Consider the following 53,462-nt stretch of genomic DNA (forward strand, 5'->3'; position numbering starts at 1 on the left):
ATGGCGCCGACCCTCGATGCCATCCCGCCGCTGAGCACGGGCCGGCGCGGTCGACCGCGCCGACGCCCCGACAAGCTGCACGCCGACAAGGCCTACGAGGCCAAGGCGCGCCGCCAGGAGTGTCGGGCGCGTGGGATCGTCCCACGCATCGCCCGCAAAGGCATCGAGAGCAGCCAAAAGCTCGGCCGCCACCGCTGGGTCGTGGAGCGCACTCACGCTTGGTTCAACCGCTTCCGCCGCCTGCCCGTCCGCTACGAGCGCCGCGCCGACATCTACGACGCCTTCACCACCCTCGCAGCCAGCCTCATCACCCTCAACCAGATCAGACGGTTCTGTTAGGCGCTCTAAAGCATCGGTCCGAAAGGTGGGAACCGGCTTTCGGAAAAAGGCCGATGCGGCACAATAACGGAGAGCATCGGCCCGACCGGCGGTTTCCGGCTTTCGGGCCCGATGCTCTCATGCGTCAGCGCGCGTCGTAGGATGCCGCGAGACTGTTGATGATCGCGTTGGTCTCGCCGTCGTATTCCTTGTCGCCTTCCAAAGAGGCCCAGTAGCTCACCAGCAGGTGGCGCAGGTCGCCGGATTTCGGCACCACCGAGATGTAGCGCAGCACGGTCGGCTTCTTCTCGTAGACAGCCGGGTACTCGCTGATCTTCAGGGCGTAGGTCGGGAAATCGGCCTCGCGCGCCTTGGCCTCGCCGGTGATGGTGACGCCCTGTTCCTTGAAATAGGTGTTGTGCTCGCCGATCAGCGTCGGCAACTGCGCCGGCCGGTAGCTCTCGAACCAGAGATAGACCTCGTCGTCGGCGGTCTTGGCCTGGATGCCGCGCTTGATCTCCGAGACCTTCCACGAGCCCGGAATCTCCGCGGTGATGGGCTGGTCGCCCGGCACCACGGTGACGCGCTTGGCGAGCGCCGTTCCTCCGGCGAGCAGAAGCAGGGCGAGCGTGGCGCCCGCGAGCCGTCCGATCCTCATGGCGAAATCCCCCGTCCGGGTCTGAGCCCGTCCGGATCACCTTCGCCGCTCCGCGATCGTTTGCCAATTCGTCCTGTTACGCGTGGTTCAGGTGCCGCAGAACGTGCGGTAGCCGACGCCGCCGTTCTCCGGCGCCTCGGCGTAGCGGGCATGCTCGGGCTGGTCGTCGTAGGGGCGCGCCAGCACGCTCAGCATCGTCTCGAAAGGCGAAAAATCGTCCCGCTCGATTGCCGCCGCGATCATTTCCTCGACCCGGTGATTGCGCGGGATGAAGGCCGGATTGACCGTCCGCATCGCCGTCGCCCGCTCGTTCGGGCTCTGCGGGTCGTCGGCGAGGCGGGTGCGCCAACGGGCCGCCCAGGCGTCGTAGGCGGTCGGATCGACGAAGCCGTCGCGCACCGGGCCGTCGCCTTCGGGGGATTCGGCCGCCGCGCAGAGGCGGCGGAAGGTGAGCGTATGGTCCGCCTGATTCTCCGCCATCGTGCGCAGGAGATCGCCGGCGAGTTCGGCATCGCCCTCGCCCAAATGCGAGAAACCGAGCTTGCGCGCGAGGCCGCCGCGATACGCGGCATCGAAGCGGGGGCCGAAGGTGGCCAGCGCAGCCTCGGCCTGCTTCACCGCGGCGTCCTCGTCCGCATCGAGCAGCGGCAGCAGGGTCTCGGCGAAGCGGGTGAGGTTCCACAGGGCGATGCGCGGCTGCTGGCCGTAGGCGTAGCGACCGTTGCGGTCGATCGAGCTGAACACCGTGCGGGCGTCGTAGGCGTCGAGGAAGGCGCAGGGGCCGTAATCGATGGTCTCGCCCGCCACCGACATGTTGTCCGTGTTCATCACGCCGTGGACGAAGCCGACGAGGAGCCAGCGGGCCACCAGTTCGGCTTGGCGCGCCGCCACCGCCTCGATCAGGGCGCGGGCGCGGTCGTCCCGCCCCTCCAACTCGGGATAATGCCGGGCGATCACGTGGTCGGCGAGCGTGATCAGGGCGTCCGTGTCACCGCGGGCGGCGAAGAACTGGAAGGAACCGACGCGGATGTGGCTCGACGCCACGCGGGTGACGATGGCGCCGGGCAGCACGGTCTCGCGGATCACCCGCTCGCCGGTGGCGACGGCGGCCAGCGCCCGCGTCGTCGGGATGCCGAGCGCGGCCATCGCCTCGCTGACGAGGTATTCGCGCAGGACCGGCCCCATCGCCGCCCGGCCGTCGCCCATGCGCGAGAACGGCGTCGGGCCCGACCCCTTGAGCTGGATGTCGCGCCGCCGCCCGTGCCGGTCGATCACCTCGCCGAGCAGGATCGCCCGGCCGTCGCCGAGCTGCGGCACGAAGTTGCCGAACTGATGCCCGGCATAGGCCGCCGCCAGCGGCTCCGAGCCCTCCGCCACGGCATTGCCGGCGAGCATCGCGGTGCCGTCCGGTCCGGCGAGCCAGTCGGGGTCGATCCGCAATTCTTCCGCCAGCGCCCGGTTGACCCGGATCAGCCGGGGGCTCGCCACCGGCGTCGGCGCGAGGCGCGCGTGGAAATGGGCGGGCAGCCGGGCATAGCTTTTGTCGAAGGAAATCATAGGCTGGGTCTTCGATGCGGGATCTCTCTCAAGGCGAACAGGCGCAGGCGCCGCGGGTTCACGCAAGCCCGCACCGCGTGTCGCCGTGGCGCCTTCGGTCGACACCGCACCGGCGTGGTGATAAAAGCCGGCCCATTCGAGCCTAAGCGCCTGTCGCGAAACGCTTTGTCCGGACGGGCCGGCGGCCCTCCCACGAGCCCGGTGCCTCCTTGCGGACCCTTCTCGATCTCCTGCGGGTGATGCGTCCGCGCGACCGCAATCGCCTCGCGTGGCTCGGCCTCGGCCTCGGGATCGCGGCGCTTCTCGAAGTCGTCGGCATCGCCTCGGTCATCCCGTTCCTGACGCTGGTCGGCGATCCCGCCGCGGCGGCGCGGGTGCCGGCGCTCGCGGGCGTGCGAGCGGCCCTGGGGCTCGCGGATGAGCGCGCCTTCCTCCTCGTCACCGGCTTCGCGGCCCTCGGCGCGATCCTGCTCACCAGCGCGGTCAATGCCGGCCTCACCTTCGCCCAGCTGCTGTTCGCCCATCTCGTCGGCTACGATTTCGCCCGGCGGCTGCTGGCCCGCTACGTCGATCGCGAGCGGCTGTTCTTCGCCCACGCCAACAGCGCGGAGCTGGCCAAGAACGTCCTGTCGGAGACCGACCGCCTCGTCGTCGGCGTACTGACCCCGGCGCTGGTGATCGCCTCGCGGGCGACCTCGGCACTCGCCGTCATCGTCTTCCTCATCGCCTACCAGCCGCGGCTGGCGCTCATCCTCGGCGGCGGCTTCGGCGGCCTCTACGTCGCGATCTACCTCGTGGTCCGCGCCCGCCTCGCCCGGCTCGGGAGCCGGGCGGTGGCCGGCAACGAGGGTCGCTACCGTGTGGTGCAGGAGACCTTCGGGGCGCTCACCGAACTCAAGCTCTACGGCCGGGCGGAAGGGTTCTCGGCAGGCTTCGACGTCCCGGCCCGCGGCTATGCCCGCGCCCTCGCCGAGGCCCTGCTCACCGGGCAGCTTCCCCGCTTCGTCATCGAGGCCCTGGCCTTCGGCGGCGTGATCGCAGTGGTCCTGTTCGCGCTGAGCCAGGGCCTCGACACCGCCGGCATGCTTCCGCTGCTCGGCCTGTTCGCGTTTGCCGGCTACCGCATGCTGCCGGCCTTCCAGAACATCTTCACCTCGATCTCGCAACTGCGCTTCCACCTCGCCGGGGTGCGCCTGATCGTGGACGCCCTCGACGGCGAGCGCCCCCCCGTCCCCCGCACGGCGGAGCGCCTGCCCTTCGCGGGAGACCTCCGGGTCGAGGGCGTCGCCTTCGATTACGAACCCGGCCGCCCGACGTTGCACGGCCTCGACCTGACGATTCCCGCCCACAGCACGGTCGGTCTCGTCGGACGCACGGGCTCGGGCAAGTCCACCCTTGTCGGCCTGATCCTCGGCATCCTGACGCCGACGAAGGGCCGCATCCTGGTCGATGGCGTGGCGCTCGGTCCCGACACCCTGCCGGCGTGGCAGAACCGGATCGGCTACGTGCCGCAGGACGTGTTCCTGATCGACGCCACGGTGGCCGAGAACATCGCCCTCGGCCTGAGCCGCGAGCGGATCGACCGGGCGGCGGTGGAGCGCGCGGCGCGCCTCGCCGGCATCCACGAGACCATCGCGGCCCTGCCGGAGGGCTACGACACCGGCGTCGGCGAGCGCGGCGCACGGCTCAGCGGCGGTCAGCGCCAGCGCATCGGCATCGCCCGCGCGCTCTATCACGACCCCGATGTCATCGTGTTCGACGAGGCCACCAGCGCGCTGGACGGCGAGACCGAGGCGGCGGTGATGGCCGCGCTCGGGGCCCTGTCGGGCAGCCGCACCATCATCATGATCGCCCACCGCCTGTCCTCGCTGCGCCGGGCCGACACGGTCTACGTGCTGGAGGCCGGCCGCATCACCGCCTCGGGACCGCCCGCGCAGGTGATCCCGAGCCTGGAGGCCGACGGCGCCGTGCCGTCCGTTGGCTGAGGAAGGCGGGTCGGCCTCCCACGGCCTGGATTCTTCTGCCGCACCGGCTTTTTTCCGAAAGCGGTCGATCACCTTTCGGCCCGATGCTCTATCGATCGGGGGGCAAAGCGGGGAGCACCTATGAGCGAGACTATCGAGATCCGGGCCGGGGACGGCACCACGGCGCGCATCGCGCTTCACGGCGCCGAGCCGATCTCCTGGCAGGTCGGAGGAAGCGACTACCTCTGGAGCGGCGATCCCGAGCACTGGAACCGGCACGCGCCCTGGCTCTTCCCCGTCGTCGGCGCCTCGGCGGGGGGCGCGGTGCGGGTCGGCGGCCGGTCCTATCCGATGGCCCAGCACGGCTTCGCCCGCGACCTGCCGTTCACCGTGGTGGCGCAGGCGGACGACGCCGTGACCCTGCGGCTCGAGGACGATGCCGCCACGCGGGCGCATTACCCCTTCGCCTTCCGGCTCGACGTGACCGCGCGGGTGGCCCCCGGCAGCCTCGCCTTCGATCTCACCGTGACGAATCCCGGCGACACGCCCCTGCCCTACGGGCTCGGCTTCCATCCGGCCTTTCCCTGGCCCTTCGCCGGGGGCGAGCGGCGCGCGGGCGGCGGCTATGCCGTGCTGTTCGAGAAGGCCGAGCGGCCCTTCGTGCCGGAGGTCGGCGAGGGCGGGCTCTTGGTTCGTTCCGAGCGTGCCCTGCCGCTCGACGGGGCGCGCCTCGATCTCGACCCGGCCCTGTTCACGGAAGCCCTGGTGTTCCTGAATGCCGAGAGCCGGGCGCTCCGCTTCGTCGCGCCGGGCGGCGAGGCCATCGCCATGCGGATGCGGGATTTCCCGCATCTCGCCGTCTGGACACGCCCGACTGCGCCTTTCCTGTCGCTGGAAGCCTGGACCGGCCATGCCGACTGGGCGGGCTTCGACGGAGAGCTGTCGGAGCGCGATTCGCAGCGCCTGCTCGCGCCCGGCGCCAGCGCCGGGCACGGAGTCGTTCTCAGCCTGGAGGGCTGATACGGTTTTCACTTGCTTCAAGCGGAACCGTATCGGCAGCCCGCGCGGCCCTTGAGCGAAGCCCAAATCCGCGATCCCGAAGGGATCAACCGGATTTGGTATGAGTCAGTCGATGGCGATGATGACGTCGGAGCTCTTGATGACGGCGTAGGCCTCGCCGCCGACCCGCAGGCCGAGGGCGTCGACGGACTCGTTGGTGATCGAGGAGGTGACGGTCTGGCCGTTGGCGATCTCGATCTTCACGTGGGCGGTGGTCGAGCCCTTCTCGACCGACACAACCTTGCCCTTGAGGACGTTGCGCGCGCTGAGCTTCATCGGAGGTCCGTTTCCTTGGAATGGATGCGGCCTCCCTGCCCGAGCCGGCCGGGCGGAGCAAGCCGCTGCTTCCACGCGTCTCTCACGAATCGGCGGGCGCCTCGTCACCCTCGTCCGCCTCCGAGACGAGGCGGCGGCTGCCCCACTCGGTCAGCGTGGCGTTCATGTCGTCGAGGACGAAGTGGCGGGCGCTGTCGCGGTCGTATCCTTCGGCCAGCAGGTCGTCGTAATCGGTGAAGGCGTGGCGGGCGAAGGCGGTGAGCGCCAGCCATGCCGCCGTCTCGGGCGCCGCGCCGCGCAGGCCCGGACTGCGCATCGCCCGGTCGAGAACGCTCTCCGCCTCGAAATCGGGCAGGCGCGGGGCGAGACGCTCCAGGGCCGCGGCCACCGCCGCGCGACGGTCGAGGGGCGGCGATCCGCCTGCGGCCGCTTCGATCCGGCCCTTCCTCACGCGCGTCTCCCTCGCGATGCCGCGTACCGGCTTGGAGCATCGGCCCGAAAGGTGGTTTCCGGCTTTCGGGAAAAAACCGATGCGGGCCCGTCACCTCAAGAAGCGTCCCGGATCTCGTGTCCGGGACTTATCTTCGGTGCCAAGCCGTAACAGGCGGCCGCGGTGGCGTCATCCGCGAGGGCGGTGCGGTCGATTGTGTCCCCGCCGATGGCGGGCTAGAGGCCCGCCGGACGCCCCCCGCGGGGGGCAGCGAGACGTCCGGCAGCAGGCTCATGGTCGCGGATGACGGTTTGATCGCTTTTCAGGCGGGCGCCAGCTATCCCCTCGACGACTACATCGAACAGGCGGTCACGAGCCGGATTCCGGGGCGGTTCGTCTCCTACGCGTCGATCCTGAGCACCTATCAGGACAATCGGCATATCGACGACATCGACACCCGGATCGGCACGCTGCGACGCTTGCTCGAAGACCGGATCGATACGCCGTTCGTGCTGATGGGCCGATCCTCGGGCGCCCGCGCGATCACGAGACTCGCCGCCGCGCCGCCGCCGAACCTGCGCGGCGTCGTCTGCCTCGGCTATCCGTTTCGCAACCCGACGCGCCCTCCCGAGCCGGAGCGCACCGCGCATCTGACGGCGGTCGCCGTCCCGACCCTGATCGTGCAGGGCACCGACGACGTCTATGGCGGGGCCGCCGAGATCGGCCTCTACCCGCTTTCGCCCCGCATCGTCGTGGCGTTCGTGGAGGCGAGCCACGAATTCAACCTCTCGCCCGAGGCGTGGGAGGCCGTCGCGGTCCGCATCCGGCGCTTCATCGACGGACTTCCCTAACCCGGAAACGGGAAGGGCGGAGCCTTTCGGCCCCGCCCTCCCTTGGTGACAGTTCGAACCGCTTAGCGCTTCGAGAACTGGAAGCTGCGGCGGGCCTTCTTGCGGCCGTACTTCTTGCGCTCGACCACGCGCGGGTCGCGGGTGAGGAAGCCTTCGCGCTTGAGCGGCGAGCGCAGCTCGGGCTCGTAATAGGTCAGGGCCTTCGACAGGCCGTGGCGCACGGCGCCGGCCTGACCGGAGAGGCCGCCGCCCTTCACCGTGACGGTGATGTCGTACTGGTCGACGCGGCCGGCGATCTCCAGCGGCTGGCGCAGGATCATGCGCAGCACCGGGCGGGCGAAATAGGTCTCGACCGGGCGGCCGTTGACCACGACCTCGCCCTTGCCGGGCTTGATCCAGACGCGGGCGACCGCGTCCTTGCGCTTGCCGGTGGCGTAGGCGCGGCCTTGCGCGTCCAGCTTCTGGACGTGGACGGGCGCCTCGTTCTCCGAGTTGCCGGTCTGGGTGTTCGCCCGATTGAGGTCGGCGAGGGACTGAAGGGTCGCCATGATCAAGCGCTCACGTTCTTGCGGTTGAGGGAGCCGACGTCGAGCGCCTGCGGCTGCTGGGCCTCGTGCGGATGCTCCGCGCCCTTGTAGACGCGCAGGTTGCCGAGGATCTGGCGGAACAGCGGGCCGCGCGGCAGCATGCGCTCCACGGCCTTCTCGACGACGCGCTCGGGGAAGCGGCCTTCGAGGATGAACTTCGCCGAGCGCTCCTTGATGCCGCCCGGGTAGCCGGTGTGGTGATAGTAGACCTTCTGGTCGTACTTGCGGCCGGTGAACTTCACCTTGTCCGCATTGATGACGATGACGTTGTCGCCGCAATCGACGTGGGGCGTGTAGGCGGCCTTGTGCTTGCCGCGCAGGCGCATCGCCACGATCGAAGCGAGACGGCCCACGACCAGGCCCTCGGCGTCGATCACGACCCACTTCTTGTCGACGTCGGCGGGCTTCAGCGAAGTGGTCTTCATGGCCGATTCCCGTGCCGGTGACGTTGGAAACAAGGCGCCGCCGCGTCGGGGACGACGCAGCGGCGTGCGGGATGGTGGATACGGAGGTTTGTTCGCTGCGTCAAGACGTTTGCAGGACGCGAAATATCGGAAAATCCCTGCAAATCGAGAGGGTTGAGATTTAAGGTATCAGAATACCGTATCGATCGTCAGGTCCGCGCCTCCGTCTGCCCGGCGGCTGCGCCTCTGACGGCGGCTCGTGCAAATAGAAAAGCCCGCTGCGGCTTGCACCGGAGCGGGCTGGAGTTTGGAGATTCGTCCCGTCCTGAACGGAACAACAAGATCAACGCGCCACCGCGCAATCTAATCCCGACCATTTCGGTCGATCGGGAGGGCGTGCGCGGCGGCACTATCGTGCTGCCGCAGGACCCGCCGGATCACCGGACACGCCGTCGCCGGAGAGCCAACGGGCATCCGATCCGATTCGCACGCGGTCAAGGCACCGCTTCGAGACGATCGGAAACTCCCAAATACGCGCTGAGGGTGCGAATCCTGCCCGATACCCGCGGAATCGCTTCGACTTGCACGGCGCCATGAGCAGGAAAATTCTTGATACGACGCTCAATTAAATTTGCGCCGCCTCCGGGAGGCACAGATTATTTTGCATCATCCATCCAGACCGCTCCATCGTTCGACCCCGGTGTTTCCCTAGGAGAAAGGATGCGCAGTCCGCCTCGGACGACGATCCGTACGGATCGGGGCCGACTTTAATCCGTAAAATCTGATGTGCCGCTCGGAATTATTTCGCTTGCCGGCCTCATTGGTATACCAAATAATGCATGCCACGGCGGCCTCGGGGGCATCCCTTGCGGGACCTGGACCTTGGCAGCCGAACCAAGTGCGGCGAAAGTTCATCACGTCAAACGAGTCAGGCCGAAGTGTCGAAGCCTGATCGAGGGAGAGCGCCCATGGCAACGTCCTCTATCGCCCCAGATAGACCCGTTACATCATCGAATCGTTGGTTGCAGATCGTCCTCGGCGTCGCCTGCATGGTGGCGGCCGCCAACATCCAATACGCCTGGACGCTGTTCGTCCCCGAGATCCAGAAGACCTTCGGGTGGGATCGCGCGGCGATCCAGGTCGCGTTCACGATCTTCGTCGTCGTCCAGACCTGGCTCACCCCGATCGAAGGATACTTCATCGACAAGTACGGCCCGAGCCGCGTCGTCATGTTCGGCGGCTTCATGACCGGCCTGGCCTGGGTCGTGAACTCCTACGCCACCTCGCTCACCGGCTTCTATGTCGGCGCCATCCTCGGCGGCATCGGCGTCGGTTGCGTCTACGCCACCTGCATCAACAACGCCCTCAAGTGGTTCCCGGACAAGCGCGGTCTGGCGGTCGGTCTCACGGCGGGCGGCTACGGCGCCGGCTCGGCCCTGACCATCCTGCCGATCGCCAAGATGATCGACGCGGGCAGCTACGCTCAGGCGTTCTTCATGTTCGGCCTGATCCAGGGCTCGGTGATCATCGCCGCGTCGATCTTCATGCGCGGTCCGCAGAAGGACGAGGTGAAGTTCTCCAGCAAGGTGCTGCAGAGCCGCCGCGACTACACCCTCGGCGAGGCCCTCTCGACCCCGGTGTTCTGGGTCATGATGGTCATGTTCACCTGCACGGTGACCGGCGGCCTGATGGCGGTGGCGCAGCTCGGCGTGATCGCGCAGGACCTGGGCGTGAAGAACTTCCAGGTGAACCTGTACTTCTTCGCCATGGCCGCCCTGCCCTTCGCCCTCATGCTCGACCGCATCATGAACGGCATCTCGCGTCCGCTGTTCGGCTTCATCTCCGACCGGATCGGCCGCGAGAAGACGATGTTCATCGCCTTCGCGATGGAAGGCATCGGCATCGTGGCGCTCGGCTACTTCGGCTCGAACCCCTGGGCCTTCGTGATCCTCTCGGGCATCGTGTTCCTGGCCTGGGGTGAAGTCTACTCGCTCTTCAGCGCCACCGCCGCGGACACCTTCGGCTCGAAGCATATCGGCAAGATCTACGGCGTGCTCTACTGCGCCAAGGGCCTCGCTGCGCTCTTCGTCCCGGTCGGCAACATCCTGATGCAGGCCACCGGCACTTGGGCGACCGTACTCTACACCGTGGCGATCCTCGACCTGATCGCGGCCTTCCTCGCCATCGCGGTCCTGCGGCCGATGCTGAAGCAGCACCACGCGGCCAACGAGGCCAAGATGGCCCGCACCCCGGCGCTTGCCACGGCCTGAGCCTGAGCGAGCACCGAAACCGGAAGGCCCCGCCGGAAACGGCGGGGCCTTTTCGTATTCTGAGGGGATCAGGCGGCGAGCTTGGCGGCGAAGCTGGCGCCGCTCTCGGACGGGCTCAGCCGGCCGCCCGCGAGGGTCGCGTCGCTCGCCGGGGTCAGCCGATCCGCCATGGCGATGACCAGCGCGATGTTGGCGGCGGCGGCGGTGACGACGAGGAGGGCGATCATCGGAGACATCCGTTCGGTGGGTGTGTTGCGTTGCGAGAGAAATGCCACCGAACGAGCGTATCTGGTATGCCACACGCCACATTCTGGATATGTGTTGAGCGCATAGCGAGTCCCGTTTGTGTCGGTCCGAGGCACTTTTGTGCATGACTGGGCATCCTGCCTCGCCTCGGGGGCTGCGGCAGCCATCAACTCTGCATCTTCTTGCAAAGCGGGCTGCCGGACGATGTCGGGCCGGGCTCGTCGCCGATATCGGAATTGCCGCGCAAGAAGCGGGATGCGTCCTCGCCTGCCGAGGCGCACAAGGTTTTCGTGAGATCGGCGTCAGGGGGCGCCGATCCGGATCGAAGCCGGAGCGACCGCGATGCATAGCCCCGAGAGCGACATCGCCCGTTCGTCGCAGGACGACGTTCTATGGACGGCGCTCGCCGCCCGCGATGCCGCGGCCGACGGCCGCTTCGTCTACGCGGTGCGGACGACCGGCGTCTATTGCCGTCCGAGCTGCTCGGCGCGCCGGCCCAACCGGGAGAACGTGAGCTTCCACGCCTCCTGCTCGGACGCCGAGGCCGCGGGGTTTCGCCCGTGCCGCCGGTGCCGCCCGAACGAGCCCTCCCGGGCCGAGCGGCAGGCCGAGGCCGTGGCCCGCGCCTGCCGCCTGATCGAGGAGGCCGAGGCAGTCCCTTCCCTCGACGCCCTGGCGGAGGAGGTCGGGATGAGCCCGTTCCACTTCCATCGGGTGTTTCGCACGGTCACCGGCATCACGCCCAAGACCTACGCCGCCGCGCAGCGGGCCGAGCGCGTCGCCGCCGGCCTGCGTGAAGCGGATACGGTGACCCAGGCGCTCTACGAGGCCGGTTACGCGGCCCCCAGCCGCTTCTATGCCGGCGCGACGGAGCGGCTCGGCATGACGCCCAACGCCTACCGCAAGGGTGGGCTCGGCGCCCGCATCCGCTTCGCGGTGGCGCCCTGCGCGCTCGGGGCGGTTCTCGTCGCGGCGAGCGAGCGGGGAGTCTGTGCGATCCTGCTCGGCGACGAGCCCGAAGCGCTGACGCAGGAGCTCCGGCAGCGCTTTCCCGGTGCCGCGCTGTCGCCGGGCGATGCCGCCTTCGCCGAATGGGTCGCGCAGGTGGTCGGCCTCGTCGAGGTCCCGGCTCGCGGTCTCGATCTGCCCCTCGATATCGGCGGCACCGCCTTCCAGCAGCGGGTCTGGGCGGCGCTCCGGGCGATCCCGCTGGGCACGACCGCGACCTATGCCGACATCGCCCGCGCCATCGGCGCCCCCGCCGCGGTGCGCGCCGTCGCGCTGGCCTGCGGCGCCAACCGGCTCGCAGTGGCGATCCCGTGCCATCGCGTGGTGCGCTCGGACGGCGCCCTGTCGGGCTATCGTTGGGGCGTTGCCCGCAAGCGTGCCCTGCTCACCCGCGAAGGCGTGCCCGATCCGGAGTGAGGCCGAGGGCGTCCCCGACGTTTCGTCCTCCGAGCCGGCGCAGCACCGGTTTCTCGAACAGAAGGTGATAGAGCACGCCGACCCCGATCCCGAGCGCGGCGCACAGGGCGAGGCTGGCCGGCCAGGCGTTCAGCGCCTCGAACCGCGCCGCGATCCGCGCGCCCAACGAAGCCAGGGGATTGTGGACGAGGTAGATCGCGTACGAGCTGTTTCCGAGCAGCATCAGCCAGGGCGGCGCCGTGAGGCGACCCTGTGCCTCCATCCGGACGAGGCCCGGCAGCACGAGCGCGAGCGACAGCCCGAACCAGACCCGCATGTGTCCTTCGCTCCCCAGCCAGAGCAGGGAGGCCGCGCTGCCGAGCACCCCGAGAGCCAGGAGTGCGAACAGCGAACGCGACGGCAGGGACCGGGCCGCGACGGCGGCGAGCAGGCCGGCGATGAATTCGAGGTTGATGGGGGCCAGCACGATGCCCCCGGCGCCCATGATCCACCCGCCGACGACGATGAGGGCTGCCCAGACGGCGATGATCGGCGCGAAAGCGCGCGTGACGAAGAAGGTGAGAAAGACGCCGTAGAACAGCATCTCGTGCGTCAGGGTCCAGGCGACCGAGAGGGCCGGCGGGGCCGTCGTCGGGATCAGCGTCAGGGAACTGAGCAGGCTCCAGTCCCGGGCGCTGGCCGAGAGGCCCGGCAGCAGGGTGTAGAGGATCACCAGTCCCAAAGAGATCGGAAGATACGGGATGTAGATGCGTCGCAGCCGTTTCCTGGCGTAGCTCCAGGCGGCGGCTCGATTGCGGTCATCGTCGCCGTGGGCGTGCATGATGATGAAGCCGCTCAGGACGAAGAAGAAATCCACGCCCCGAAAGCCGTTCTCCACGATGACGGCGAGGCCATGCGGCACCGGTTGCACGAAATCCTGGGTCGCCACCAGCGAATGGTGCAGCAGGACGGCGATCGCCGCGACGGCGCGGCCGGCCTGGAGAACGGTGATCGTCGGTCTCATGATCCTTCCAGGCCCCGCCCGGCGTGATGGCCCGTGCGTGCGCCCCGAGCAAGGGGTGGCTTCGCCACGGTCCCTATGAATTTCGTTCAAGTGCCTAAAGAACAAGAGATTTTTGGAAGATGGCTGCGCTGTTCGCACCGAGGCGCCGCACTCGGCACGCCCGTCGCGGCGAAGCCGGCCGCAGGGACCAACGGCCGAAATATATGATGTATTAGTCATATTGATCGGCCATAAACGGTCGTTCAGATCATAAATTCGGCACCCGAGGCGGTCTCGGCGCGAAGCCGCCATCGCCGTGGCTACCGCGCCGGCGAAGCGCTTCGCCCGCACCCGACCGAGGGATGCGACACAGACCGGCCGCGGATGTCTTCGAATCTGTTCGTTTCCTACCTCCGTCCGGTTCCGTCCGCGCAGGGCTCGTCGGCTGCGGAAACCCAACGGGCCGTGATCGCCCGCCACCTCGGCCGGCACGGGCGTCTCGTGGCCGAAATCGTCGATCGGAACCTGGGCGACGAAGGTCGGCCCGACCTCAGCGCCGCATTGGCGCTGTGCCGCCGGCACGGCGCCACGCTGCTCATGGCCGAGCTCGGTGCCTGGGGCGACGATCCGGCTTTCCTGCGCGATCTCGGCCACCGCTTGCGCCGGTCGAGCCTGCGCTTTGCCGCTCTCGACCGGCCCGAGGCCAGCGAGCTGACGCTCGGCATCATGGCGGCGGTCGCCGAGGCCGAGGAGCGTCTCGGCGTGGTGCGCACCGCCGAGACGATGGCCCGGCGCCGCGACTTCTACGCCCGCTTCACCGCCGAGCGCCGCAGGAAGGCCGCGGCTGAAAGCGGCGGGCCCCTCGCCCTGGGCTACGGACGTCCGCTGTCGGAGAGCCGTGGCCCCGGCACGGCGCGCAGCCGCGAGCGGGCGGAGCACGTAGCACCGATTCTCACCGAAATTCGCGCCGCGGGCGCCGAGACGCTGGAGCAGGTCGCCAACGCCCTCAACGCCCTGGGCATCCCGGCCGCCAGGGGAAACCGCTGGTACCCGATGCAGGTGACCCGCATCGAGAAGCGCCTCGCCGCCGTGGACTGAGCGGCTCCTTTCCCCTCACCCTCGCGCATCCGTCTTCCCTGGCCTATGATCCCGCCAGGAGGAGCATCGACCCATGCGCTACACCGTACACTGGACCGCTCCGGCGGGATCGTCGTCCATCGAGCCGCACGCCGTCGGGGTCCGCGCGGCGGAGCGGGCCATGACGTTCGCCAGCATGGGCGCCTCGGACGTCTACGTGGAAACGGAGGATGGCCGTGTCTTTCGCGCGCCCGCGCAGATGGCGGCCCTCGTTCAATACGCCCAGGACGCCGACGGCGAGCGGCACTGAGGCTGATCGCGGGCTCGCGCCGGGCCCGTGAGGCTTTCGAGGCAGGCCGGCGGGGGAGCCGAAGCGAAAGCCCCGGTCCGAAAGGTGGTGTCCGGCCGTCTGAAACGGACGCTTCTCGCTCGGCGCCGCGGTGACGGGGCGAGCCCGGGCTATCGCGCCTCCGGCCCCATCAGCTGCCACTCGAACACGAGCTGGCGCAATCGGTCCTGGGCGGCCCGGCGGGCCTCGTCGAAGGTCGCGTAGGTCTGCGGGCCGTGGCGCCGCGGTGTCCCCTTTTCGAGGATCGAGCAGACGTAACGGTCCGGCACGCGCCAGCACGGCCTGACGTCGATCGAATAGGGATGCGTGGTCCGCTCGGCCATGCGCCGGTTGTGCCATGGCGCCATCGCGGAACCAAGCGAGGCCGGAACGGCCCGATCCCTCGAGCCGATCACGATTCCTCGGGGCGGCTACGCGTCCTCCGCGTCCTGCGCCGGGCGCAGGGAGCGCTCCAGCGTCTCCAGCACGGTGTTGGCGAGCGCCGCGTCGGGATCGTCCCGGAACAGGGCGTCGCGCAGCATGGCGAGATAGCCCTCCAGCCGTTCGTCGTAATGGTCGGAATCGATCGAGCGTAGCACGCTCGCCAGGAACCCGACCGCCATCTGGTGGGCCACCTGCTTGGCGCCGAGATCGGCCACGCTCTCGGCGAGGTTGGTCACCGCCGCATCGTGCCGGGCGCTGACGGCGGCGAGCGCCGCGATTTGCTGGTTCACTTCCATCCGGCTCCTCCCTCAGGACCCGAGTCGCGCGTCGGCGAAGCGGCGGAACGCGTCCAGAGTCTCGGCGCTGACATGGTGCTCTATGCCCTCCGCGTCGCGCCGCGCCGTCTCGGCGCTGACGCCGAGCGCGCAGAGGAAGCGCTCGACGATGCGGTGGCGCTCCCGCGACTGCTCCGCCAGGGCTTGGCCCGCGGCGGTGAGGAACACGCCGCGATAGGGCCGCTGCTGCACGAGGCCCTCTTCGGCCAGCCGCTTGAGCATCTTGGCCACCGTCGGCTGGGCGACGCCGAGGCGCGCGGCGATGTCGACCTGGCGCGCCTCGCCGCCGTCGCCGATCAGGTCGGCGATCAGCTCGACGTAATCTTCCACGAGTTCCAGCCGCCGCGCCTCGCGCGCTTGGCGGAAGCTCTCGACATGGACCTCCGGATCGACCAGCGGCGACCCGTCACCGGGGCCTGCGGTCTCGCGCGGCGATTCCTGCATGATGGACGGCGCTCTCCTGACCAGCGGCTGCTTCGGCTGCGGCGGAACGGCCGCACCGTCCGCCCTCTCTAACGCAAGCCGGGGCGAAGCGGGAATCCTATCGGCCCCTCGGCGACGCCCCTTGATGAAAGCATCGGCGCGCCTTTATAGCTAAGGCTATAACAGGGCGCGGCCTCAGCCGGCGCGCTTGCAGGTCGAACTCGGCCCGACCCTCTCGCCCTCTCCCGTTCGGGGCGCGGCCGGGGGGGGACGACAGGATTTCAGGGCGCCGCCGCGCATGGACACTGTGATGGATCGCCTTCGCCCCCCCGCTCCGGACGCGTCCGGAGCCCCGAGTCTCGGCGCGCTCAACGGCAGCGTACCGGTCGCCGTCGGCGGCTCGTGGCTGCGCCGGCTCTTCGCCTTCCTGGGGCCGGGCTACATGGTCTCGGTCGGCTATATGGACCCCGGCAACTGGGCCACCGACATCGCGGGCGGGGCGCAGTTCGGCTACACCCTGCTCGCCGTCATCCTGCTCTCGAACCTGATGGCGATCGTGCTGCAGGCGCTGGCCGCCCGACTCGGCATCGCCACCGGCCTCGATCTCGCCCAGGCCTGCCGGGCGCGCTACCCCAAGCCCGTCGGCATCGCCCTCTGGCTGATCTGCGAGGCGGCGATCATCGCCTGCGACCTCGCCGAGGTGATCGGCACGGCGATCGCCCTCAAACTCCTGTTCGGCATCCCGCTTACGCTCGGGGCGATCATCACCGCCCTCGACGTGTTCGTGGTGCTGCTCCTGCTGCGCAAAGGCTTCCGCGCGTTGGAGGCCTTCGTGATCGGCCTGCTGACGATCATCTTCGTCTGCTTCGCCGTGCAGATCGCGCTGGCGGCTCCTCCGGTCCAGGCGGTGCTCGGCGGCTTCGTGCCGTCCCGCGAGATCGTGACCAATCCGGCCGCGCTCTACATCGCCATCGGCATCATCGGCGCCACCGTGATGCCCCACAACCTCTACCTCCACTCCGCCATCGTGCAGACGCGGGCCTATCCGCGCACCGAACCCGGGCGGCGCGAGGCGCTTCGCTTCGCGGTCGCCGATTCCACCATCGCGCTGATGCTGGCGCTCTTCGTCAACGCCGCCATCCTGATCCTGGCGGCGGCCGTGTTCCATGCGGGCGGGCGCACCGATGTCGAGGAGATCGAGCAGGCGCACGAACTGCTCTCGCCGCTGCTCGGCGTCGGCCTCGCCTCGACCCTGTTCGCGGTCGCCCTGCTGGCGTCGGGCCTCAACTCGACGGTGACCGCGACGCTCGCCGGCCAGATTGTCATGGAAGGCTTCTTGCGGTTGCGCCTGCCCGATTGGGCGCGCCGTCTCGTGACGCGGGGCATTGCCATCGTCCCGGTGGTGATCGTCACCGCGCTCTACGGCGACCAGGGGACGGCGAAGCTTCTGGTGCTGAGTCAGGTGGTGCTGTCGATGCAGCTGCCCTTCGCGGTGATCCCGTTGGTGCGCTTCGTCTCCGACCGCGGGCTGATGGGGTCTTTTGTGATCCCGCGCTGGCTCGGCCTGCTGTCCTGGCTGATCGCGGGCGTGATCGTTGTACTGAACGTCAAATTGCTGATCGATACGGTGTTCAGGAGCTGAGGCTCACGCCCCCGCCGCGCGCAGATGCGTCACGAATTCCTGCGCGAAGGGCGGCAGCGCGTCGAGGTCGCGCAGGCACAGCATCAGGTCGCGGGCGGCCCAGGGGTCGCGCAGGGGCACGATGGCGATGTCCATGACGCGCCGCGCCCGCCGCGCCGTCGTCTCCGGCACGATGCCCAGCCCCACCCCGCATTCCACGAGGCGGCAGACCGCGTCGAAGCTGCGCAACTGCACCCGCAGCCGCATCGGCCGGCCGATCCGGGCGGCCTTGTCGGCGAGGAAGCGGGTGAGCGCGCTCGGCCGGTCGAGGCCGACGAGGTCGTGTTCCAGCACCTCGGCGAAGTCGAGCGTCTCCCGGGCCGCCAGCGGATGGCCGGGCGCGACGACCGCCACGAACCGGTCGTGCCGGAACGGAAAGGTCTGGAGCCGCCCGGTATCGACGGTGCCGGCGACGATGCCGAGATCGGCCGCGCCGTCGGCCACCATGCCGACGATCTCGTCCGAGGTGCGCTCCTCGATATCGACGCTGACGCCGGTATGGAGCGCCAGATAGGCCGAGAGCGCCTCGGGCAGGAACTCGGTCAGCGCGTTGGTGTTCGAGAGCACCCGGATCTGCCCCACCGCCCCGCCGGCGAACACGGACAGGTCGCCCTGCATCCGCTCGATCTGCGCCAGCAACTCGCGGGTATGCGTCAGCAGGGTGCGCCCGGCCTGGGTCGGGCTCACGCCCTGGCGCCCGCGGACCAGCAGGGCGGCGCCGAGCGAATCCTCCATCGCCCGGATGCGAGTCGAGGCGGCGGCCAGCGCGAGATTGGCCCGCTCGGCCCCGTGGGTGATCGAGCCGGCCTCGACCACGTGGCGGAACAGGTTCAAGTCGACGAGGTCGAAGCGCATCATGGGCGGGCGCCGGTCCTGAACCCTCCCCCCTCCGCGGGGGAGGGTGTCTGCGGAGCGGACGGGAGAGGGGAGCGACGGTGCCGCTTGGCCGCGTTCGACAGTGAATTCTCCGGAAGCGTTGCTCCCCTCTCCCGACCCTCGCTTACGCGAGGCCCACCCTCCCCCGCAGAGGGGGGAGGGAGATGCGCGGCCTCGTTTGCCACCATCCTGATCCCTCTACGTTCGCCGTTCGAGCAGCGTCAGCCTGTCACAGGCTGTACCACAAGAGTGGAAGCCGCCCACCAGCCTTCGCCATAGACGAAGCCTCCCACCACGAAAGCCGAATTGCGAACAATTCAAATTCACGTTTGAACCCGCCCATGAGCCAGGATGCGGCACAGATCATGGGGGCACAGGGCGTGGTCGCGGCGACCGCGGCGCTGCTCGTGCTGTGCATGGGCCTGTGGGCGACCGGGCTCGTCGCCGAGGTCGTCACCGCGCTGCTGTTCTTCGCCGCCGCGATGCTGCTGAAGCTCGCCCCGGCCCAGACGGTGTTTTCCGGGTTCGCGTCCTCGGCGTTCTGGCTGGTCACGAGCGGCATGGTGGTCGGGCTCGCCATGAACCGCACCGGCTTGGGCGATCGGCTGGCCCGGATGCTCGCCGCGCGGTTGCCCGCCTCCTATCCGGGGTTCGTCGCCGGCCTCGTCGCCTTTTCCTTCGCGCTGGCCTTCGTGATGCCGTCCAATCTCGGGCGCATCGCCGTGATGGTGCCGGTGCTGATCGCGCTCTGCGACGCCTTCGGCCTGAAGGCCGGGCGTCCCGGCCGCACCGGAGCGATCCTGTCTTTCGGCATCGCCACGCCGGTGCTGTCGGCGGCGATCCTGCCGGCCAACGTGCCGAACCTCGTCATGGCCGGCACCGCCGAGACGCTCTACGGCGTGCATCTCGGCTACCTGCCGTATCTGTTCCTGCACGCGCCGGTGCTGGGCTTCGTCAAGGGCGCGATCCTCGTCGCCTGCACCGTCCTGCTCTTCCCCGACCGGCTCGACGGCGCCCGCCCCGCCCTCCCCCCGCTGCCGCCGCTCTCCGGCGCGGAACGGCGCCTGTCGGTGATCCTCGCGATCATGCTGGGGCTGTGGCTGACCGACGGCTGGCACGGCATCGCCCCGGCCTGGATCGGGCTCGCGGCGGCGGTGATCTGCCTGCTGCCGGGCATCGGCGTCGTCTCCGCGGCGAGCTTTTCCGAGATACCGCTGCGGACCTGCTTCTACGTCGCCGCCCTGTTCGGGCTGACGGCCGTCGTCAACGAGACGGGCTTGGGTGCCAAGATCGGCCACGCCCTGCTGTCGGTCGCGCCGCTGGAGGCGGGGGCACCGGCCAAGGACTTCGCCACCCTCGTCGGATTGTCGATCGGCTTCCTGTTCGTCGGCACCGCCAACGGCGCACCGGCCCTCTACACGGCGCTCGCCGGTGAGTTCGCGGGCTCGAGCGGGCTCGATCTGATGAGTGTGCTGATGGTGCAGGTGGTCGGCTACTCGACCCTGTTCCTTCCCTATCAGGCGCCGCCGATCGTCATGACGATGGATCTCGCCGGCCTCTCCTTGAGGGATGCGACGAAACTGACAGCGATGAGCGGCCTCGCCTCCCTGATCGTCGCGGCGCCCCTGGCCTATCTCTGGTTTCGCCTGACCGGGAGGCTGGCGTGAGCGTGAGACAGAATAGGCGTTTCGTCATTTCGCTTCATGCTGCGGCGCAGCACGGGGCATTGCTCGGCGAAGCCGGGCGCCCTAACCCTTCATTCGAAAAAATCCAATCTCCGAATCTGCACCGGACGCGAGGAAACTGACCGCGATGGCCCCAACCGTGAGACCGACGGTCGCCCAGCCGCTCTCGCCCCATCTCCAGATCTACCGCTGGACCTGGACCATGGCGATGTCCGTGTTCCATCGCATCACCGGCACCGCGCTTTACGGCGGTACGGCGCTCGTCGCGATCTGGCTCGTGGCGCTCGCCTCGGGCCCGAAAGCCTACGACACCGTGGCCTGGTTCTTCGGCTCGTGGATCGGGCGCGCGATTCTGTTCGGCTACACCTGGGTGCTGATGCACCACATGCTGGGCGGCCTGCGCCATTTCATCTGGGACTTCGGCTACGGCTTCGACCGCGACCGGCGCCTCGGACTGGCCCGCGCGACGCTGATCGGTTCCATCGTCCTCACCTTCGTCATCTGGGCCCTCGCCCTCGTCCTGCGCTGAGAGCCGCCGCCATGTCCCAGGTCGACAACCGCCAGAACACCGCGCTCTCCATGCGCACCCCCCGCGCCCGGGTGAAGGGGCTCGGCGCCTCCGGCCACGGCGCCGAGCATTTCTGGCTCCAGCGCCTCACGGGTGCTGCCAACGCGCTGCTGATGCTCGCCTTCGTGGTGATCATCGCAAAGATGGCCGGTCGGCCCTACCCCGAGGCGGTGGCGCTCGTCGCCCACCCGCTGGTCGCGATCATCCTGATCCTGGCCGTCGTCTCGGTGGCCCTGCACATGCGCCTCGGCATGCAGGTCGTGATCGAGGATTACGTCCACAGCCACGGCCTCAAATACGCGGCGCTCGTCGCCAACACCTTCTACGCCGTCGCGGTCGCTGCCGCCTGCCTCTACGCGATCGTCCGCGTGAGCCTGGGCGGGCTCGCCTGACCGCCAACCCGAAGCTTCGAGGGATTCCCATGGCCTCCAACGGAACGAACGGCAGCGGCGCTCCGGCCTATGCCATCACCGACCACACCTTCGACGTGGTGATCGTCGGCGCGGGCGGCGCGGGCCTGCGCGCCACCGTCGGCTGCTCGCAGGCGGGCCTGCGCACCGCCTGCATCACCAAGGTGTTCCCGACCCGCTCGCACACGGTCGCGGCGCAGGGCGGCATCTCGGCCTCGCTCGGCAACATGGGCCCGGACGACTGGCGCTGGCACATGTACGACACCGTGAAGGGCTCGGACTGGCTCGGCGATCAGGACGCCATCGAGTACCTCGTCCGCAACGCGCCGGCCGCCGTCTACGAATTGGAGCATTGGGGCGTCCCCTTCTCCCGCACGGAAGAAGGAAAGATCTACCAGCGGCCGTTCGGCGGCATGACCACCGATTACGGCAAGGGCACTGCGCAACGCACCTGCGCCGCGGCCGACCGCACCGGCCACGCCATGCTCCACACGCTCTACGGGCAGGCGGTGAAGAACAAGACCCAGTTCTTCATCGAGTACTTCGCCCTCGACCTCATCATGGACGAGGACGGGCGCTGCCGCGGCGTCATCGCCATCGATCAGGCCACCGGCGAGATTCACCGCTTCCGCGCCCAGCAGACCATCCTGGCCACCGGCGGCTACGGCCGCGCCTACTTCTCGGCGACCTCGGCCCACACCTGCACCGGTGACGGCAACGCCATGGTGCTGCGCGCCGGCCTGCCGCTGCAGGACATGGAGTTCGTGCAATTCCACCCGACCGGCATCTACGGCGCCGGCTGCCTCATCACCGAAGGGGCGCGGGGTGAAGGCGGCTATCTCACGAACTCGGAGGGCGAGCGCTTCATGGAGCGCTACGCGCCGTCCGCGAAGGACCTCGCCTCGCGCGACGTGGTCTCGCGCTCGATGACCATGGAGATCCGTGACGGCCGCGGCGTCGGCAAGAACAAGGACCACATCTTCCTGCACCTCGACCACCTCGACCCCAAGATCCTCCACGAGCGCCTTCCCGGTATCTCCGAGAGCGCAAAGATCTTCGCGGGCGTGGATGTCACCAAGGAGCCGATCCCGGTGCTGCCGACGGTCCACTACAACATGGGCGGCATCCCGACGAACTATCACGGCGAGGTGCTGACGCTGAAGAACGGCAACCCCGACACGGTGGTCCCCGGCCTGATGGCGCTCGGCGAGGCGGCCTGCGTCTCGGTCCACGGCGCCAACCGGCTGGGTTCCAACTCGCTGATCGACCTCGTGGTGTTCGGCCGCGCCGCGGGCCTGCGCTGCGCCGACATCGTCGAGCCCAACGCCCGCCAGCCGGAACTGCCGAAGGACTCGGCCGAGAAGGCGCTCTCGCGCCTCGACCGTTTCCGCTACGCCGACGGCGCCACGCCGACCGCGGAGCTGCGCGACCGGATGCAGCGGACCATGCAGAACAACTGCGCGGTCTTCCGCACCGGCGAGGTTCTGGAAGAGGGCCACAACCTCATCCACGACGTCTGGCGCGGCATCGCCGACGTGAAGGTCTCCGACCGCTCGCTCGTTTGGAACACCGACCTCCTCGAAACCCTCGAATTCGACAACCTGATCGGTCAGGCGGTCGTCACGATGGATTCGGCAGCCAACCGCAAGGAAAGCCGCGGCGCGCATGCCCGCGAGGATTATTCCGAGCGCGACGACAAGGAGTGGATGAAGCACACGCTGGCGTGGCTCGATCCGAACGCGCACGCGGTCAACATCGATTACCGTCCGGTCCACACCTACACGATGTCGAACGAGATCCAGTACATCGAGCCCAAGGCGCGGGTGTACTGAGAAGGCGACGCGCGTGTTCAAGCGGAAGAAGCGCCGGGGGCCCCCGGCGGGCTCCGGCCTCCTCTGCAGCGGTGCGCCGGCCGTGCCGCCGGCATCCTGGCAGGATGCCCTGAACCCCTATGGAGACCGGTTCGATCCGGCGGTCGAGCGCGCGCGCGCGACCAACCCGGCCGAGGCCGCCTTCTTCGCCCAGGACGACCGGATCGCCACCAAGTGGCACCATTATCTGGAGATCTACGACCGTCACCTGTCGCGCTACCGCGGCAAGCCGGTTCGGGTGCTGGAACTCGGGGTGTATCAGGGCGGCTCGCTTCAGATGTGGCGCCGCTATTTCGGGCCTGAGGCGGTGATCCACGGCCTCGACATCAATGGCGGCTGCCGCCAGATCGAGGACGAGCAGCCCGATCTCCGGCTCCATCTCGGGAGCCAGGCCGACCAAGCGCTGTTGAAGCGCATCGTCGAGGAGATGGGCGGTATCGACGTCGTGATCGACGATGCCGGCCATGTCAGCCCGGAGCAGATCCTGAGCTTCGAGACGCTCTATCCGCTCATGGCGCCCGACGGGGTCTACATCGTCGAGGATCTCCACGCGTCCTATTGGCCGGAATTCGGCGGCGGCCTGAGGGCGCCCGGCGCGTTCATGGAATACGCCAAGCACCTGCTCGACCGGCTGCACGCCCGCTACGTGCTCGAGCCCGAACCGTTCACCCGCGATCCGGGCTTCGCCGACGCGACCCACGGCATCGCCTTCTACGACAGCATGGTGGTCTTCGAGCGGCGGCGGAAGCCCTCGCCGCGCTCGCTCACCGTCGGCCGTCGCACCCTCTCGTGACGTTTCGAAAGCGAAAGCCGGTCATGGCTCAGCTCAACCGCTCCCAGAACCCTGGGCTTATCGAGGGCGCCCGGACCCTTCCGGCGTTCCGCATGGCCCTGGCCGCCCTGGCCCTGCTGCTCGCCCTGCCGGCGGCGGCGCTTGAATCGGGCTTCGACTTCCCGACGACCATCGGCGACTTCGCCCGAGGCCCGCGCACGAACTACGAGGAGAAGGCGCCGGGGCTCGGCTATTCCGTCGTCTATATGAACGGCCGTTGGAAGGCGGACATCTTCGTCTACGACATCGGCTTCGCGAACATTCCCGACGGCCCGTCCTCTCCGGCGGTGGTGGGACAACTCGCGCAGGCGTCGGGCGATATCGAAGAGGCCGTGAAACGGGGCGTCTACCGCGGCAGCGAGGATCGCGGCGCGCTGCGTGTGCCGGGCACGGCGGGGGCCAAGCTCGCCTGCCGTGCCTTCACGATCGATCATCCGGATCTCGGCTCAACCGACAGTTTGCTCTGCATCACCGGCCTGCACGGCAAATTCGTGAAGTTTCGCATGACGGGCCCGGCCGCGATGCAGCCCAAGAGGGCAGAGGCCGAAGGCTTCATGACACGCTGGCTCGAGAAACAACGAAATTCGTTTTGAGATCGGAGCGCGCCGAAGGCCGCTGCACCTAGAAAGCAAGAGTGATGGCTCAGTTCAATCTTCCCAAAAACTCCCAGGTGACCGAGGGCAAGTCCTGGCCCGCTCCCGCGGGTGCCAAGAACCTTCAGGTGTTCCGCATCTATCGCTGGAACCCCGATGACGGGCAGAACCCGCGCATCGACACCTATCGAGTCGATCGCGACGATTGCGGGCCGATGGTCTTGGACGCCCTCCTGTGGATCAAGAACAAGGTCGATCCTTCGCTGGTGTTCCGCCGCTCCTGTCGCGAGGGCATCTGCGGCTCCTGCGCCATGAACATCGAGGGGCAGAACGCGCTCGCCTGCACCATGGGCATCGACGAGTGCCGCACCCCCGACAACGCCCTGCCCTTCCTGACCCGCAAGGACAAGGACGGCGCGGTGCGCATCTACCCGCTGCCGCACATGCCGGTCCTGAAGGACCTCGTGCCGGACCTGACCAACTTCTACGCCCAACACGCCGCGATCGAGCCCTGGCTCCAGACCGAGACCCCCTCCCCCGAGAAGGAGTGGAAGCAGACGCCGGAGGACCGCGCCCGGCTCGACGGCCTCTACGAGTGCATCCTGTGCGCCTGCTGCACCACGTCCTGCCCGAGCTACTGGTGGAACGGCGACAAGTTCCTCGGCCCGGCGGCCCTGCTCCAGGCCTATCGCTGGCTGATCGATTCCCGCGACGAGAACACCGGCGAGCGCCTCGACGCGCTGCACGACCCGTTCCGGCTCTACCGCTGCCACACGATCATGAACTGCGCCAATACCTGCCCGAAGAACCTCAACCCGGCCAAAGCCATCGCCGAGATCAAGAAGATGATGGTCGAGCGCGCGGTCTGATCCCGATCGGCGACGATCCTGACGCCTCGCCGATCGCCCCCGCGACGGCGGGGCGGCGGGCGTCCACCGAGCCGGCGGTTCGCCGCTCGGTTCGTGTTTCGATCGCGCCCGGCGCCTACGGGCGCAGGGCGGTCGCGTCCGGTGCGGCCTCGACCGTACGGTTACCCTTCTGCATCGCGGCGAGGGCGTGGCGGATCGGCTCCGGCGTGAGGGCCAACGGCCCATCGAACGGGCGCTCGTGCAGGCCGACGACGCCGAGGGTCGTCACCATCGCGGCGGAGAACAGGATCAGCGCCGCCGCCTGGGCGTAGGGGCGCTCCGCATGGACCAGAGCGATCGCCGCTAGCGTCAGGCCCGCCAGGATCAGCAAGGTCAGCCACTTGGTCTCGTCGCTGCGGGCGGCGCTGAGCGCGAGGCGCTCGCTGCGGGCCGAGCGCAGGTTCATCACCGCGTCGAGCAGGGCCGCGTGGGTGGCCTGGCCCGCCTCCGTGCTCTGGCGCGGATCCGCCGCGACCTGGAGCAGCCGCCCGAGCGCGAGGCCGGCGGCGGGAGACGCGGCGCCGGTATCGGCCATGGACGGCCATTCTTCCTCGATCACCGCGGTGAGGTAGGCGGTGAGCGAAGCGCGGACATCGCTCATGTCGGGCGCCGAAGCGATGCTGAGGTCGTAGACCGCCAGCGCGTGCGAGCGTTCCGCCTGCACCACCCGCCCGGCCTGCCGTTGGCGCTCCCAGGCGTCGTTGGCGACGAAGCCGGTCAGCAGAGCCAGGAGCACGGCGACGACGCCGATATAGGGCGGCACCAATCCGCTCCCGAGGAGCCGCATCCCACCCCGCGTCCACGGCGCGAGCGAGAGCAGGCTCAAGCTCAGGCAGAACGCCGCGAAGGCGCCCGCCAGGGCGGTGAACATCAACCAGACCGGTTGGTCGAGCCAGGTGCCAAGAGTCATCGACAAGTCTTCGCCGATCGGTCGCCGCATCGAAGGTGGTCGCGGGAGCTTGGCCGCCATTCCCTCCGATTCGGTAAAGGGGCTCAGCGCCCCCGCGTCGCCTCATCCCGGCAAGGCCGGATCGCGGCGGGATCGGGTCGCTTGTCCGGGGCCGGCGCCTCGAACACCGCGAGATAGCCGACGCCGCCCTTGAGCGTCGTCATCGAGGATTCGCGATAGCCCACCGCCGACAATTCACAGCGCAGGAGCCGGGGCGGCGTGCCGTGGCGCGACGGGATCGTGTCGGCATCGACGATCCCGACGCGGCCGCCGGGCTTCATCGCGCCCGCGAGGTTCCACAGCAGGCCGAAGGGCTGGTCGATCTCGTGATACATGTGGACCAGCACGGCGGCATCGAGCGAGGCCGGGGGTAGGCGCGGATCGTGCGACGCGCCGCGCACCACGGTGACGTTGGACAGCCCCTTCTCGGCCACCCGCCGCTCGAGGTCGGCGAGGTAATCCGGCGTGATGTCCTGAGCGAGGATGCGCCCCTGTGGCCCGACGCGGGGGCTCAGCCGCATCACGTAGTAGCCGCTGCCCGCGCCGATATCGGCGACCGTCTGCCCTGGCCCGATCCGCATCAGGCGCGCGACCTGCCCGACCTCGTCGGCCCGGTCGCGCTCCTTCTCCCCCGCCCATTGCGCCGCCACGATCTCGGCGACCGGCCGATCCGGCTTCGGAAATTTTTCCGCCGCTTCACCGGGCGGGGCGAGCGGCTCGGCGGCGGCGGCCGGCACGGTCAGCAGCAGGAGGGTGAGGAAGGTGAGGCGGATCATCCGCGGACAACCCGCGGGCGCGCCGAACGTGCCGCCCCGCGACAGGCTGCCCGGATACGACGCGGCGCCGAAGCCCGTCCCGCGGTTCAGGCGGCCAGTGCCCGCGACACCGTCGAACGCAGGTCGGCGAGCGAGAACGGCTTCGTCAGCACGTCGGTGACGATGGCATCCAGACCGCGGGCGCGTTCGCGCTGGTCGGCAAAGCCCGTCATCAAGAGGATCGTCAGGTCGGGATAGTCGCGCTTGGCCGCGAGCGCCAGGGCGATGCCGTCCATCAGCGGCATGCGGATGTCGGTGAGCATCAGGTCGAAGCCGCCGCCGGCCTCGGACAGGCGGTCGAGCCCGTCGCTGCCGTCGATGGCGGTGACGACGGAATGGCCGTCGAGTTCGAGACCCCGCTTCAGGAAGCCGCGCAAGGCGTCCTCGTCATCCACCAGCAGGATGCGCGCCATGACCGGCTGTCCTCTACCTTTCTCGGGATGTCGTCGTGTCGATCGATTGATCAAGCGCGACCGTAGCCTGTCAAGCCTTTGCCGGGCTTCAGGTTCCTTCCTCCGCTTTTATGGGCGGAGTGTCGCCGATTTATCAGTCTCGACTGCGAGTCGAGCGTCAAGCGCCGCCGAACAGGTCCGGGTCGGTGCTCTCGTAATCGACGAGGCCGACGAAGGGGAGCTGGCGGAAGGCGTGGGCCGCATCCATGCCGTAGCCGACGACGAACACGTCGGGACAGGTGAAGCCGACGAAATCCGCCTCGATCGTGACGGCGCGCTTGCCGGGCTTCTCCAGCAGGACGGCGGTCAGCACGCGCCGGGCGCCGCGGGCCATCAGCAGGTCCTTGGCGAAGACCACGGTGCGGCCGGATTCGAGGATGTCGTCCACGAGGAGCACGTCGCGCCCGCGCACCTCGCTCTGCACGTCGCGCAGGATCTCGACCTGGCCCGAGGACACCGTGGAGGTGCGGTAGCTCGACAGGTGAACGAACTCGACCTGCGGCGACAGCCCCGCCCGGTGCAGCGCCCGCAGCAGGTCGGCGGCGAACATGAAGCTGCCTTTGAGCACCGCGACGACGAGGAGATTGTCGGGCTTGGCCGCGACGATCTCGGCGGCGAGTTCGTCGTTGCGCTGGGCGATCGTGGCCTCGTCGAACAGGACGCGGACGCGTTTGGATGCGTTGCTCATGCGGATCTTGAAAACCTGGGACGCTCGCGGCCGGCGCTGGAAGAGGGTGCTGCAGGGCAGCATAGCACGCGGGGCCGCCGCCGCCAGCGCCCGAACCGGCTCAGCGCTCTTCGGTCGCCGCAGCCGGCCGGGTCTCGGCGAAACGCACCTCGATGCGGCGCCCCTGGGCCGGCGGGGCCGACAGGCTCGCCTTGAAGCGGGCCCGCTCGCCGGGTTCGAGCGCCGCGCGGGGGCCGGGGACCGACCAGCGGTAGAGCGACTGGCCGTGCTCGTCGCGCACCTCGATCTCGACCGGTGGGACGGTCACGCGCTCCCGGGCGACGCCGACGAGGTCACCCTCGACCACGAGGCGGGCCGGCTCGGCGCCTTCCGCCGGCGTCTGGAAGGCGGCGATGTCGACGAAGTCGATGCCGCGCAGGTTCACGGCGAGGCCGATTCCGGCATAGAGCGCGGCGGTCTGCGGCATCGCCCGCACCACGGTCGCGCGGCCGAGCAGGGCCAGCGGCAGCAGGGCGGCGGCGGCGAGGCCCGCGGCGAACGCGGGCGAGAGGCGGCGCGCACCGGTCCGCTTGGGCTTGCGCGCGGCTTTCGGAGGCGGGCGCCGCCGGGGAGCCGGCTCTTCGATGGCGGCGGCGGGCGTGGCGGGAGCGGCGGGCTCCGGCGCTTGGCTGTCGAGGGCGGCGTTGAACGGATCCGCCTCCGCATTCATCTCGGCGAGCACGCCCGCGGCCACGTCGTCGGGGCCGATGAACCACGTCTCGCGGCAGGCGGCGCAGCGCACCGAGCGGCCCGCGGCGCCGACCTTCTCGGCATCGATGCGATACTCGCTGGCGCAGGCCGGGCAGACGATCAGCATGGGGATACGCGGCCGAGTCCGGGGCGGCGGGTTGCCGCGCGCTCGAAAAGGACACAAACGTTCTCCCCCACGAGAGTTAACCGGCCGTGAAGCCGGCCGCCTGCCTTGCGGCCCCCACGTCGAGTCACCGGGAGCGAGCCTTGTCGGCTGGGAAGAACACGGGCAGCCTCCTGTCCGGCGCGCAGGAGCCCGTCGTCCGGTTCGAGAGTGTCGGCATGCGCTACGGGCTCGGCTCGGAGGTGCTCTCCGACCTGAGCTTCGAGATCGCCCCCCACTCGTTCCAGTTCCTCACCGGGCCCTCCGGCGCGGGCAAGACCACGCTGCTGCGCCTCATCCTGCTCTCGGTGAAGCCGACGCGGGGGCTGGTCTCGGTGTTCGGCGAGGAGGTGAGCGGCATCTCGAGCGAGGCGCTCACGGGCTTGCGCCGCCGCATGGGCGTGGTGTTCCAGGATTTCCGCCTGCTCGACCACCTCACCACCTACGAGAACGTGGCGCTGCCCTTGCGCGTGCAGGAGCGGGCGGAGGCGAGCTATCGGGCCGAAGTCGTCGAACTCCTGCGCTGGGTGGGCCTGGGCGAGCGCATGCACGTGCTGCCGCCGCTGCTCTCGGGCGGCGAGAAGCAGCGCGCCGCCATCGCCCGCGCGCTGATCGCCCGGCCCGAATTGCTGCTCGCCGACGAGCCCACCGGAAACGTCGATCCGAGCCTCGCCCGGCGCCTGCTGCGCCTGTTCATGGAACTGAACCGGCTCGGCACATCCGTGCTGATCGCGACCCACGATTACGGCCTGATGGACCTCGTCGATGCCCGCCGCATGGTGCTGGGCGAGGGCCGCCTGCGGATCGAAAACTGATGAACGAGGCCCGTCCCCCCGCGCCCGCGCGTCCGGCCGAGAGATCCGAGCCGCCGCTGCCGGCCAATCTCCGGCGCAACGCCCCCCTGGTTCCGACCGATTCCGCGGCGAGCCGGGCGCTGGCCGCCGTCATCGCCATCCTGACCTTTCTGGCCGCCCTCTGCGCGGGCGCGGCGGAGATCGCCGTGTCGAGCGCCGGCCAGTGGCAGGGCAGCGTCGCCCAGGAGGTGACGGTGCAGATCCGCCCCGGCGCCGGCCGCGACATCGAGGCCGACGTGAAGCGCGCGGAAGCCATCGCCCGCGCCCATCCCGGCATCGTCGGCGCCCGCGTGTTCACCAAGGCCGAGTCCGAGCGGCTGCTCGAGCCCTGGCTCGGCGCCGGCCTCGATCTGTCGGACCTACCCGTGCCCCGGCTGATCGCGCTGACCCTGCCGCCGGATTCGCGGCCCGACCTCGCGCCGCTGCGCGCTGCCCTGACCGAGGCGCTGCCGGGGGTGGCCAGCCTTGACGACCACGCCCTCTGGCTCCAGCGCCTGTCGGTGATGGCCAACACGCTCGCCGGCATCGGCATCGGCGTCGTCGCCCTGGTGCTGATCGCCACCGGCCTCGCGGTGGTCTTCGCCACCCGCGGCGCCATGGCGGGCAACCGCGAGGTGGTGGAGGTGCTGCACTTCGTCGGCGCCGACGACGCCTACATCGCCAAAGCGTTCCAGAGCCGGTTCTTCCGCCTGGGTCTCCGCGGCGGCGCTCTCGGGGCGGGGGCGGCGCTCCTGGTCTGCGCGCTGGCCGGGCTCGTCGCCCGCATGTGGCGCTCAGGCCCGGCCGGCGAGGAGATTGCGGCCCTGTTCGGCACCTTCCAGATCGGCTGGCAGGGCTATGCCGTGATCGTGGCGATCGGCGCCATCGCCTCGGTCGTCACCGCGATCGTCTCGCGGGTGACCGTGCGGCACTTCCTCCGCTGAACCGGGGGAGGCCGTTAACCTTTCATCAAGCATTGCGGACCGAATCTCCGCCTCCATGATACCGCAATGAGACGCTGTCCTGCCGCCCATGTCCGCGCGAACGTCACGTCCGACGACGGCCGGCGCCCTGGCCCTGAAGGCACGGGACGCTCTGGGCTGGTCCTGGTCGGTCTCCGCGCCGATGCCGCTGCCGATGCGTGAGCCGCGCAGACCCGCCGTGGGGCGCCTCCTGATGCGGCTGACCGTGACCGTCGGGCTGCTCGGCTCGCTCGCGCTGGCCTGCGGCTTCTTCGCCTTCGTCACCGCGATCGAGCGGGCCGAGCGCCCGCCCACCGGTCAGGCGGACGCCATCGTCGTGCTCACCGGTGGATCGCAGCGCATCGGCGACGCCATCGACCTGCTGGCCAACGGCCACGGGCGGCGCCTGCTGATCTCCGGCGTCAACGAGCGCACCAGCCGCGAGGAGATCGCCCGGCTCAACCCGAACCAGCAGCATTGGATCGATTGCTGCATCGACCTCGATTACCGGGCGCGCAACACCATCGGCAACGCCATCGAGACCCGCCGCTGGATGCGCCGCCACGGCTTCACCAGCATCGCGGTCGTGACCTCGAACTACCACATGCCCCGTACCCTGGTGGAGCTGCACCACGCGCTCGACGAGGGCGAGACGGTCATCGCCTACCCCGTCGTCTCCGACGGCTTCGACGTGTCGCGCTGGTGGGCCGACCCCTCGGCTGCCCGCTTGGTCGGCGCCGAGTACCTGAAATTTCTCGTCGCGTGGCTGCGCACGCAGGTCGAATCCGACCCGGAGCAATCCCACTTCGCCGTGCTGGTCGGCCGCCGCAAGCCGGTGAAGATCGTGGCCGAACGGCTGATGCGCGAGATGAACTGACTCAGGCCGAGCGGCGCGGAACCGGACCGACGGTCCTGTTCCGTGCGTCCGGCGGACGCCCGCCGCCCCGCCCTCGCGGGGGCCATCGGCGATGCGTCGGGATCAGCGACGATCGGGATCAGTTCATCTGCCAGATCACCCCGTTGAGCAGGCAGGCGAAGCTGACCCAGGCGGCGTAGGGCACGAGCAGCCACGCCGCGAGGCGGTCGAAGCGCCAGGACAGGCGGATCGTCCAGAGGATCATCGCCAGCATCGCCAGCGCGACGATCAGCGCGAGCCCGAGTTCGTGGGCAGCGAAGAAGACCGGCGTCCAGGCGGCGTTGAGAACGAGCTGGGCCGCGAAGGCGGCGAGCGCCAGCCACCACGCCCGCCGCGACGGGCCCACCACCGGCCGCGCGCCGAGCAGCCGCCACAGCGACACGGCGATCATCGCGTAGAGCAGCGTCCAGGCGACCGGAAACAGCCAGTTCGGCGGGTTGAAGGCGGGTTTGCGGATGGTCTCGTACCACGTCTCGATGTTCGAGCCGGTGGCGAGCGAGCCGATCGCTGCGGTCAGCACCACCGGTAGGATCGCCGCGGCGATGCGGGGCAGCGGCGGCAGCGCCGGCCGCTCGGGAACCTCCAGGGTGGTCATGCGCCGTCTGCTGCTCCGTCCATCGTGCATTCGCCTTGCCCGCAAGCGGCGTTTCGCTCAAGCCCGCGCGACAGAGCCTATGAGGATGCGATGAGCCGGACCAACGCGCCCGAGACCGATCCGGATGCAGGCCCGGGCATGGGGAGGGGCGCGGATCCCGCACCGCTGACCGCCGCCGAATGGAGCCCGCGCACGCTGGCCGCCCAGGCCATGGGCCATATCGATCCGGTGACCCGTGCGGTGGTGCCGCCGCTGCACCTCTCGACTACCTACCTGCGCGACGCCGACAACGCCTATCGCTCCGGCTTCTCCTATGCCCGGCCCGACAATGCCACGGTGCGTGAGGCCGAGGGGGTGATCGCGGCGTTGGAGGGTGCGCAGGCCGGGGCGCTGCTGTTCGGTTCCGGCATGGCGGCGGCCGCGGCCGTGTTCTGTGCTCTCTCGCCCGGCGACCACGTGGTCGCGCCGGAGGTGATGTATTGGGGCCTCAAGCGCTGGCTGCGCCAGGAAGCGGACCGCCTCGGCCTCACGGTCGATTTCGTCGCGATGGACGACCTCGACGCGGTGCGGGCCGCGACCGTGCCCGGCCGCACCCGGCTCGTCTGGGCCGAGACGCCGGGCAACCCGCTCTGCACCGTCACCGACCTCGCGGGCGTGGCCGCCATCGCGCGTGCGGCGGGGGCGCGGCTGGCCGTGGATTCCACTGCGGCGAGCCCGATCCTGACCCGGCCGCTGGAGCACGGCGCCGATCTCGTGATGCATTCGGGTACGAAAATCCTGAACGGCCACTCCGACGTGGTCGCCGGCGTGCTGGCCGCCGCGCGGCCGGACGCGTTCTGGGAGCGGATCGTCGCGATCCGGGCGACCTGGGGGGCGATTCTCGGGCCGTTCGAGGCCTACCTGCTGATGCGGGGCCTGCGCACCCTGCCCCTGCGGGCGAGCGCCCAGAGTGCCGGGGCGCAGCACCTCGCCGAGCGCCTCTGCGGCCATCCGCTGGTCGGCGCCGTGCTCTATCCGGGCCTGCCCGACCATCCGGGCCATGCGGTGGCGGCGCGGCAGATGCGCGGCGGTTTCGGCTTCATGCTGTCGATCCGGGTCGCGGCCGGCGAGGCGGCGGCGATCGCCACCGCCGCCCGGGTACGGCTGTGGAAGCGGGCGACCTCGCTCGGCGGAGTGGAGAGCCTCATCGAGCACCGCGCCTCGGTGGAGGGCCCGACCACGCCGTGCCCGCCCGACCTGCTCCGGCTCTCCACCGGCATCGAGGATCCGGACGACCTGTTCCGCGATCTCGACGCGGCGCTCCGTGCCGCGCAGGGCTGAGGCTGTGGCGCGGGATTTTTACCGCGGGCCAGGCCCTTCCGGGCCGCTCGCGCGTTGGAGTGCACGAACGCCCCTGCCCTTCCGCGAGCCGACATGACGCCCCGCCTGCTTCTTGCCACCCTCGGCCTCGTTGCCTTGACCGCGCCGGCCCTCGCCGAGGACGGCCCGCCCAAGCTCGATGTCGAATCGACCTGCAAGGCCGCACAGCGCGCCCAGGTCAGCATCAGCGACAACGCGAGCCTGGAGGGCTGCCTGCAATCCGAGCGCGGCGCCCAGAAGGAATTGAAGAAGAACTGGGGCAAGTATCCCGGCTCGGCCAAGAACCAATGCTCCCAGCAGTTCAAGGCGGGCGGCTCGCCCTCCTATGTCGAACTGGTGACCTGTCTGGAACTCGCCAGCGGCACTGTGCCGACGCAGGAGCGGGATGCCTCGGCCCAGAGCCCCGTCGGGGGCGGCAAGGCGTTGCCCGAGCGCAAGACCGGAAGCACGCTGACCAAGGAACCCTCGCCGGCCCAGCGCACCGATCCGATCAAGGTGCTGAACGACAAATAGGTTTTCGGACGGATCCGGGTGGGCCCGGTGGCCCGCCCCTCGCCTCGGCATCGCGGTTGCAACCACCTCGCCGACGCGTTGGGGGCAGATAGGACACGCCCGCCATGCGGCGATGGCGGGCGCCTGCGATCTGTTCGGTCCGTCGGCTCCCGCCTCAGACGAAATAGGTGATCGTCGCCGCGAGCGCCGTCGCGACCGTCGCCAGGGCAAAGCCCGAATGCGCGAACATGAGCGAGCCGCGCGAGACGGCGACCGGCTCGTGCTCCTCGTAGCCGAAGGCTTGACCGGCGGCGCGCTCCAGGCGCGAGAGGGAGAGGTGGCGGGCCTGCGCAGCGGCGGTCATCGGCATGTCTCCCAATGGTCAAGCTATCATTGGCGGAACAACGTGCGAACCCGCACATCGGTTCCGCCTCCATAAGATCAGGCACTCCTTAACCATCCGCTTGCATCACTGGCGTGACGGCGCCGCACCGGACGGTTTGGATGCGGTGCCGCCGCCATGCGAAACTGCGGCGCCGGGGAAGGTTCGGGACGCTTTTTGTTTCCCGTTTGTTCCTGTATCAAGAGGATATGAAGAGCCATGCAGCCCGCCTCCGCCCCGATTCGAGGAGCCGTCGCGTGAGCGATCCGGCACGCGATCTGTTCGGGCCGGGGGGCAAGCCGCCGCAGTCCATCGACAAGCCTTTGGCTACGACCCAGGCGCAGGCCGAGCCGAAGCCGGTCGAGCGCCGCAAGCTCGCCGCCGTGCCGGCGCCCGAGCCGGCCGAGGCCGGCTACGACGCCTCGGCGATCGAGGTGCTGGAGGGGCTGGAGCCGGTCCGGCGCCGGCCCGGCATGTATATCGGCGGCACCGACGAGCGGGCGCTGCATCACCTCTTCGCCGAGGTGATCGACAATTCCATGGACGAGGCGGTCGCGGGCCACGCGAGCTTCATCGAGGTGGAGCTGGAGGAATCCGGCTCCCTCGTCGTCACCGACAACGGCCGCGGCATCCCGGTCGATCCGCACCCGAAGTTCCCCGGCAAGTCCGCGCTCGAGGTCATCATGACCACTTTGCATGCGGGCGGTAAGTTCGATTCGAAGGTCTACGAGACGTCGGGCGGCCTGCACGGCGTCGGCATCTCGGTGGTCAACGCGCTCTCCGACGTTCTGGAAGTCGAGGTCGCCCGCAACCAGACCCTCTATCGCCAGACGTTTTCGCGCGGTCATGCGCAGGGCGGGCTGGAGACCGTCGGCCGGGTGCAGAACCGGCGCGGCACGCGGGTGCGCTTCCACCCCGACGCGCAGATCTTCGGCTCGCTCAAGTTCGATCCGCGCCGCCTGTTCAAGATGGCCCGCTCCAAGGCCTACCTGTTCGGCGGCGTCGAGATTCGGTGGCGCTGCGCCCCTTCCCTGCTCGAAGGCCTGGAGGACGTGCCTCAGGAGGCCGTGCACCGCTTCCCCGGCGGGTTGTCCGACTATCTCGCCCGCGACATCGAGGGGAAGGAGCTCGTCCTCGACGCGATCTTCTCCGGCAAGATGACGAAACCCGGCTCGCACGGCTCGCTCGAATGGGCGGTGGCCTGGACGGTGGCGGACGACGGCGTCTCGCATTCCTACTGCAACACGATCCCGACGCCCGAGGGCGGCACCCACGAATCCGGCCTGCGCGTCGCCCTGCTGCGGGGCCTGCGCGAGCATGCCGAGCGGGTGAACCAAGCCAAGCGCATGACGTCGGTGACGACCGACGACGTGATGGCGACCTGCGCCTCCATGCTCTCGGTCTTCATCCGCGAGCCGGAATTCCAGGGCCAGACCAAGGACAAGCTCGCCACCGTCGAGGCCTCCCGCATCGTCGAGACGGCGGTGCGCGACGCCTTCGACCATTGGCTTGCCGCCTCCCCGGCCCAGGCCAACAAGCTGCTCGACTGGGTGATCGACCGGGCCGAGGAGCGCCTGCGCCGCCGCCAGGAGAAGGAGGTCGCCCGCAAGAGCGCCACCCGCAAGCTGCGGCTCCCCGGCAAGCTCGCCGATTGCTCGGCCGCCGGCACCGCGGGCTCGGAGATCTTCATCGTCGAGGGCGACTCGGCCGGCGGCTCGGCCAAGCAGGCCCGCGACCGCGCCACCCAAGCCGTGCTCCCCCTGCGGGGAAAGATCCTCAACGTGGCCTCGGCCAGCCGCGACAAGCTCGGCGCCAACCAACTCATCTCGGACCTGACGCTGGCGCTCGGCTGCGGCACCGGCGCCAACTTCCGCGAGGGCGATCTGCGCTACGACAAGGTCATCATCATGACCGATGCGGACGTGGACGGCGCCCACATCGCCTCGCTGCTGATCACCTTCTTCTACCGGCAGATGCCGCGGCTCATCGACAAGGGGCACCTCTATCTGGCGATCCCGCCGCTCTACCGGATCAGCCAGGGCGCCAAATCGGCCTATGCCCGCGACGACGCCGACAAGGAGCGGATCATCAAGACCGTGTTCAAGGGAGCCAAGGTCGAGATCGGCCGCTTCAAGGGCCTCGGCGAGATGATGCCGGCGCAGCTCAAGGAGACCACAATGGACCCGAGGAAGCGCACGCTCCTACGCGTCGCGGTGCTCGACGAGGCGCGGGAATCGACCGGCGATACGGTGGAGCGGCTGATGGGGAATAAGCCGGAGGCGCGGTTCGCGTTTATTACCGAGCGGGCGGCGTTTGCGGATGGGGCGGAGTTGGATATTTAATCCAAATTTCTTGCATTCTTTGGAAAGCCAAGGGATTTTTCTGATTTAGGATTATAATAGATCTATGCCTTCTACTGCAGATTATTTCGCATTCGTTGCAAAAGACCTTCAATCGCGATCAAATTTGATTCGTGAGTGGTATACAATGCACCGTCCCTCTGCGGGTAGCAGAAGAGAGGATTTGCTGCAAAAAGTTTTTCAAGACATACTTCCAAGTCGTTATACTGTAAGTTCTGGACTGGCGCTTTCTTCTTCAGGGGAGTTCTCAAATCAAGCGGATATTTTTATCGTAGATGGTCTCAGCAACAGGCCACTTATCGACGGATCTGTCCCGATTTGGTTGATAGAATCTATATATGCCCTTCTGGAAGTTGAGACCTATTTGGGACCAGGGAAGATAAAAGACTCATTGCAAAAGTGTGCTCGTTTTAAAAATTTAACGAGAAAATATTCTGATCGATTCGATCAGTCTATAGACAACTCGCTGTTCGTGTTATGGTCGTACGATTCTCCTAGTGTTGAAACATGTCTTGATAATATTGCTACTGCATATAAACATATTGATGCCGACTTGCTTCCAGATTTTATCATATCTCCAATGAAGTTTGTTTTGACCGCTGGTCAGTATCATTGTTTTAGCAAAGTACGGAGCGGAGCGCTCAGACTATCGCATTCGATTTGAAGCGACCGGCGGTAAGATGGAAAAGCGCTCATTCCGGGCTTATAAGAGCGACGAAAATTGTTTCATGATGTTTTTTCTTTGGCTTTTATCATGGTTAGATAGAGCAGGCCCCCGATCTCCCGATCTGGTTGGATACATACCAGAGGGAAGGATAATTGGAGAGAGCCGAGAGGGAATATTTAGGAGTTGATTTACGCACGGCATTCAGTAGATTCAATTAAGTGATTACTCAATATATTTATATATCATGGCTTATTTATGATGTATATATTATGCCGGCGATTGATTTATCTTTACATACGACCAATCTATCATGTATAGACTGTTTGGCACAAATTCATTTGACGATTGTTCTGAGGTGAGACTGATTGCAGATAACTGCAAGATTATAAGTGCTGCGCGGTCAAATTATTCTCAGTTGGCCTTCTTTCAGTTTGAGGTGCTCATATCGCTCTCTCCAATCAGAGCTCTCGCTCGGTCGAGGCAGCGCGAAGCGCCGTTGATCAGATCTGAGGCTTCGGCTTCCGTAATGACGGCAGCTGACCCGACGCCGTAATCGCTCAGTTCCTTGAAGCGGTAGCCGCGAGCCAGGAAGGTCAGGATTTCCCGGTCGTCGGTGGAAGCGTCGGATAGGAGTTCGGCGAGGGCGGAGCGAACCCCCCGGTGCGTCTTTGCGATCCGCCCGGTGCGCGCCATCAGCAGCGCCTCGGCTGCGTGGAACGCGGCGTAGTAGGCGCTGCGGGCGGCGACCTTCGCCAGCGGGATCGCGAGGATCGTGCGCGCGTCGGCCAAATTCTCGGCCGCCTTATCGAGATAGTCCTTCGTCTCGGGCGTCATAGCGCGATGCCTTCGCGCCGCACCTCACCCATGAAGCCCGTGCGGTCGGCATAGGCATCTGCCGGTAGTGGCAGCGTGTTCACGACCGCGCCGGTCGCCATGAGGAGATCGGTCTCGATTTCGGCAAGCACTTTCGATTCGTGGCCGAAGCTCTCCATGTCGTTGAGAAAGAGTCCGATGTCGTAATCGGAATCCGGGCGCGCATCGCCCCGCGCCCGTGAGCCGAACAGCACGACGCGCGCGATCCGCTCGCCGTAGGTATCTTCAAGCGCGGAGCGGAAGCGCACCAGAACCGGGTCCTTGGTCGGATCGACGGTCATCGCTCCCTACCTTTTCCAACCCGCACCCTCATCGTGAGGTGCGGAGCGAAGCGAAGCCTCGAAGGAGGGCTCCAGATCGCTCAGCGGGTTCTGGAGCCCTCCTTCGAGGCCGCTTGCGCGGCACCTCAGGATGAGGGGATCGTGTGGGAGAAAACAAGACTCCGGCGCAGGCGTGATCCGAGCCATGCCGCACGCGCCGCGTCGCCCCATATCGCCTGCATCGAGCCAAAAGCGGCCGGAGCCAGTCATGGGCGAAACTGCCAAAAACAAGAAACTCCACCTCGGCGCCTTCATGCGCCCCATCGGCATCCACACCGCGTGGTGGCGCTATCCCGGCGGCTATCCGGATGCGAACTTCAACCTCGATCACCTCGTGCGCTTCATTCGTACGCTGGAGGCGGCGAAGTTCGATGCGTTCTTCATGGCGGATCATCTCGCCGTGATGAAGATGCCGATGGAGGCGCTCAAGCGCTCGGCCACCGTCACCTCGTTCGATCCGCTGACGCTGCTGCCCGCACTCGCCATGGTGACGGAGCGGATCGGGCTGATCGCCACCGCCTCGACCACCTACAACGAGCCCTATCACGTCGCTCGCAAGTTCGCCTCGCTCGACCATATCTCGAAGGGCCGTGCGGCCTGGAACCTCGTCACCTCGGGCAACCCCGACGAGGCGTTGAACTTCGGGCGCGACGCCCATCTCGACCACCCGGTCCGCTACGCCCGCGCCCGCGAGTTTTTCGAGGTCGTCACGGGGTTGTGGGACTCGTGGGCGGACGACGCCTTCGTGCGCGATGTCGAGGCCGGGCTCTATTTCGATCCCAAAAAACTGCACACCCTCGACCACAAGGGCGAATTCCTAAAGGTGAAGGGCCCGCTCAACGTGGCCCGTCCGGTCCAGGGCTGGCCGGTGATCGTGCAGGCCGGGGCGTCGGATGCGGGCCGGCAGATCGCGGCGGAGACCGCCGAGATGGTGTTCGGCTCGTCCTCGACGCTGGAAGCGGGCCAGAAATTCTACGCCGACGTGAAGGGCCGGATGCGTGCCGCCGGCCGCGCGCCGGACAAGCTGAAGATCCTGCCCGGCGCCTTCGTCGTGGTCGGCGGCACGGAAGGTGAGGCGCGGGAGAAGAAGGCGCGGCTCGATGCACTGGTGCCGGTGGAGAGCGGGCTCGCCAATCTCTCGGTCCGGCTCGGCACCGACGCCTCGGGCTTCGATCTCGACGCGCCGCTCCCTGAGATTCCCGAGACCAACGCCAGCAAGAGCGGGCAGGCGCAGATCGTCGACTACGCCCGCCGCACCGGGGCCACCGTGCGCGAACTCGCCCGCAAGGTCGGCGGCTATGGCGGGCTGAGCTTCATCGGCACGCCGGAGCAGATCGCCGACCGGATGGCCGAGTGGCTCCACACGGAAGCCTGCGACGGCTTCAACGTCATGTTCCCCTTCGTGCCCGAGGGGCTCGACGATTTTTGTACGGGCGTCGTGCCCGAGTTGCAGCGCCGCGGCCTGTTTCGCACCGAGTACGAGGGCACGACGCTGCGGGATCATCTCGGGCTGAAGCGGCCGGGCAACCGCTTTTTTGAGGGGCGTGAAGCCGTCAACGCCGGTTCGTGAGCCCGTAGAGCACGAACCCCGCGAGACCGGCGAGCGCCAGGGCCAGCATCGGCTGGCTGCCGACCCGGTCGGCCGCCGCCAGGCCGCCGTGCTTGGCCCGCTCGACGAACGCCGTGCCCTTCAAGAGGCGTGCGGCCCGCGCCCGGTTCTCCTCGCGGATCGGCACGCGCACCACGAAGCCGTCGCCGCTGCGGAAGATGTCGATGCTGTTGCGGGCGAACCCTGCGCGCACCAGCCGGCTCTTGGCGGCGTGGGCGGAATCGCGGGTGGCGAAATCGGCCTCGATGCCGACGGTGTCGTGGGACATGTCTCCTCCTCGACGGATTCTCTGTCGGGAGGAGCAATCCGGCGCCCACGGCGCCGGTTCCGACGCCTCAGGCCGCCACGTCCGCCTCGCAGGCATCGACGCGCACCGCGCCGTCCGCGGTCAGCGAGCAGATCACTTCGGTGCCGTCCTCCAGCGCGAAGGCATGGAACAGCCGCCGCTCCAGTTCTTCCAAGCCCTCGCCGGGCAGTTCCGCGATCTCGTCACGGGTCCGCTCTTCGAGGTCCGGCAGAACACCGCGGCTCTCGCCGAGTTCCTGTGCGGATTTCGTCAGGATCACATCGAAAGACATTGTCGCCTCCTTGCAACGACCTTGTCCGAAGTCGCGGAAGACAAGCCGATCTTGCGTCTTTTTTGGGGCAAGGGATGTTTGTGGGGACTCAGGCGCCGGCGCCCGCCTCCGCGGATGTGAAGTCCCCCTGGGCTTTTGCTCCGCTCGACGCCTCGGCCGAGAGCCGAGGTCGGCTGCGCGGGGCGCTCTTCGCGCCCGGCCATACGGGGCTGCCGTACGATGCTTTCCGAGACGTGATGTGATGCGGCGTCTGGCAAACAGGCTGGCGTGCGGCTGTGACGCAGCCGCCCCGCGGGACTTTTCGGGAGCCTCTTGCGGCTGCGCCGTTCTACCTTCCCGTCCCGGCCATTCAGGGCCGGACCCCGTCCGGAGGCCGGCCCCGCATGAACCCGATCCTCGTCGTCGCCCTCGTCTGCGCTTCGACCGTGCAGGTGCCCGATTGCTCGCGGGAGACGGCGCTCGACGTCGTCGTCGGGCCGGCGCACACCCTGCAGGAATGCCTGATCCAGGGGCCGGTGCTCGCCGCCAGCGCCGGGCATACCCCGAGCGACACCAAGACCTATGTGAAGACGCGCTGCGAACAGCGGCGCAACGGGGGCTGACGATGGCTGAGAACGACGAGGGCGCGGTCGATCCGATCCGTGCGGTGGAGATGCGGCTGCGGGCGCGGCTCGCCGTGGTCGAGCGGGCGGCGTGGTTCGGGTTCGTCGCGGCCATGCGCGCCGATCCCGCCGGGACCGAAGCCGCCATCGCGTCCGAGCGCGCCCGCTGCCGCGAAGGCTTCGGCAGTGGCGCCTGGGCGAAGGACCTGACGGCGGCCGAGCGGGCGCTGCTGGGCTCGGAGGTCGATACCGGGCTCGCGGGGCTGATCGAGGACGCCAAGGCCGAGATCGCGGACGACGCCTGACGCGGTCAAAACGCCCCTCCCCCGCGCCATCCTTTCGCCTTGCGGTGATGGCGGAAGGAGTCCAGTGTCCCCCGCCGAACCGGCGCCAGCCTCAAGAAGGGGCAACCCCTGGGCGGCGCCGCATGGAGCCGCGTCTGGTGATCATGAACGGAACCACTGCCCGCCGGAGCGCCGCCGCGCTCGCCCTGCTTCTCTCGGGCACTGTCGCCGGCAGCCTGCCGGCCGCCGCCTTGCAGCCGCGGGAATCCTCGCCGATCTCCGAATACGAGCCGGCGGAATCGCTCGAAGGCAACTTCCTCTCGGCCTACATCGCCGGCGCCTCGAAGGACACGGCCGCCGCCGCGAGCTTCTACCGCGAGGCGGTGAAGGGCGACCCGCGCAATGCCGAGCTTCTGGAGCGGGCCTTCGTCTCGCTGCTGGCCGACGGCGCCATGACCGACGCCTTCCGCGCCGCCGAGCGCCTCGCCACCCGCGAGGGGTCGAACGGCCTCGCCCAACTGGCGCTCGGCGTGCGTCAGCTCAAGGCTGGGCAATATGCGCCCGCCCGCCAGAGCTTCGCCCGCAGCGGCAAGGGCGCGGCGGCCGACCTCACCGCGACGCTGCTGACCGCTTGGGCCTATGCCGGCGCCGGGGACGGCAAGCGCGCCAACGAGACGCTGAACCGCCTGCGCGGCGAGCGTTACTTCAACGTCTTCCGCGACTACCATGCCGGGCTGATCGCCGCGCTCGTCGGCGACAAGGGCGAGGCCGAGCGCAAGCTGAAGGCGGCGTTCGACGCCGACCACAACACCCTGCGCATCGTCGATGCCTATGCCCGCTTCGAGGCCGGGATCGGCCGCACCGATCTCGCCATCGACGCCTATAGCCAGTTCGAGAAGGCGATGCCGCGCCACCCGATGGTGGTGGACGCCCTCGACAAGCTCAAGGCCGGCAAGCCCCTGCCGCCGCTGATCGCCTCGGCGCAGGAGGGCGCGGCCGAGGTGCTCTACGGGCTCGGCTCCGCCGGCTCGACCCAGGGGGACGAGCTTCCGGCCGTCGTCTATCTCCGGCTCGCCCTCTACCTCGCCCCCGAGCATGCGGTGGCGCGGCTGACGCTCGCCGACACCCTCGACCGGATGAAGCAGACCGAGCGCTCGAACGAGGCCTACGCCCAGATCCCGGCGAATTCCCCGCTCAAGCTCAACGCCGACATCCAGATCGGCCTCAACCTCGAGCAGATGGGCCGGGGCGACGAGGCGCTGGAGCACCTGACCGGCGTGCTCAAGGCCAACCCCGACAACATCGACGTCATCTCCGCCGTCGGCAACGTCCAGCGCTCGCGCAAGAAATTCGCCGAGGCCGCCGAGACCTATACCCGCGCGATCAAGCTGATCCCGGCGGGCAATGAGGCCAACCACTGGACGCTCTACTATTTCCGCGGCACCGCCTATGAGCGCGCCGGCAAGTGGAACGAGGCCGAGGCCGACCTCAAGAAGGCGCTGACCCTGCTGCCGCCGACCCAGCCCAACGCCAAGGCGCAGGTGCTCAACTACCTCGCCTATTCCTGGGTCGATCGGAACATGAACATCGACGAGAGCTTCAAGATGCTGAAGCAGGCCGTCGATCTGTCGCCCCGCGACGGCATGATCATCGATTCCCTCGGCTGGGCCTATTTCCGCCTCGGCCGCTGGGACGACGCGGTGCGCGAGCTGGAGAAGGCGGTCGAGCTGAAGCCCGGCGACCCGACCATCAACGACCACCTCGGCGACGCCTATTGGCGCACGGGCCGACGGCTGGAGGGCAAGTTCCAGTGGCAGCACGCCAAGGACCTGAACCCCGAGCCGGACGATCTCGAGAAGATCAACGCCAAGCTGAAGGACGGCTTGCCCGAGCCGGACAAGCCGACCGCCACCGCCGAGAACCCGCCCGTTCCGGCTCCGGCCGAGCCGGTCCCCGCCCCCGTGGCGGCCCCGCACAACCCGCAGAATCCGGAGCTGCCCAAGGGCGCCCCGGCCCCGGGCGACGCGCCGGGCTCGGCCGACAAGAAGCCGGGCGGTTAGAGCATCGGCCCGAAAGGTGGGAACCGGCTTTCGGAAAAAAGCCGATGCGGCACAATAACGTAGAGCCTCGGCCCGATAGGTCGGGATCGGCTTTCTCGGAAAAGGCCGGTGCGTCACCACAACCCGGACCATCGGGGGATGCGTTATCCCTTCCGATGGTCGGGGGGCTGGGAATGCGATGCGATGAGAGCCGGTGATCCGGCTCTTTCCTTTTCAGGGGCGTGTTACGCCGCGTCTTCCTCGTCGATCGGGTCCGCGGTCCAGGCCGTGGCGAAGGCGGCGAGATGGCGGGAATCCGAGAAGGCCAGCACGGTCACCGTGCGCTCCGCCGGCATTCCGCCCGGATGAGGAGCGAGCAGGATCTTTTCCTGAGACAGGCGCGCATCGGGCGCGTTCTGCGCGATCCAGGCCTGCGCCTCCGGCGTCAGCGTGGCGGGATCGCTGAGCGCACGCGAATCCGCCCTCAGCACGATGATCGTGGTGCCGAGCGCCGGGTTGGCCCCCTGTAATTGCTTGATGATATCGATCATCGACGCCTCGTCCTGTCCCTTTGCGTTGTCCGGGCCGGTGGACCGGCCCGGAGAGACGCTTATTCCGCGAAATCGCTGATCTGCACCACCGGCTGCGCGTCGGTGAAGTTCGGGATGTCGCCGAAAATCTCCGGTCCATCCTCGCTCGCCGCCTTCTTGAAGGCGTCCGCCGAGTCGAAGCGGAGGTTGGCGATCACCTGATACGGCGCGGTCCCGCCGTCCGGCGTGCCGGCACCCTTCAGCACCGTGTAGTCGTGCAGCCCCTTGGACGACCAGCGCTGGCTCACCAGCGGCATGTGCTTCTTGAGATAGTAATCCATGTCGAAGCGGCTGCCGCTGTCGCTCGGATACATCACACTGATCAGGACCATGGGATCTCCTTCCGGCCGACTTCACGCGAGCCGGTCGGAAGCGAAGATGAGGCGCGGGGGCGGCGGTTCAAGCGCGCTTCGGACGTGACCTACGGAACAGCGACCGTCTTGAGCGTGCGGCAGCCCCGTATGGCCGGGCGCGAAGAGCGACCCGCGAGTGGCCTCGGCGTTCAGCCGAGGCGTCTCGAGAATCCTCCCGGATATGAGATCCAGGACGATTCTTGAGGTTGCTGGGCCGCATCGGCTTTTTCCCGAAAGCCGGAAACCACCTTTCGGGCCGATGCCCTAGCGGAGCGATGCCCAAAGCAGCGGACGCGGCCGCCTGAGGCCGGGCAACTAGTGCAATTTCACCCGCGCCACGGTCCGTCGGGTGATCGCCCGCGCCAGCGCGTCGAGGGCGGTCTTCCAGAAGCCGTTCACCGCGGTCTCGTGCATCTTGTAGAGCGAGCGGTACATCAGCCGGGCGAAGAGGCCGGCGATGAACATGTTCTTCCCCTGGATGAAGCCCATCAGGTTGCCGACCGTGGTGTATTCCCCGAGCGAGACCAGGGAGCCGAAGTCGCGGTATTTGAAGGGCTTGAGCGGCTTGCCGGCGATCTTGTTGGGAATCTGCTTGAGCAGATGCGCGGCCTGCTGGTGGGCGGCCTGGGCGCGCGGCGGGATCGGCGTGTCGGAGCCCTGCTCGACGAGGTAGGCGCAATCGCCCATGGCGAACACGTCCGGGTCGCGGGTGGTCTGCAGGGTGGGGGTGACGACGAGCTGGTTGTTGCGCGTCGTCTCCAGGCCGCCGAGATCCTTGAGGAAATTCGCGCCCTTCACGCCCGCGGCCCAGACCACGAGTTCGGAGGGGATGAAGCCGCCATCGGCGAGTTGCACCCCGTCGGCCCGCACCTCGGTGACCCGCGCCTTCACCCGCACCTCGACGCCGATCTTGGACAGCAGCGCCATCACCTCGGACGAGAGGCGGGCCGGGACGGCGGGCAGGATGCGGTCGGCGGCCTCGACCAGGGTGATCTTGAGGTCTTTGGCCGGATCGATCTTGTCGAGGCCGGTTTTGGCGACCTCGCGGGTGGTGCGGTGGAGTTCGGCCGCGAGTTCGGTGCCGGTGGCGCCCGCGCCGATCACGGTGACGTGGAGCTGACCCGGACGAACCGGGCCTTCCTGCGTATGGGCGCGCAGCATCCCGTTGACGAGGCGCTGGTGGAAGCGCACCGCCTGCTCCTGCGTGTCCAGCGCGATGGCGTGCTCCTTCACGCCGGGCGTACCGAAATCGTTGGTGGTGGAGCCCACCGCCATCACCAGCGTGTCGTAGGGGATCGCGCGCACGGGCGTGACCTCGCGCCCCTCGCTGTCGAGGCTTGCCGCGAGCTGGATCACGCGGTTCTCGCGGTCGAGCGCGGTCATCTCGCCGATGCGATACCGGAAATGGTTGGCGTGGGCGTGGTGCAGGTAATCGACCGCGTGGTGGCCGACATCGAGCGAGCCGGCGGCCACCTCGTGCAGCAGCGGCTTCCAGATATGGGTGCGGGCCCGGTCCACCAGGGTCACGTGGGCCTTGCCCGATTTGCCGTACTTGTTGCCGAGCGCGGTCACCAATTCCAGACCGGCCGCGCCTCCTCCCACCACGACGATCTTGTGCAGATCGGTGATCGACTCGCTCGGAACCATCCTCGCCCCACTCCAGATCGGGCCGCCTCTCCGGGTAGCCCGTTGCCAGTTTGGAACGATCTTACACCAGCAATCGTGAATCGGCCCACACCATCGATGCGCGGGTGGGCCGCGGGGCGGGCAGACGCTACGGGGCCGGGGCGCCCGGCTGGCGCAGGGGATGGGCGCGGGCGACCGCGTCGAGGGTGAGCAGAGCCTCGGCAATTCGTTTCACCGTCGGATAGGGCGCGGTGTCGATGCCGAAGATGCCGGTGCCGACCCACAGGCTGATCAGGCAGAGATCGGCATGGCTCACCGCGTCGCCCTGGCAGTAGCGGCCGGTGCCGGGCTCGTTCGCGAGCCGCTTCTCCAGAACCGTGAGGCCGGTGGTGAAGGCGTGGCGCAGGAAGTCGAGCATTTTTTCGCGCGGCAGCCCGTAATGCTCCATCAGGAAATTGCGCACGCGGGGCACGTAGAGGGGATGGGTGTCGCAGGCCACGACCTGGGCCAGCGAGCGGGCGCGAGCCCGCTCGCGCGGGTCTGACGGCAGCAGCTTCACGCCGCCCTGCGTCTCCTCCAGATAGTCGAGGATCGCCAGCGACTGGGTGATCGGCGGCCCGTCGCCGTCGAACAGGGCCGGCACCGCGCACTGCGGGTTGATCGCCAGGAAGTCGGGCTTGAACTGGTCGCCCGCGTCGAGGTCGAGAAAGACCTCTTCGTAGGCGATGCCCTTCAGGTTCATCGCGATCCGCACGCGGAAGGCCGCCGCCGAGCGCCAGTTGCCGTACACTTTCATGGGCGGTTTCCTTCTTCGCTCAAAACGCCTTGAGGGTCAGCTCGGTATGCTCGACCTGGGGCGGGCTCTCGAACGTGTCGGAGACCAGCGCGCGATAGTCCTTCCAGGCCTGCGAACCGGTGAAGTCCCGAGTGTGCGCTTCCAGGGTGTCCCACTCGATCAATAGGCGATAGCGCTGTGGCTGCTCGACCGAGCGACGCACTGCGAAGCTGCGACAACCCTTGGCGGCGCGGAAGATCTCGGCGGCTGTTGTGATGCCGGCCTCGAACGCGGGCTCGGAGCCCGGCTTCACGTCGATCTGGGCGATTTCCAGGATCATGCGTTCCGTGTCCTTTCGATGAGCGGCGCTGGACATAGCGTTTCTCACAAAACGCCCGCTGCACTGTCGCGGCCAAAGGGGAACCGGCCGCGAAAGGGAGTTCTGTGAGGCACTCATAGTGCGCGGACGCGAAAAAGGCCCCTCCCTTTCGGGAGAGGCCCCTGTTCGGCCGTCAGGTACCGGACTGCGTTACGCCGCGAGCGAGCGCAGCACGTAGGGCAGGATGCCGCCGTTGCGGAAGTATTCCAGCTCGTCGAGCGTATCGATCCGGCAGGTCAGCGGCACGTCCCGCTTGGTGCCGTCGGCCGAGGTGATCTCGGCCGTCAGCGTCTGGCGCGGCTTCAACTCGCCGGCCAGGCCCTTGATCGTCACGGTCTCGTCGCCCTTCAGGCCGAGCGACTGCCAAGAGGTGTCGCCCTGGAACACCAGCGGCACCACGCCCATGCCGACGAGGTTCGAGCGGTGGATGCGCTCGAAGCTCTCGGCGATGACGGCGCGGACACCCAAAAGCTTGGTGCCCTTGGCCGCCCAGTCGCGCGACGAGCCGGTGCCGTATTCCTTGCCGGCGAAGACGACGAGCGGGGTGCCCTCCTCCGCATACTTTTGAGCGGCGTCGTAGATGAACAGCTTCTCGCCCGAGGGCTGGAACAGCGTCCAGCCGCCCTCGACCACGTTACCGGTCTCGTCCTTCACCATCTGGTTCTTGATGCGGATGTTGGCGAAGGTGCCCCGCATCATGACTTCGTGGTTGCCACGCCGCGTGCCGTACTGGTTGAAGTCCTGCACCCGCACCTGATGCGATTGCAGGTATTCACCGGCGGGCGAGGCCGCGCGGATGTTGCCCGCGGGCGAGATGTGGTCGGTGGTAATCGAGTCGAGGAACAGGCCGAGGATGCGGGCGCCCTCGATGTCGGTGACCGGATCGGGGGTCTTGCTCATGCCCTCGAAATAGGGCGGGTTCTGCACGTAGGTCGAGCCGCCGTCCCAGGCGAAGGTCTCGGCCTCGGTCACCTCGACGCCCTGCCAGTTCTGGTCGCCGCCGAACACGTCGGCGTAGCGGCTCTTGAACAGGGAAGAGGTGATGTTCTCCTCGATGAAGCGGTTCACCTCCTCAGAGGACGGCCAGATGTCCTTGAGGTAGACCGGCTGCCCGTCCGAGCCCTGGCCCAGCGGCTCGGTGGTGATGTCGATCTGGAGCGAGCCGGCCAGCGCGTAGGCCACTACCAGCGGCGGCGAGGCGAGGTAGTTGGCGCGCACGTCGGGGTTCACGCGGCCCTCGAAGTTGCGGTTGCCCGAGAGCACGGCCGCCGCGACCACGTCGTTGTCGTTGATCGCCTTCGAGATCGGGGCCGGGAGCGGGCCCGAATTGCCGATGCAGGTGGTGCAGCCGAAGCCGACCAGGTTGAAGCCGAGCGCATCCAGGCTCTCCTGCAGGCCGGACTTGTCGAGGTACTCACCGACGACCTGGGAGCCGGGGGCGAGCGAGGTCTTCACCCACGGCTTCGAGCGCAGGCCCTTGGCCACCGCGTTGCGGGCGAGCAGGCCGGCACCGATCATCACGCTCGGGTTCGAGGTGTTGGTGCAGGAGGTGATGGCCGCGATCACCACGTCGCCGTGGCCGATGTCGAAGTTGGTGCCCTCCACCGCGTAGCGGCGGGAGATGTCGGCGGCCCGCTTGAACTCCTTCTCCATGGAATCGGCGAAACCGGCCTTGGCCGCGTCGAGCAGCACCCGGTCCTGCGGGCGCTTCGGGCCGGCGAGCGACGGGCGCACGGTGCCCATGTCGAGTTCGAGCGTGTCGGTGAAGACCGGGTCGGGGGTCTTCGCGTCGCGCCACATGCCCTGCGCCTTGGCATAGGCCTCGACCAGCTCGATCCGGTCGTCGGCGCGGCCGGTGACCTTCAGGAAGTCGATGGTCTTCTTATCGATCGGGAAGAAACCGCAGGTGGCGCCGTATTCCGGGGCCATGTTGGAGATCGTGGCGCGGTCGGCCACCGCCATGTCGTCGAGGCCGGGGCCGTAGAATTCCACGAACTTGCCGACCACGCCCTTCTTGCGCAGCATCTGCGTGACGGTGAGCACGAGGTCGGTCGCGGTGGTGCCCTCGGGCAGCTTGCCCGACAGCTTGAAGCCGACGACCTCGGGGATCAGCATCGACAGCGGCTGGCCGAGCATCGCCGCCTCGGCCTCGATACCGCCGACGCCCCAGCCGAGCACGGCCAGGCCGTTGACCATGGTGGTGTGCGAATCGGTGCCGACCAGCGAATCCGGATAGGCAACTTCGGCGCCGTCCTCGATCCGGGTCCACACCGTCTGCGACAGGTATTCGAGATTGACCTGATGGCAGATGCCCGTGCCCGGCGGGACGACGGAGAAGTTATCGAAGGCCGACTGGCCCCATTTGAGGAAGGTGTAGCGCTCGCCGTTGCGGGCGTATTCGAGGGCGACGTTGTCGCCAAGGGCCTTCGGGGTGCCGAACTCGTCGACGATCACCGAGTGGTCGATGACGAGATCGACCGGCACCAGCGGATTGATCTTCTGCGGGTCGCCGCCGAGCGCCACCATGGCGTCGCGCATGGCGGCGAGGTCCACCACCGCGGGGACGCCCGTAAAGTCCTGCATCAGCACGCGGGAGGGGCGGAAGGCGATCTCGGTCTCGGCCTTTCCCTTGTTGCCGAGCCACGCCACGGCGGCCTCGATGTCGCCCTTGCGCACCGAGCGGTCGTCCTCGAACCGGAGCAGGTTCTCGAGGATCACCTTCATCGAGAACGGCAGGGCGGCGGAGTCGGCCAGGCCGTTCTGCTGCGCCTGCGGGATCGAGTAATAGGTGTAGGTCTTGCCCCCGGCTTGAAGCGTCTGGCGGGACTTGAAGCTGTCGAGCGATGCCACGGCTTGTCGGATCCTGAAGCTGGCGTTGTCGAACACGGCGTAGGCATAACCTGCGCCACGAGAGGTGTTCGGCCGTATGCGCTCGTGAAAGAGCGCGCGCCGCCCCGGGGGCGCCCGGGAAGAGTGCCGGAACCGACACTCAGGATGGTGCGCGAGGGGCGATTTGGACGCCCTAGGAGGATCGCGCGGCGCAGCCTGCGCGGTCTATAGAACGTTTCGAATCTGGCCGCTACTGCCTCCTGCGTGGGCAGTGACGGTCGCCCATGCTTGAAACGGCGGGTTATGTCGCCTCGGGCGGCGGCGTCCCGAAGCAGCGACTCACCGCCTCCCAGAACGCGGACAATTGATTGGGCGTGAGGCGGGCCAGCCGGTCCTCCAAGAGCTTACGCCCGGCAAGGGCCGCCGGGTTCCGCTCAAATTCGGCCTCGGTGGGGTGTGCGCTCGCGCCCGAATCCACGGCCGTCTCCTGTCGGGTCCGTGACTGGACCTGAACGATCAATGCGGCGCACGACGCGTGGTTCGCCTCCGACCTCGGTTTAGGCTACGCGGTCGCAGGATAGGGCGCCTCTCCCCCCTTTTGGGGAGGGGAAACGCGCGCCTTCCCATCGCTGCCGGCCCGACAGCGATGGGTAATTCGAATGCGGGGCCGGAGAACGGGCGCGTGGCGTCACAGGACAACCCGTGCGGTTGATCGTCGAAAACCTCGCCTGCCGCCGCTCGGGGCGCCGGATCTTTTCCGGGCTCTCCTTCGCCCTCGCGCCGGGCGAGGCGCTGATGGTCACCGGGCGCAACGGGGCGGGCAAGTCGAGCCTGCTCGCCATGCTGGCCGGACGGCTCAAGCCTGATGCCGGGACGATCCGCGGGGAAGACATCGGCGAGGCCTCGCTGCCGGAGCGCCTGCACGTCGTCGGCCATCGCGACGGCCTCAAATCCGCACTGACTGCGCAGGAGAACCTCGATTTCGCCCGCGACCTTCTGGGCGACGCCGCGCTGAGCGCGCCCGAGGCGCTCGCCGAACTCGGCCTGCCGCACATGGCACGGCTGCCGGTGGGCTACCTCTCGGCCGGGCAACGGCGGCGGGTGGCGCTGGCGCGCCTCCTCGTCTGCCGCCGCCCGCTCTGGCTCCTCGACGAGCCGACCGCGGCCCTCGACCTCGCCTCCCAGGAGGTGCTCGCCGCGATGATGGCCCGGCACCGGGCCGAGGGCGGGCTCGTCGTCGCCGCGACCCATCAGGCGCTCGGGCTGGAGGATGCCCGCGAATTGCGCATCGGCCCGCCCTCGGCGGAGCAGGCCCTGGACGATCGGATCGAGGAGAACTGGGCATGATCCGGGCGTTCACGGCGTTGCTCGCCCGCGACCTGAAGCTCGCCGCCCGCGTCGGCGGCTCCGGGGCGCTGTCCCTGGTCTTCTTCCTGATGATCGTGGTGATGGTGCCGTTCGCGCTCGGGCCCGACCTCAACCTCCTGTCGCGGATCGGCCCGGCGATCCTCTGGCTTGCCGCGGTGCTGGCGACGCTGATCGGCCTCGACCGCCTGTTCCAGTCCGACGAGGAGGACGGATCGCTCGACCTGATGACGGGGGCTGCGGTGCCGCTCGAACTCGTGGTTCTGGCGAAAGTGGCCGCCTATTGGCTCACCACCGGTCTGCCGCTGGCGCTCTCGGCGCCGCTGTTCGGGCTGCTCGTGGCGCTCTCGCCGACCGCGATGGGGGCCACTGCCCTGACGCTTCTCGTCGGCACGCCCGCGCTCGCCTTCATCGGCGCGGTCGGCGCCGCGCTCACCGCCACGATCCGACGCGGTGGCCTGATCCTGGCGATCGTGGTGTTGCCGTTGATGATCCCGACCCTGATCTTCGGCGTCTCGGCCACGGAGGCCGCGCTCGGCGGCACCGTGCCGTTCACCACGCCGCTCGCGGTGCTCGCGGCCCTGAGCCTGATCGCCGGCGTGATCGGGACGCTCGCCGCCGCCGCCTCGCTCCGCTGGTCGGAATAGGGCCGGGCTACTTGTTGCAGCCGATGCAGATGCCGGTGTCGATCGCGTCGTTCTTACGTTCCGTCCGCGTCTCGCGGTCGATGGAGCGCGACTCGCTCCGGTCGATCCGGTCGAGCCCGCCGCCGCCCGCGGGCGGCATGGTGCGGCCGACGGCGGAGGTGTTGGGCGCCGTCACCGTCGAGGACGGGCTGCCGCCGGTCCCGGTCTGAGGGCCTTGCGCTGCGGCTGCCGTGGCGAAGAAGGCGCCGAAAACGGTCGCGAACAGGATGCGGTGGGTCATGGTCGAACTCCCTGGCCGGTCAACGCCGGGGCGAAGCCTGAGTTTCACCCGTCTCAGTCCGGCCAGTGGATGGTGCCCTCGCGTAGGCCGAGCATGGGCCGGTCCGCGAGGCCGAAGGCGTCGGACTGATCCTCGACCACGCCCGAGACGCTGACATGGCAGGCATCGTCCAGGGCGCCGCCCTCGCAGAGGCCGTCCGTCCGGCGCATCCGAATCGCGCCGGATTCCGCCAGCCGGACCAGCACCCTGCGCAGCGTCGGCGCCGCGTTGGCTGCCGCCTGCGGCCCGAGCCCGAGGCAGGTCGCTTCGCTCTCCGTGGCGAAGACGAGGTGGCAGTCGTCGAGCGTCACCCGCTGGCCGATCAGCGGATCGGCCGCGGCCGGGAATTCGACCGCCGCGATATGGGCTTCCGTCGCCCTGACTGCGGTGGAAGCTGGCAGGGTCGTGAGCAGGATGGGGAGGAGAGCCGGAATCCGCATGTCGTCGACGCCTCGGGAAGTTCGTTCACGAGGCTAAGCAAGGCGCGTGCGAGATGGGGCAGCATGCCTCGAAACCGTGGACAAGGATCCCGTCGCTCGGAGGTGATTCGGGCGGTTCTGGCCGCCGCTTCGCCTCTATGTCCCTCAGGCTTCGCGAGCGACGATGGCCCGGAACGGCGTCTCCCCCCTCGACCCTACGGCGTCTTCGTTCTGCCGCCGCCATCGGTGACGTGGGTGTCCTGCGTCTGGGTCGGGCCGGTGCGCTCGAAGGCGAACACGATCACGACCGCGGCCAGCAGCAATGCGGCGGGGAAGACGAGCATCCAGCGGGGCATCGGGGTCTCCGGCGGCTGTCATTCAGCCCGCTCATCATGAACCGTGCAGGGCCCGTTTTCGTTTCGTGCCCCCTGCCGA

The 53,462-nt window shown here is 68.4% G+C and carries 61 protein-coding genes; 29 read left to right on the forward strand and 32 right to left on the reverse strand.

All coding sequences use genetic code 11. The annotated features are described in order from the left end of the window. Nucleotides 1-339, forward strand: a 339-nt coding sequence (locus tag BM140_RS17315; protein ID WP_165616483.1) for a transposase, incomplete at its 5' end; no start/stop codon positions are given. A 124-nt stretch (nt 340-463) separates the two neighbouring features. On the opposite strand, the gene BM140_RS17320 is transcribed toward BM140_RS17315, so the two are convergent. Together BM140_RS17320 and BM140_RS17325 are read right to left on the reverse strand one after the other, a co-directional pair. Next, complete coding sequence (locus BM140_RS17320; RefSeq protein WP_091949194.1) at nt 464-976, reverse strand: hypothetical protein; 513 nt, start codon at nt 974-976, stop codon at nt 464-466. Between the two features lie 87 nt (nt 977-1,063). Further along, nucleotides 1,064-2,533, reverse strand: coding sequence for a protein adenylyltransferase SelO (locus tag BM140_RS17325; protein WP_091949198.1), 1,470 nt, complete (start codon nt 2,531-2,533; stop codon nt 1,064-1,066). Between the two features lie 209 nt (nt 2,534-2,742). On the opposite strand from BM140_RS17325, the gene BM140_RS17330 reads away from it, so the two are divergent. Together BM140_RS17330 and BM140_RS17335 are read left to right on the forward strand one after the other, a co-directional pair. Then, on the forward strand, nt 2,743-4,518 hold the full coding sequence (locus BM140_RS17330) for an ABC transporter ATP-binding protein (protein WP_091949200.1): 1,776 nt from the start codon (nt 2,743-2,745) through the stop codon (nt 4,516-4,518). 120 nt (nt 4,519-4,638) lie between these two features. Then, the gene (locus BM140_RS17335) at nt 4,639-5,517 is read left to right on the forward strand and encodes an aldose 1-epimerase family protein (protein WP_091949203.1); all 879 of its coding nucleotides are present in this window, start codon (nt 4,639-4,641) and stop codon (nt 5,515-5,517) included. 105 nt (nt 5,518-5,622) lie between these two features. Here BM140_RS17335 and BM140_RS17340 read toward each other — a convergent pair whose 3' ends face one another. Then, nucleotides 5,623-5,832 (reverse strand): TOBE domain-containing protein, encoded by a 210-nt coding sequence (locus BM140_RS17340; RefSeq protein WP_091949205.1) that lies wholly within the window; start codon nt 5,830-5,832, stop codon nt 5,623-5,625. An 82-nt stretch (nt 5,833-5,914) separates the two neighbouring features. Continuing rightward, nucleotides 5,915-6,283 carry a DUF2293 domain-containing protein gene (locus BM140_RS17345; RefSeq protein ID WP_207549474.1) on the reverse strand — a complete coding sequence of 123 codons (369 nt, stop codon included), beginning with the start codon at nt 6,281-6,283 and terminating at the stop codon, nt 5,915-5,917. 290 nt (nt 6,284-6,573) lie between these two features. Here BM140_RS17345 and BM140_RS17350 point away from each other — a divergent pair, with 290 nt between their 5' ends. Continuing rightward, nucleotides 6,574-7,113 (forward strand): alpha/beta family hydrolase, encoded by a 540-nt coding sequence (locus BM140_RS17350; RefSeq protein ID WP_131803873.1) that lies wholly within the window; start codon nt 6,574-6,576, stop codon nt 7,111-7,113. 62 nt (nt 7,114-7,175) lie between these two features. On the opposite strand, the gene rpsI is transcribed toward BM140_RS17350, so the two are convergent. Next, nucleotides 7,176-7,661 carry a 30S ribosomal protein S9 gene (gene rpsI / locus BM140_RS17355; protein WP_091949211.1) on the reverse strand — a complete coding sequence of 162 codons (486 nt, stop codon included), beginning with the start codon at nt 7,659-7,661 and terminating at the stop codon, nt 7,176-7,178. Between the two features lie 2 nt (nt 7,662-7,663). After that, nucleotides 7,664-8,125, reverse strand: a complete 462-nt coding sequence (gene rplM / locus BM140_RS17360) for a 50S ribosomal protein L13 (protein ID WP_017485891.1) — start codon at nt 8,123-8,125, stop codon at nt 7,664-7,666. Between the two features lie 947 nt (nt 8,126-9,072). Here rplM and oxlT point away from each other — a divergent pair. After that, nucleotides 9,073-10,374 carry an oxalate/formate MFS antiporter gene (gene oxlT, locus BM140_RS17365; protein ID WP_091949214.1) on the forward strand — a complete coding sequence of 434 codons (1,302 nt, stop codon included), beginning with the start codon at nt 9,073-9,075 and terminating at the stop codon, nt 10,372-10,374. A gap of 68 nt (nt 10,375-10,442) precedes the next feature. Here the strand turns inward: oxlT and BM140_RS25925 are convergent, their stop codons facing one another. Then, entirely contained in the window at nt 10,443-10,601 is a 159-nt protein-coding gene (locus tag BM140_RS25925) for a hypothetical protein (RefSeq protein ID WP_165616484.1), read from the reverse strand. Between the two features lie 361 nt (nt 10,602-10,962). On the opposite strand from BM140_RS25925, the gene ada reads away from it, so the two are divergent. After that, nucleotides 10,963-12,045: a bifunctional DNA-binding transcriptional regulator/O6-methylguanine-DNA methyltransferase Ada gene (gene ada, locus BM140_RS17370; protein WP_091949217.1), complete on the forward strand. Its 1,083-nt coding sequence runs from the start codon at nt 10,963-10,965 to the stop codon at nt 12,043-12,045. Here ada and BM140_RS17375 read toward each other — a convergent pair. Next, nucleotides 12,014-13,048: an acyltransferase family protein gene (locus tag BM140_RS17375; RefSeq protein ID WP_165616485.1), complete on the reverse strand. Its 1,035-nt coding sequence runs from the start codon at nt 13,046-13,048 to the stop codon at nt 12,014-12,016. The genes ada and BM140_RS17375 overlap by 32 nt on opposite strands. 363 nt (nt 13,049-13,411) lie before the next feature. On the opposite strand from BM140_RS17375, the gene BM140_RS17380 reads away from it, so the two are divergent. Both BM140_RS17380 and BM140_RS17385 read left to right on the forward strand, forming a co-directional pair. Next, nucleotides 13,412-14,125 carry a recombinase family protein gene (locus BM140_RS17380; protein ID WP_091949222.1) on the forward strand — a complete coding sequence of 238 codons (714 nt, stop codon included), beginning with the start codon at nt 13,412-13,414 and terminating at the stop codon, nt 14,123-14,125. 73 nt (nt 14,126-14,198) lie between these two features. Next, nucleotides 14,199-14,414, forward strand: coding sequence for a hypothetical protein (locus BM140_RS17385; RefSeq protein ID WP_091949225.1), 216 nt, complete (start codon nt 14,199-14,201; stop codon nt 14,412-14,414). A 149-nt stretch (nt 14,415-14,563) separates the two neighbouring features. Here the strand turns inward: BM140_RS17385 and BM140_RS17390 are convergent, their stop codons facing one another. The 3 genes from BM140_RS17390 to mntR form a co-directional block, all read right to left on the reverse strand. Continuing rightward, entirely contained in the window at nt 14,564-14,776 is a 213-nt protein-coding gene (locus tag BM140_RS17390) for a hypothetical protein (protein ID WP_091949228.1), read from the reverse strand. Between the two features lie 87 nt (nt 14,777-14,863). Then, the gene (locus BM140_RS17395) at nt 14,864-15,172 is read right to left on the reverse strand and encodes a hypothetical protein (RefSeq protein WP_091949230.1); all 309 of its coding nucleotides are present in this window, start codon (nt 15,170-15,172) and stop codon (nt 14,864-14,866) included. 12 nt (nt 15,173-15,184) lie between these two features. Next, on the reverse strand, nt 15,185-15,655 hold the full coding sequence (mntR, locus tag BM140_RS17400; protein ID WP_091949233.1) for a manganese-binding transcriptional regulator MntR: 471 nt from the start codon (nt 15,653-15,655) through the stop codon (nt 15,185-15,187). A gap of 289 nt (nt 15,656-15,944) precedes the next feature. Between mntR and BM140_RS17405 the strand changes: the two genes are divergently transcribed. Beyond that, entirely contained in the window at nt 15,945-17,276 is a 1,332-nt protein-coding gene (locus tag BM140_RS17405; RefSeq protein ID WP_091949236.1) for an Nramp family divalent metal transporter, read from the forward strand. A gap of 3 nt (nt 17,277-17,279) precedes the next feature. Here BM140_RS17405 and BM140_RS17410 read toward each other — a convergent pair whose 3' ends face one another. Then, entirely contained in the window at nt 17,280-18,173 is an 894-nt protein-coding gene (locus BM140_RS17410) for a LysR family transcriptional regulator (RefSeq protein WP_207549475.1), read from the reverse strand. A 359-nt stretch (nt 18,174-18,532) separates the two neighbouring features. Here BM140_RS17410 and BM140_RS17420 point away from each other — a divergent pair, with 359 nt between their 5' ends. From BM140_RS17420 to BM140_RS17450, 7 genes are all read left to right on the forward strand, one after another. Then, nucleotides 18,533-19,858 (forward strand): SLC13 family permease, encoded by a 1,326-nt coding sequence (locus BM140_RS17420; protein WP_091949243.1) that lies wholly within the window; start codon nt 18,533-18,535, stop codon nt 19,856-19,858. Between the two features lie 145 nt (nt 19,859-20,003). Beyond that, nucleotides 20,004-20,405 carry a succinate dehydrogenase, cytochrome b556 subunit gene (sdhC, locus tag BM140_RS17425; protein WP_091949246.1) on the forward strand — a complete coding sequence of 134 codons (402 nt, stop codon included), beginning with the start codon at nt 20,004-20,006 and terminating at the stop codon, nt 20,403-20,405. Nucleotides 20,406-20,416: 11 nt separating this feature from the next. After that, complete coding sequence (gene sdhD, locus BM140_RS17430; protein ID WP_091949249.1) at nt 20,417-20,836, forward strand: succinate dehydrogenase, hydrophobic membrane anchor protein; 420 nt, start codon at nt 20,417-20,419, stop codon at nt 20,834-20,836. A gap of 29 nt (nt 20,837-20,865) precedes the next feature. After that, on the forward strand, nt 20,866-22,686 hold the full coding sequence (sdhA, locus tag BM140_RS17435) for a succinate dehydrogenase flavoprotein subunit (protein WP_091949252.1): 1,821 nt from the start codon (nt 20,866-20,868) through the stop codon (nt 22,684-22,686). 13 nt (nt 22,687-22,699) lie between these two features. Continuing rightward, nucleotides 22,700-23,518: a class I SAM-dependent methyltransferase gene (locus BM140_RS17440; protein ID WP_091949255.1), complete on the forward strand. Its 819-nt coding sequence runs from the start codon at nt 22,700-22,702 to the stop codon at nt 23,516-23,518. Between the two features lie 23 nt (nt 23,519-23,541). Further along, complete coding sequence (locus BM140_RS17445) at nt 23,542-24,150, forward strand: hypothetical protein (RefSeq protein WP_244535473.1); 609 nt, start codon at nt 23,542-23,544, stop codon at nt 24,148-24,150. A gap of 44 nt (nt 24,151-24,194) precedes the next feature. Further along, nucleotides 24,195-25,019, forward strand: a complete 825-nt coding sequence (locus tag BM140_RS17450) for a succinate dehydrogenase iron-sulfur subunit (RefSeq protein ID WP_091949258.1) — start codon at nt 24,195-24,197, stop codon at nt 25,017-25,019. Between the two features lie 115 nt (nt 25,020-25,134). Here the strand turns inward: BM140_RS17450 and BM140_RS17455 are convergent, their stop codons facing one another. From BM140_RS17455 to BM140_RS17475, 5 genes are all read right to left on the reverse strand, one after another. Beyond that, entirely contained in the window at nt 25,135-25,968 is an 834-nt protein-coding gene (locus BM140_RS17455) for a bestrophin-like domain (RefSeq protein WP_091949488.1), read from the reverse strand. A gap of 83 nt (nt 25,969-26,051) precedes the next feature. Beyond that, complete coding sequence (locus BM140_RS17460) at nt 26,052-26,783, reverse strand: class I SAM-dependent methyltransferase (protein ID WP_091949261.1); 732 nt, start codon at nt 26,781-26,783, stop codon at nt 26,052-26,054. Between the two features lie 86 nt (nt 26,784-26,869). Then, entirely contained in the window at nt 26,870-27,235 is a 366-nt protein-coding gene (locus BM140_RS17465; RefSeq protein ID WP_091949264.1) for a response regulator, read from the reverse strand. Between the two features lie 157 nt (nt 27,236-27,392). After that, the gene (hpt, locus tag BM140_RS17470; RefSeq protein WP_091949491.1) at nt 27,393-27,962 is read right to left on the reverse strand and encodes a hypoxanthine phosphoribosyltransferase; all 570 of its coding nucleotides are present in this window, start codon (nt 27,960-27,962) and stop codon (nt 27,393-27,395) included. Between the two features lie 100 nt (nt 27,963-28,062). Beyond that, nucleotides 28,063-28,818 (reverse strand): zinc-ribbon domain-containing protein, encoded by a 756-nt coding sequence (locus BM140_RS17475; RefSeq protein ID WP_091949266.1) that lies wholly within the window; start codon nt 28,816-28,818, stop codon nt 28,063-28,065. Between the two features lie 140 nt (nt 28,819-28,958). Between BM140_RS17475 and ftsE the strand changes: the two genes are divergently transcribed. The 3 genes from ftsE (at nt 28,959) to BM140_RS17490 (ending at nt 31,526) form a co-directional block, all read left to right on the forward strand. Beyond that, nucleotides 28,959-29,669 (forward strand): cell division ATP-binding protein FtsE, encoded by a 711-nt coding sequence (gene ftsE / locus BM140_RS17480; protein WP_091949269.1) that lies wholly within the window; start codon nt 28,959-28,961, stop codon nt 29,667-29,669. Further along, nucleotides 29,669-30,631, forward strand: coding sequence for a cell division protein FtsX (locus tag BM140_RS17485; RefSeq protein ID WP_091949272.1), 963 nt, complete (start codon nt 29,669-29,671; stop codon nt 30,629-30,631). Before ftsE ends, BM140_RS17485 begins: the two co-directional genes overlap by 1 nt. 193 nt (nt 30,632-30,824) lie before the next feature. After that, nucleotides 30,825-31,526 (forward strand): YdcF family protein, encoded by a 702-nt coding sequence (locus BM140_RS17490; protein WP_091949494.1) that lies wholly within the window; start codon nt 30,825-30,827, stop codon nt 31,524-31,526. Between the two features lie 118 nt (nt 31,527-31,644). Here the strand turns inward: BM140_RS17490 and BM140_RS17495 are convergent, their stop codons facing one another. Then, complete coding sequence (locus BM140_RS17495) at nt 31,645-32,160, reverse strand: TspO/MBR family protein (protein ID WP_091949275.1); 516 nt, start codon at nt 32,158-32,160, stop codon at nt 31,645-31,647. Nucleotides 32,161-32,250: 90 nt separating this feature from the next. On the opposite strand from BM140_RS17495, the gene BM140_RS17500 reads away from it, so the two are divergent. After that, nucleotides 32,251-33,480, forward strand: coding sequence for a trans-sulfuration enzyme family protein (locus BM140_RS17500; RefSeq protein ID WP_207549476.1), 1,230 nt, complete (start codon nt 32,251-32,253; stop codon nt 33,478-33,480). Nucleotides 33,481-33,573: 93 nt separating this feature from the next. Beyond that, on the forward strand, nt 33,574-34,032 hold the full coding sequence (locus BM140_RS17505; RefSeq protein ID WP_091949278.1) for a hypothetical protein: 459 nt from the start codon (nt 33,574-33,576) through the stop codon (nt 34,030-34,032). A 154-nt stretch (nt 34,033-34,186) separates the two neighbouring features. Here the strand turns inward: BM140_RS17505 and BM140_RS17510 are convergent, their stop codons facing one another. After that, on the reverse strand, nt 34,187-34,375 hold the full coding sequence (locus BM140_RS17510; RefSeq protein ID WP_091949281.1) for a hypothetical protein: 189 nt from the start codon (nt 34,373-34,375) through the stop codon (nt 34,187-34,189). Between the two features lie 275 nt (nt 34,376-34,650). On the opposite strand from BM140_RS17510, the gene parE reads away from it, so the two are divergent. After that, nucleotides 34,651-36,735: a DNA topoisomerase IV subunit B gene (parE, locus tag BM140_RS17515; RefSeq protein ID WP_091949284.1), complete on the forward strand. Its 2,085-nt coding sequence runs from the start codon at nt 34,651-34,653 to the stop codon at nt 36,733-36,735. Nucleotides 36,736-36,799: 64 nt separating this feature from the next. Beyond that, nucleotides 36,800-37,417, forward strand: coding sequence for a DUF6602 domain-containing protein (locus BM140_RS25480; protein ID WP_131803874.1), 618 nt, complete (start codon nt 36,800-36,802; stop codon nt 37,415-37,417). A 429-nt stretch (nt 37,418-37,846) separates the two neighbouring features. Here the strand turns inward: BM140_RS25480 and BM140_RS17520 are convergent, their stop codons facing one another. Then, nucleotides 37,847-38,254, reverse strand: a complete 408-nt coding sequence (locus BM140_RS17520) for a HEPN domain-containing protein (protein ID WP_091949287.1) — start codon at nt 38,252-38,254, stop codon at nt 37,847-37,849. Further along, a complete protein-coding gene (locus BM140_RS17525; RefSeq protein WP_091949290.1) occupies nt 38,251-38,574 on the reverse strand; it encodes a nucleotidyltransferase domain-containing protein in 324 nt (107 codons plus the stop codon). Before BM140_RS17525 ends, BM140_RS17520 begins: the two co-directional genes overlap by 4 nt. 247 nt (nt 38,575-38,821) lie before the next feature. On the opposite strand from BM140_RS17525, the gene BM140_RS17530 reads away from it, so the two are divergent. Then, entirely contained in the window at nt 38,822-40,183 is a 1,362-nt protein-coding gene (locus BM140_RS17530; protein WP_091949293.1) for an LLM class flavin-dependent oxidoreductase, read from the forward strand. Here the strand turns inward: BM140_RS17530 and BM140_RS17535 are convergent. Next, the gene (locus BM140_RS17535; RefSeq protein WP_091949296.1) at nt 40,167-40,490 is read right to left on the reverse strand and encodes a hypothetical protein; all 324 of its coding nucleotides are present in this window, start codon (nt 40,488-40,490) and stop codon (nt 40,167-40,169) included. The genes BM140_RS17530 and BM140_RS17535 overlap by 17 nt on opposite strands. A gap of 67 nt (nt 40,491-40,557) precedes the next feature. Continuing rightward, nucleotides 40,558-40,800, reverse strand: a complete 243-nt coding sequence (locus BM140_RS17540; RefSeq protein WP_091949299.1) for a hypothetical protein — start codon at nt 40,798-40,800, stop codon at nt 40,558-40,560. A gap of 383 nt (nt 40,801-41,183) precedes the next feature. On the opposite strand from BM140_RS17540, the gene BM140_RS17545 reads away from it, so the two are divergent. The 3 genes from BM140_RS17545 to BM140_RS17555 all read left to right on the forward strand — a co-directional run bounded on the left by BM140_RS17545 (nt 41,184) and on the right by BM140_RS17555 (nt 43,746). Further along, nucleotides 41,184-41,402, forward strand: a complete 219-nt coding sequence (locus BM140_RS17545) for a hypothetical protein (protein ID WP_091949303.1) — start codon at nt 41,184-41,186, stop codon at nt 41,400-41,402. Nucleotides 41,403-41,404: 2 nt separating this feature from the next. Next, complete coding sequence (locus BM140_RS17550; protein WP_091949306.1) at nt 41,405-41,707, forward strand: hypothetical protein; 303 nt, start codon at nt 41,405-41,407, stop codon at nt 41,705-41,707. 143 nt (nt 41,708-41,850) lie between these two features. Further along, on the forward strand, nt 41,851-43,746 hold the full coding sequence (locus BM140_RS17555) for a tetratricopeptide repeat protein (RefSeq protein WP_091949500.1): 1,896 nt from the start codon (nt 41,851-41,853) through the stop codon (nt 43,744-43,746). A 224-nt stretch (nt 43,747-43,970) separates the two neighbouring features. On the opposite strand, the gene BM140_RS17560 is transcribed toward BM140_RS17555, so the two are convergent. From BM140_RS17560 to acnA, 6 genes are all read right to left on the reverse strand, one after another. Then, nucleotides 43,971-44,276 (reverse strand): hypothetical protein, encoded by a 306-nt coding sequence (locus tag BM140_RS17560; RefSeq protein ID WP_091949308.1) that lies wholly within the window; start codon nt 44,274-44,276, stop codon nt 43,971-43,973. A 59-nt stretch (nt 44,277-44,335) separates the two neighbouring features. Continuing rightward, entirely contained in the window at nt 44,336-44,647 is a 312-nt protein-coding gene (locus BM140_RS17565) for an EthD family reductase (protein WP_091949311.1), read from the reverse strand. 336 nt (nt 44,648-44,983) lie between these two features. Further along, nucleotides 44,984-46,315 carry an NAD(P)/FAD-dependent oxidoreductase gene (locus BM140_RS17570; protein ID WP_091949314.1) on the reverse strand — a complete coding sequence of 444 codons (1,332 nt, stop codon included), beginning with the start codon at nt 46,313-46,315 and terminating at the stop codon, nt 44,984-44,986. A 127-nt stretch (nt 46,316-46,442) separates the two neighbouring features. Continuing rightward, nucleotides 46,443-47,090 carry a maleylacetoacetate isomerase gene (gene maiA, locus BM140_RS17575; protein ID WP_091949316.1) on the reverse strand — a complete coding sequence of 216 codons (648 nt, stop codon included), beginning with the start codon at nt 47,088-47,090 and terminating at the stop codon, nt 46,443-46,445. 19 nt (nt 47,091-47,109) lie between these two features. Continuing rightward, entirely contained in the window at nt 47,110-47,409 is a 300-nt protein-coding gene (locus BM140_RS17580; protein WP_091949319.1) for an antibiotic biosynthesis monooxygenase family protein, read from the reverse strand. Between the two features lie 189 nt (nt 47,410-47,598). Continuing rightward, complete coding sequence (acnA, locus tag BM140_RS17585) at nt 47,599-50,298, reverse strand: aconitate hydratase AcnA (protein WP_091949503.1); 2,700 nt, start codon at nt 50,296-50,298, stop codon at nt 47,599-47,601. A gap of 681 nt (nt 50,299-50,979) precedes the next feature. On the opposite strand from acnA, the gene ccmA reads away from it, so the two are divergent. Then, entirely contained in the window at nt 50,980-51,624 is a 645-nt protein-coding gene (gene ccmA / locus BM140_RS17595) for a heme ABC exporter ATP-binding protein CcmA (RefSeq protein ID WP_091949325.1), read from the forward strand. Beyond that, nucleotides 51,621-52,289, forward strand: coding sequence for a heme exporter protein CcmB (gene ccmB / locus BM140_RS17600; protein WP_091949327.1), 669 nt, complete (start codon nt 51,621-51,623; stop codon nt 52,287-52,289). Before ccmA ends, ccmB begins: the two co-directional genes overlap by 4 nt. Before the next feature lie 7 nt (nt 52,290-52,296). Here ccmB and BM140_RS17605 read toward each other — a convergent pair whose 3' ends face one another. The 3 genes from BM140_RS17605 to BM140_RS25930 all read right to left on the reverse strand — a co-directional run bounded on the left by BM140_RS17605 (nt 52,297) and on the right by BM140_RS25930 (nt 53,383). Further along, complete coding sequence (locus BM140_RS17605) at nt 52,297-52,569, reverse strand: hypothetical protein (RefSeq protein WP_091949330.1); 273 nt, start codon at nt 52,567-52,569, stop codon at nt 52,297-52,299. 53 nt (nt 52,570-52,622) lie between these two features. Beyond that, nucleotides 52,623-53,048, reverse strand: a complete 426-nt coding sequence (locus BM140_RS17610) for a hypothetical protein (protein WP_244535474.1) — start codon at nt 53,046-53,048, stop codon at nt 52,623-52,625. Between the two features lie 194 nt (nt 53,049-53,242). Further along, a complete protein-coding gene (locus BM140_RS25930) occupies nt 53,243-53,383 on the reverse strand; it encodes a hypothetical protein (protein ID WP_165616486.1) in 141 nt (46 codons plus the stop codon). Nucleotides 53,384-53,462: the final 79 nt, after the last annotated feature.

This window comes from Methylorubrum salsuginis (genome assembly GCF_900114375.1).
Classification (GTDB): Bacteria; Pseudomonadota; Alphaproteobacteria; order Rhizobiales; family Beijerinckiaceae; genus Methylobacterium; species Methylobacterium salsuginis.

What these genes read in the sequence shown, in the direction of transcription:
- maiA (WP_091949316.1), bottom strand. Translation starts at nt 47,090, where the DNA reads ATGAAAGTGTACGGCAACTGGCGCTCGGCGGCGGCCTTCCGCGTGCGG.
- sdhC (WP_091949246.1), top strand. Translation starts at nt 20,004, where the DNA reads ATGGCCCCAACCGTGAGACCGACGGTCGCCCAGCCGCTCTCGCCCCAT.
- BM140_RS17455 (WP_091949488.1), bottom strand. Translation starts at nt 25,968, where the DNA reads ATGACTCTTGGCACCTGGCTCGACCAACCGGTCTGGTTGATGTTCACC.
- BM140_RS17450 (WP_091949258.1), top strand. Translation starts at nt 24,195, where the DNA reads ATGGCTCAGTTCAATCTTCCCAAAAACTCCCAGGTGACCGAGGGCAAG.
- BM140_RS17485 (WP_091949272.1), top strand. Translation starts at nt 29,669, where the DNA reads ATGAACGAGGCCCGTCCCCCCGCGCCCGCGCGTCCGGCCGAGAGATCC.
- BM140_RS17570 (WP_091949314.1), bottom strand. Translation starts at nt 46,315, where the DNA reads ATGGTTCCGAGCGAGTCGATCACCGATCTGCACAAGATCGTCGTGGTG.
- BM140_RS17380 (WP_091949222.1), top strand. Translation starts at nt 13,412, where the DNA reads ATGTCTTCGAATCTGTTCGTTTCCTACCTCCGTCCGGTTCCGTCCGCG.
- sdhA (WP_091949252.1), top strand. Translation starts at nt 20,866, where the DNA reads ATGGCCTCCAACGGAACGAACGGCAGCGGCGCTCCGGCCTATGCCATC.
- BM140_RS17325 (WP_091949198.1), bottom strand. Translation starts at nt 2,533, where the DNA reads ATGATTTCCTTCGACAAAAGCTATGCCCGGCTGCCCGCCCATTTCCAC.
- BM140_RS17545 (WP_091949303.1), top strand. Translation starts at nt 41,184, where the DNA reads ATGAACCCGATCCTCGTCGTCGCCCTCGTCTGCGCTTCGACCGTGCAG.
- BM140_RS17535 (WP_091949296.1), bottom strand. Translation starts at nt 40,490, where the DNA reads ATGTCCCACGACACCGTCGGCATCGAGGCCGATTTCGCCACCCGCGAT.
- BM140_RS25930 (WP_165616486.1), bottom strand. Translation starts at nt 53,383, where the DNA reads ATGCCCCGCTGGATGCTCGTCTTCCCCGCCGCATTGCTGCTGGCCGCG.
- BM140_RS17560 (WP_091949308.1), bottom strand. Translation starts at nt 44,276, where the DNA reads ATGATCGATATCATCAAGCAATTACAGGGGGCCAACCCGGCGCTCGGC.
- BM140_RS17320 (WP_091949194.1), bottom strand. Translation starts at nt 976, where the DNA reads ATGAGGATCGGACGGCTCGCGGGCGCCACGCTCGCCCTGCTTCTGCTC.
- BM140_RS17525 (WP_091949290.1), bottom strand. Translation starts at nt 38,574, where the DNA reads ATGACCGTCGATCCGACCAAGGACCCGGTTCTGGTGCGCTTCCGCTCC.
- ccmB (WP_091949327.1), top strand. Translation starts at nt 51,621, where the DNA reads ATGATCCGGGCGTTCACGGCGTTGCTCGCCCGCGACCTGAAGCTCGCC.
- BM140_RS17445 (WP_244535473.1), top strand. Translation starts at nt 23,542, where the DNA reads ATGGCTCAGCTCAACCGCTCCCAGAACCCTGGGCTTATCGAGGGCGCC.
- BM140_RS17555 (WP_091949500.1), top strand. Translation starts at nt 41,851, where the DNA reads ATGAACGGAACCACTGCCCGCCGGAGCGCCGCCGCGCTCGCCCTGCTT.
- BM140_RS17335 (WP_091949203.1), top strand. Translation starts at nt 4,639, where the DNA reads ATGAGCGAGACTATCGAGATCCGGGCCGGGGACGGCACCACGGCGCGC.
- BM140_RS25925 (WP_165616484.1), bottom strand. Translation starts at nt 10,601, where the DNA reads ATGATCGCCCTCCTCGTCGTCACCGCCGCCGCCGCCAACATCGCGCTG.
- rpsI (WP_091949211.1), bottom strand. Translation starts at nt 7,661, where the DNA reads ATGGCGACCCTTCAGTCCCTCGCCGACCTCAATCGGGCGAACACCCAG.
- BM140_RS17565 (WP_091949311.1), bottom strand. Translation starts at nt 44,647, where the DNA reads ATGGTCCTGATCAGTGTGATGTATCCGAGCGACAGCGGCAGCCGCTTC.
- BM140_RS17540 (WP_091949299.1), bottom strand. Translation starts at nt 40,800, where the DNA reads ATGTCTTTCGATGTGATCCTGACGAAATCCGCACAGGAACTCGGCGAG.
- BM140_RS17605 (WP_091949330.1), bottom strand. Translation starts at nt 52,569, where the DNA reads ATGACCCACCGCATCCTGTTCGCGACCGTTTTCGGCGCCTTCTTCGCC.
- BM140_RS17385 (WP_091949225.1), top strand. Translation starts at nt 14,199, where the DNA reads ATGCGCTACACCGTACACTGGACCGCTCCGGCGGGATCGTCGTCCATC.
- BM140_RS17530 (WP_091949293.1), top strand. Translation starts at nt 38,822, where the DNA reads ATGGGCGAAACTGCCAAAAACAAGAAACTCCACCTCGGCGCCTTCATG.
- oxlT (WP_091949214.1), top strand. Translation starts at nt 9,073, where the DNA reads ATGGCAACGTCCTCTATCGCCCCAGATAGACCCGTTACATCATCGAAT.
- BM140_RS17405 (WP_091949236.1), top strand. Translation starts at nt 15,945, where the DNA reads ATGGATCGCCTTCGCCCCCCCGCTCCGGACGCGTCCGGAGCCCCGAGT.
- BM140_RS17550 (WP_091949306.1), top strand. Translation starts at nt 41,405, where the DNA reads ATGGCTGAGAACGACGAGGGCGCGGTCGATCCGATCCGTGCGGTGGAG.
- hpt (WP_091949491.1), bottom strand. Translation starts at nt 27,962, where the DNA reads ATGAGCAACGCATCCAAACGCGTCCGCGTCCTGTTCGACGAGGCCACG.
- ada (WP_091949217.1), top strand. Translation starts at nt 10,963, where the DNA reads ATGCATAGCCCCGAGAGCGACATCGCCCGTTCGTCGCAGGACGACGTT.
- BM140_RS17490 (WP_091949494.1), top strand. Translation starts at nt 30,825, where the DNA reads ATGCGTGAGCCGCGCAGACCCGCCGTGGGGCGCCTCCTGATGCGGCTG.
- BM140_RS17520 (WP_091949287.1), bottom strand. Translation starts at nt 38,254, where the DNA reads ATGACGCCCGAGACGAAGGACTATCTCGATAAGGCGGCCGAGAATTTG.
- BM140_RS17495 (WP_091949275.1), bottom strand. Translation starts at nt 32,160, where the DNA reads ATGACCACCCTGGAGGTTCCCGAGCGGCCGGCGCTGCCGCCGCTGCCC.
- BM140_RS17580 (WP_091949319.1), bottom strand. Translation starts at nt 47,409, where the DNA reads ATGATCCTGGAAATCGCCCAGATCGACGTGAAGCCGGGCTCCGAGCCC.
- BM140_RS17390 (WP_091949228.1), bottom strand. Translation starts at nt 14,776, where the DNA reads ATGGCCGAGCGGACCACGCATCCCTATTCGATCGACGTCAGGCCGTGC.
- BM140_RS17420 (WP_091949243.1), top strand. Translation starts at nt 18,533, where the DNA reads ATGAGCCAGGATGCGGCACAGATCATGGGGGCACAGGGCGTGGTCGCG.
- rplM (WP_017485891.1), bottom strand. Translation starts at nt 8,125, where the DNA reads ATGAAGACCACTTCGCTGAAGCCCGCCGACGTCGACAAGAAGTGGGTC.
- BM140_RS17465 (WP_091949264.1), bottom strand. Translation starts at nt 27,235, where the DNA reads ATGGCGCGCATCCTGCTGGTGGATGACGAGGACGCCTTGCGCGGCTTC.
- BM140_RS17500 (WP_207549476.1), top strand. Translation starts at nt 32,251, where the DNA reads ATGAGCCGGACCAACGCGCCCGAGACCGATCCGGATGCAGGCCCGGGC.
- sdhD (WP_091949249.1), top strand. Translation starts at nt 20,417, where the DNA reads ATGTCCCAGGTCGACAACCGCCAGAACACCGCGCTCTCCATGCGCACC.
- mntR (WP_091949233.1), bottom strand. Translation starts at nt 15,655, where the DNA reads ATGCAGGAATCGCCGCGCGAGACCGCAGGCCCCGGTGACGGGTCGCCG.
- BM140_RS17410 (WP_207549475.1), bottom strand. Translation starts at nt 18,173, where the DNA reads ATGATGCGCTTCGACCTCGTCGACTTGAACCTGTTCCGCCACGTGGTC.
- BM140_RS17395 (WP_091949230.1), bottom strand. Translation starts at nt 15,172, where the DNA reads ATGGAAGTGAACCAGCAAATCGCGGCGCTCGCCGCCGTCAGCGCCCGG.
- BM140_RS17460 (WP_091949261.1), bottom strand. Translation starts at nt 26,783, where the DNA reads ATGATCCGCCTCACCTTCCTCACCCTCCTGCTGCTGACCGTGCCGGCC.
- BM140_RS17340 (WP_091949205.1), bottom strand. Translation starts at nt 5,832, where the DNA reads ATGAAGCTCAGCGCGCGCAACGTCCTCAAGGGCAAGGTTGTGTCGGTC.
- BM140_RS25480 (WP_131803874.1), top strand. Translation starts at nt 36,800, where the DNA reads ATGCCTTCTACTGCAGATTATTTCGCATTCGTTGCAAAAGACCTTCAA.
- BM140_RS17610 (WP_244535474.1), bottom strand. Translation starts at nt 53,048, where the DNA reads ATGCGGATTCCGGCTCTCCTCCCCATCCTGCTCACGACCCTGCCAGCT.
- BM140_RS17375 (WP_165616485.1), bottom strand. Translation starts at nt 13,048, where the DNA reads ATGAGACCGACGATCACCGTTCTCCAGGCCGGCCGCGCCGTCGCGGCG.
- BM140_RS17475 (WP_091949266.1), bottom strand. Translation starts at nt 28,818, where the DNA reads ATGCTGATCGTCTGCCCGGCCTGCGCCAGCGAGTATCGCATCGATGCC.
- BM140_RS17510 (WP_091949281.1), bottom strand. Translation starts at nt 34,375, where the DNA reads ATGACCGCCGCTGCGCAGGCCCGCCACCTCTCCCTCTCGCGCCTGGAG.
- BM140_RS17505 (WP_091949278.1), top strand. Translation starts at nt 33,574, where the DNA reads ATGACGCCCCGCCTGCTTCTTGCCACCCTCGGCCTCGTTGCCTTGACC.